The organism is uncultured Mesonia sp. (assembly GCA_947499595.1).
In the GTDB taxonomy this organism is placed as follows: domain Bacteria; phylum Bacteroidota; class Bacteroidia; order Flavobacteriales; family Flavobacteriaceae; genus Mesonia; species Mesonia sediminis.
Window position 1 is genome coordinate 1 of the sequence record CANMOY010000007.1, and the last position, 57,671, is coordinate 57,671.

Genomic DNA, 57,671 nt, shown 5'->3' on the forward strand with positions numbered 1-57,671 from the left:
GCCAACGGCGCAACAATGACCATTGATGTAATAGCCGATGTAGTGACCAACATTCAGAATCAAGGCGACGTTTACACGGAAATCATCAATCTACTACAAAACAACACCGATACCTTGCAAGATAATGGTGACGGTACTTTTACCCATACGGCTGTAGACGGTACGCAACTTATTTTTGATGCCAATACCACCACCTACGTCAACAACAATGACGGCACTTACACTTTCACCAACGCCAATGGCGCAACAATGACTATTGATGTCATCAACGATGTAGTGACCAACATTCAGAACCAAGGCGACGTTTACACGGAAATCATCAATTTGCTACAAGACAACACCGATACTTTGCAAGATAATGGCGACGGTACTTTTACCCACACGGCCGTAGACGGCACCCAACTCATTTTCGATGCCAATACCACTACTTATGTGAATAACAACGATGGCACTTACACATTTACCAATGCCAACGGCGCAACAATGACCATTGATGTAATAGCCGATGTAGTGACCAACATTCAGAATCAAGGTGATGTTTACACAGAAATCATCAATCTACTACAAAACAACACCGATACTTTACAAGATAATGGCGACGGTACCTTTACCCACACGGCGGTAGACGGCACCCAGCTCATTTTCGATGCCAATACCACTACCTATGTAAACAACAACGATGGTACTTACACATTTACCAATGCCAACGGCGCAACAATGACCATTGATGTAATAGCCGATGTAGTGACCAACATTCAGAATCAAGGCGACGTTTACACGGAAATCATCAATCTACTACAAAACAACACCGATACTTTGCAAGATAATGGCGACGGTACCTTTACCCACACGGCGGTAGACGGCACGCAACTAACCTTTGATGCCAATACCACCTCAGTAGTGAATAATGGAGACGGCTCTTATTCTGTTACGAATTCAGACGGTACCACAATCAATATAAATTATACGGCGGATAATGGTATTAGTCAATCTGCTAATCACTTTCAATTGGGAGGAAATTTAATTAAGCCTACCACGTTGGGAACCACTGGAGTCAATACCTTATCCATAACCGGTTTAGAAAAAGGCGATTCGCCCACGCATAACATTATGGTTTTAGATGCAAATGGAGTTTTAAAACAAGTTAAAGCCGCTATGCCTAGATTTTTTTATATGCCTGCTATTTTATTGCCCACATCCTCAGACCAAGTCCCTGCGGGCGAGATCTATGGTACTGTAGATCTATACAATAAATACCATAGCCAATTTACGGGTGTAACTAATACTAACTTTATTACTAACACGGCAAATGCTGGAAATGCACTACCTGTTTTGCCCGCCACGGAGTTTAATTATTATATTACGTATTATGATTCTAGTGTATTTTATAATGTAAGTATTTCAGACTCTGGCGTACTTACTTATGACGTTTATCCTACATCGGCTGTGACCGAAGCAACTTTTATGAACATTGTATTTGAAGTAAAACCATAGTCCATGCGTAATCCACTAATTTTTATTCTTGGGTTTGTCTTGCTAACAAGCAATACTATAAGTGCTCAGTGCTATTCTGGTAATTTAGTTACTTCAACTTTTGCCACTGGCGGCACAGGGAGTTATACCAACCGAATAATTTGGCTAACTTGGGGAGCTAAAACTATTGCAGATACTTACGGTAAAAGCAATCAAATTTTAGGCGAAGGAGAAACTTCATACGCATCCATACCTTTAAGTGCTAATAAATATTTTTGCCTACAAGCTACCATTGAGAATATAAGTCCGCCTGCCTCTTTAAAAAGTTATATTCCGGGTAATTATACGGGTGACTCCATGGATGATTTATATCACATAGGAGGCCCTGGAGCTAACAATCAAATGGTTGCAGGATTAATCAACGCACAAAGTGGAACTACCGTTACGTTTACGGTTAGGTGTCAAGCTTCTTTAGATGGAAATCCTGTCAGGATTAAGGGGTTGGTGGTTGCCGATGCAGAATCTTTATCGCAAACCGAAGAGTTAAAAGCTAGTGCCGATGGTGTTTGGAATGTAACTGAATTACAAAAAAATATAGGTGCAGGACCTTATCAATTAGAGAAGACGATGCAAGGAGGTTTGCAACAAGTTCGATTCTTTAATGGAAATGATAATAATACCGCAGCTATTTCTATACTTAGTTTTAATCAAACTGCCTACGATACGCAAGCAAACAACTATGAAGTTACCTTTAATGTATCGGTTAAAGGAGCAGGTTTAACCGCAATTGCCTTGGGTTTACTAATGCCCGAATTAGATAGAGGCGATGCACCAGCCAGTTATGGCGAGGCTTTGCATATAATTGATTATTCCGAATTTACATCCGATCAAATCGCTTTGGGTACTACGGTAGATTTGAATACAGCAACTTATAATTCGGCCAATGAAATCCCTAAAACCAACAGAAGTTTTATTGGTTCTGTTGCACCAGATCCAGAAGCCAACTCACAATATAGTCTCGACGCACTGGCTGATGACAATGATGGCGGAATTGCCGACGAGGAAGATGTTTTGCCTCCTTTCTTAAAACGATTTCACTATATAAATTATAATTATAAAGCAGGCGAAATTTTTAGCCTTCAAGTGCCCTACACGACAATAAAAGATTCTTATTTGCAGGCTTGGATAGACTTTAACGTTAATGGTGTTTTCGAGCCTCAGGAGGGCGTTATGCAAAGTCTACCCGCAGGCGTAGGTTCAACTACTCTCAGTTGGACGGTACCTCCTGATGTTAAAATACTGCCTACCTATATGCGTTTACGCTTATCAGATAATTATTATGGTGTTTTAACCCCAGAAGCTACGCTATTAAAAGGAGAAGTAGAAGATCATATTATGTATGTGGTAAAACCAGCTTTGGTAAATCCGCATTTACCCACAAAAGTTAAAGATTAAGCAAATGAAGTATGCAACTCAAATATTGCTTATACTCTGGGTTTTCTTACATCCCATTTTTCTTACTGCTCAAACTGTTAATACCGGTATGCTGTATGTAAGTGAGCAAACCACTTTCTCTACAGTGAGTGATTTTTCTAATGAGCCCTCAGCCTCTTTTTACAACGATGGCCGATCTAATTTTTATGGAGATATTTATAATCAAAGTAAATTTGATTTTTACCAAAATACCGGAACTATTCGTTTGGTGGGTAACAAACTACAAAGACTCAAGGGAGACTTTTTAGCTATTAACAACTTGTATTTAGACAATATTACACCGGAGATAGCATTTTCGCTTGAAGCGGAAATGAATATCTATAACCAAGCTTATTTTCAACTTGGCGTATTAGAAAATCGGGAAAGCGAAGCCCAGATCAATTTTTTAAATGAAGCAATTGCAAGAAATGCTAGTCATTCGAGCCATGTGGATGGTACGGTTTTTAAGTTTGGGAAAGAAGATTTTATTTTTCCTATAGGTCATAAATCTTATTATAGACCAGCAAGCCTGCGTCAACTTCCCATAGAAAATATTGTAGAATCGACTTATTTTTTTGAGGATGCAGGCGATTTATACGATAGGCAAAAAAAGGAGGGACTCATTAACCGCATTAGTCATACAGAATATTGGGAAGTAAAAATTTACAATCCAGCAGAAGCGGTATTAAGCTTAAGCTATGATAATTCAACCACACCCAGCTACATTTTAAATCATATAAATCAAGGAGAAGCGGTTCATATTGTAAGATGGAATGAGCGATTGAATGCTTGGGTAGACCTAGGGGGGATGGTTGATATAGATGCCAAAACAGTGTCTACCACAATTGATAAGGCTGGCATTTATACTTTGGCCTTGATGAAATTTAATGAAATTAACCCATGTGATATTGTGGTGTATAACGCAGTTACACCCAATCAAGATGGTTTTAACGATTACTTGAAGATTATTAATGATAATCCTGGCTGTGCTAAAAACTTAAAAGTCCAAATTTTTAATAGATGGGGGGTAAAAGTATTCGAAACCGATACCTATGGTTTAGCGGGTCATGTTTTTGACGGTTATAGTACGGGAAGGCTCACCGTTCGAGAGGGCAGTAAATTGCCATCGGGAACTTATTTTTACGTTTTAGAGTATCAGTATAATGAGAATCAAATCCATAAAAAAATGGGTTACATACATTTAAGTTCAACTTAAATTAAGCCTATGAAAAATTTTTACTTATTCATTTTGGTTTTATTATGTTGGTATGCTTGCGCTGCCCAGCAAGAATCGCAATTCACGCAATATATGTATAACCCAATGAGTATTAATCCGGGGTATACTGGCTCGCGAGAAGTGCTTACAGTATCAAGTATTTATCGTAACCAGTGGGTAGGTGTTGAGGGTGCTCCCGAAACCTTTAACTTCTCTGCACATAGTCCTTTAGGGCTAACTAGTTTAGCTAATTTAGGGCTTGATTTTACGCAGGACCGAATAGGAATCTCCACCCAGAAATCTTTCAGTGTAAATTTTGCTTATATCTTACCCTTAGATCGTGGTGAAGACATACGTTTATCGCTTGGTATTAAAGCAGGTGCAGAGAATTTAGACCTAGCTTTACATAAACTTACCATTGCCGATATTAACGATCCATACTTAGCTAATTTGTCTGAGTTTTCACCTGTTTTGGGTTTAGGAGCTTTTTTATATACAGATGAAGGCTACTTAGGAGTTTCATCTCCAAATCTTTTGCATACAAAAAAATTTAACGAAGTAAGTGTCTCTACCTATACCAATAAAGCTCATATTTATTTTTTAGGCGGATATGTGTTTCCTCTTGAGAACGAAGTTCAATTAAAACCCGCCTTTTTAATTAAAGCAGTTAGTGGTGCACCTTTAGCAGTAGATTTGTCTATGAATATTTATTTTTTAGAGCGTTGGAACCTTGGTGCATCCTATCGATTAAACGCAGCCTTTACTGCTTTGGCGGGTTTTCGTATCACAGACGAATTGACTTTAGGTTATGCTTATGATTATGAAACTACCACTTTAAGCAAGTACAGCAGTGGCTCTCACGAAGTTTTTTTGCAGTTTGAGTTATGGAGCAGATATAGGAACCGATTCAGGTGTTTTTAAAATTAGTGCTTTATTAAAGCATTGGGCTTAAAAATAAAAAATTCGTTTGCTAGCTGTTTATTAATCCATTACATTTATTCTACTAAAGTAAGCCCCATGAAAAATCAAAAGCAGGCTATGGCTTATGCCGGAATAGCGGTTTTACTATGGAGTACCGTAGCGACAGGCATGAAACTTGCCCTAGTTAGTTTTGACTATTTACAATTACTCTTCTGGTCATCTGGAACAGCAGTGTTGGTTTTGGGTATAATATTGGTAGTAAAGAAGAGATTCTTTCAACTCTTTAAACTCCCCGCTAAAGCTATCTTTAAGTCAGCTTTATACGGTGGAATAAATCCCTTTTTGTATTATATCGTACTTTTTAAAGCTTACGATTTACTGCCGGCTCAAGAGGCACAAGCACTTAATTATACTTGGCCCATAATGTTTAGTCTATTAGCCATTCCGCTTTTAAAGCAAAAGATGACACCAAAAAATTTATTGGCTATAGGCATTAGTTTTGTAGGGGTTCTAATTATTGCCACACGTGGTAATTTGGTGAACTTGTCCTTTTCAAATTTACAAGGAGTTATGTTTGGGTTGGGGTCGGCAATTATCTGGGCTGCATTCTGGATTTTTAATATTAAAGATGAGCGTGAAGAATTGAGTAAATTATTCCTTAATTTCTGTTTTGGCTTTGTCTATATTGCAATTAGTATTTACTTCTTTTCAGACTTCACAATGGATTATGGTGTAGGTTTGTGGAGTGCAGTATATGTGGGATTGTTTGAAATGGGCATCACTTTTATAATTTGGTCTATTGCACTTAAAAAATCATATTCTGCTGCGGGAGTGAGTAAGTTGGTGTATTTGGTTCCTTTTTTGTCGCTTGTAGTCATCTATTTAATTTTAAGAGAGCCAATAGGATTACCTACTTTAATGGGGTTATTTTTAATTATAAGCGGCTTAGTGTACGATAAAATCAGTTTTAGGCAATTACGCTTTTCGCGGAATCGAAAACATAATGAAAGATAAATTAAGTTCTAGCGAAAAATGGGTGAAACGGGGTATTGACTTAATAGCCTCTCTGGTGGGCATTGGTCTACTTTTTCCAATTCTGGTTTTAGGTTTTATTTTAGCCAGTTGGAGTACCAAACAAAGTGGAATTTACAGAAGCAAGCGAATAGGTCAATTTGGTAAAGAATTTTATATTTTAAAATTAAGGAGTATGCGCAGAATCGAGGGGGTTGAAACTTCGGTAACCACAGCTCGGGATCCTCGTATTACAGGTATTGGTGCATTTTTAAGGAAATATAAAATTGATGAGCTACCACAACTGTTTAATGTGCTGCTAGGCCAAATGAGTTTGGTAGGGCCAAGGCCAGATGTACCAGGATTTGCCGATAATCTTACTGGTGATGATGCTAAAATATTATTGCTAAAACCAGGCATTACGGGCTTGGCCACCTTGGCTTTTAAAAATGAAGAAAAACTCCTAGCGCTTCAAAATGACCCAATTGCTTACAACCGTGAAGTGATTTGGCCCGAAAAAATTAGATTAAACAAGTATTACCTGGAGAATTATAGTTTGACTTTAGATATCAAGATTCTTTTTAAAACGGTTTTTATATAGTGGTTACCCTTATCATGGTTTTAAATATTTTATTGTAAATTGTATTATTTTTATCTTAAATAATCGATATGCCTACTAAGCACTTAAAACACAGGCGCATTTTAGTACTTTTTATTCTATTTTTAGGCTCAATGAGTTTTGCGCAAGAATACCATGACTTTCTAGTAGAAGGAAGTTTAATCGATGATAATGAGATGCCCTTGGAGTCGGCTACTGTATATATAGAAGAGCCCAATGGTACTTTAGTAGATTATACCCTTAGTAATCAGGAGGGCGGATTTGAAATTGCAGGAAAAGTACAAAACGATAGTTTATTCTTGTTTGTTAGCTACACTGGATTTTTACCGATAAAGCAATTACTAGACTTAAAAAAGCAAAGTAACTGGAGTTTCAATAACTTGCAAATGAAAATTGATGACAAAACCTTAGAGGAGGTATTAGTTCAAGCGCAAGCAGCACCGGTTACGGTAAAGACAGATACCTTGGAGTTTAATGCCGCTTCATTTAAAACAAAGGCAAATGCAAACCTTGAAGACGTGCTTAAAAAATTACCTGGAGTAAGTGTTAACAACGCAGGTGAAATCAGTATCAACGGTAAACCGGTTGCTAAGATTCTAGTGAATGGTAAGTCTTTTTTTGGTGACGACCCCAAGATAGCCACTAAAAATTTACCTAAAGAACTTATCAACAAAATCCAAGTGGTAGACACCAAAACAAAAACCGAAGAATTTACAGGTAAAGAAGGTGATAGTCAAAATAAGACGCTTAATATAACCATAGACGAAGATAAAAATAAAGGTTATTTCGCACGAATCACCGCGGGTATAGGTACGAAAGACCGTTACGAAGCAAGTGGAATTGCCAATTATTTTAAAAATAATTTTCGCTTAAGTGTATTGGGAGGGTCTAATAATATTAACTCTTCAGGCTTTAGTTTCGATGAAATTTATGATGCTATGGGGAGAAACGCATATAGTATTTCACGCAGTAGCAATGGCAGTTTTAGTATTAATGGAAACTCTTTTGGAGGGGGTGGCTCGGGGATTACCCAAACCTACAACGCTGGTTTTAACCTAGTAGAAGAATGGGCAGAGCAAACAGAACTGGAGACAGATTACTTTTTTAATCGCAGCAGTACCGATACTAAAACAAAAATTAACCGAGAGAACATATTACCCGATCGCATTTTTTTTAATGAGTCAAGTTCTATTTCTAAACGGGAAAACGATAATCATCGCGCAAGTTTTGATCTTAGTTTTCGCCCAGACTCGCTTACGCGGATTTCGTTTCGTCCTAATTTCTCTTACAACAAAGGAAAGTCACAAAGCGATTCTGAAACCAAATCCTTTAAAGAGGATTTTGCCGTTTTAAACCAAGCAGAAACAAGAAATGATACCGAGGTAGAACAACTCAATTTTGCCGCTAGGTTAGGTGCTAGCCGAAGACTAGATACGCTGGGAAGTTATGTAAATGTTAATCTTAACTACACCAATAATACTACAGATAATCAACAATTGTTTTATTCACTGCGACAAATTTTTGATGATAATGGAGGTGTTTCCGATACAGATTTACAAGACCAGCGCATTAAAGAAAATTCAGATGCGAAAACTTTTAATACCGGGCTTGGCGCACGCATAGCTTTACGCAAAAAAATCTTCTTAGATGTAGAATATACCCTCAATTACTCAAAGTCTATAAATGAGCGTTTGGTTTACGATAATAGCACTAAAGATTTTTTGCTAGACTTAAGTAATGATTTCAAAACCAGCAGTTTAAAGCATCGACCCAGTTTAGGTATGGTTTACCGGAGTAAAAAATTAAGGGCCTCACTATCTGCTGGGGTAGAACAACTTAGTTTAACCAATAAAGATCATTTTAACGGCAATCGTTTTGAGAGTAATTTTACTAACTTTTATTCAGACCTTTATTTAAGATACAAGATAAACCAAGCGGCTTCTGTTTATTTCAATTACGAGAGTCAACAAAACGCACCAAGTATCAGTCAACTGCAACCGGTTGAAAATAGAACAAACCCGTTAAACATTATACAAGGTAACCCCAATTTGAAACCAAATTTAACTCATAATTTTTACTTTAGCTTTAATAATTATAACTACAAAACTAAATCGGGTTTATATACCTATGCTGGTGCAGATTTTATACAAGATAAAGTAACCAGCATTAGTCAGACCAATGAAGAACTGATTCGTGAAACCAGTTACACCAATGTGAATGGTGCATATTCTGCATTTGGGGGTGCTAATTATAGCTTTATGTTTTCTAAAAAAGAGTTTTACAATTTAAAACTCCGTTTGGGTTTAAGCGGTGCCTTTAGTAGAGACGTTGGTTTTAGTAATGCAGTTGAGTTTGTTACCAAAGACTCACGGTTATCGCCAAGTATAAAGTTAGATGTTGATTTTACAGATATTCTACAGCTTACCCCTTATTACGAACTAAATTTCCGAAATGCTAAATACAGTTTGCCTACTCGCAGTAATGAGCGTTTTGTAAATCATGATATTGGCGTTGAAGTAACTAGCTTCTGGCCCAAAAATCTCATTTTTGGAAATGACATATCCTACCAGCGCCTAGGAAATGTAAGCCCAGGCTTTACCAATAATTTTATTTTATGGAATATGAGCCTAGGCTACCAATTTTTTGATGAAAAAGCTACCTTTAGAGTCAAAGTTTTTGATGTTTTAGACCAAAATATAGCTACTCGCAGACAAACCGGTGAAGACTTTATTCAAGACACCCAAGAGTTGGTTTTAGAGAGATATATGATGTTCAGCTTGACTTTTAAGCTAGATAAATTTGGTAAAAACAAAGGCTAAATCATAAATTCATCTCTTTGTGAAATAGAGCTTTGTTGGCATAATACGGGTTAGATGAGGTTAATTCTTTCATCCAAGTGATAAAACTGCTTGATTTTCGTTTAAAAGTGAATCCGAGTGATTGCACCCGTAATTCCTGTGGTGGATTAGTTTTCATAATTAAAGATTGTTAGTTAGTTGCCGAAAATTACAACTAAACTGACTAATCCCGAAAAATTTAATGAAAATCCTTTCTTAAAATTGATTAAAAGCTTGATAATTAAGACGAATTGATTTTTACCAGCTGCCGCCGGCTCCACCACCGCCAAAACCGCCTCCGCCGAAGCCGCCACCAAAACCGCCACCGCCAAAGCCTCCTCCTGAACCAAAACCGCCAGAAGAACCTCCACCAAAACCGCGCCCCATACTGCTTAGAATAAGAATGTCAAGTAATGAATCTGTGCCAGATTTACGGCCTCCGTTTCTGCCTCCCCCATTACGATTCTTAATGACAGAGAGTATAATAATCACGATAAAGAAAATAATTATAAAAAATCCAACACCAGAATTTCCTGAGCTGGATCTTTTTTTCGGCGCTTTGTAAGTGCCATTTAGTACTTGCATAACAGCAGTGGTGCCAGCATCTAAACCGGCATAAAAATTACCTCGTTTAAAATGCGGGATAATGATTTGGTCTATAATTTCCTTTGTTCGGTAATCGGTTAAATATTGTTCAAGGCCATAACCGGTGGTAATCCATAGTTTGCGTTCTTTTTTTGCCATTAAAATGAGCAAGCCATTGTCTTTTTTACTGTCTCCAATACCCCATTTATGGGCCCACTCGGCGGCAAAAGTGCCAATGTACTCTCCGTTTAAGGTGTTTATAGTAGCTACAACAATTTGGGTTGAGGTTGTATCGGCATACTTAATGAGCTTCTGTTCTAAAGCAGATTCTTCTGATGGACTTAAAAGCTCTGCAGCATCGTAGACACTAGTTGCAACCTTGGGTTTGGCTGGTAGATTAAGCTGTGCCAAACCATAGTGGGTAGGCAATAAAAAGCCTATTAAAAGAATATACTGAAAGATCTGTTTTTTGTTGAACATTATTTACCTTTAGAGATTTCATCAGGCAATTCATTTACATCATCTGCCTGATAGGGGAAATAGTTTTGTAATTGCTCACCGGCCTTTAAAATACCAGCTATTAATCCTTGTTTAAATTCAGCCTTTTTAAAATGCTCAATGACCAATTCTTTGGTTGACTCCCAAAAATTTGCTTCAACACGGTCGTTAATTCCCTGATCGCCTAGAATATAAAATAAATGATCTTCAAGAGCAACATAAAACAGAACTCCATTTTTTTGTTCGGTTTGGTGCATCTCAAGTTTTTCAAAAACCTCCTTGGCTCTTTCAAATGCAGGACCCTTACATTTACTTTCTAGATGCACGCGTATCTCGCCAGAAGTGTCCTTCTCGGCTGCCTTTATCGCATTGATAATTTCATTTTCGTCTTGTTGGGTAAAAAGCTGAATAGCCATGAAAAATGCGGATTAAAATTCTACAGTAGGAGCTTGTTCTGCACCTTCAACTGCTTCAAATGGAGCCATCTTATCAAACCCAAAAAAGCCAACAATTAAATTGTTAGGAAATTTTCTAATGAAGGTGTTGTATAATTTTACCGCTTCATTATACCGATTTCTTTCTACGTTGATACGATTTTCTGTTCCTTCTAGCTGAGACTGAAGTTGCTGGAAATTTTGAGTAGCTTTTAATTCTGGGTAGCGTTCTACACTCACTAATAATTTTGATAATGCAGAACTTAATCCGCCTTGAGCTTGTTGAAAATTAGCAATGGCCTCTGGAGAGAGGTTATCTGCATCTATATTTACCGAGGTAGCTTTAGCACGAGCTTGAATAACCTGGGTAAGTGTTTCTTGTTCAAAATCTGCCGCACCTTTTACCGTATTTACCAAGTTAGGTATAAGGTCATTTCTCCTTTGGTAAGCATTTTCTACATTAGACCAAGCGGTTTTGGCTTCTTCTTGTTTTTCAACAGCTGTGTTATACGTTCCGCCAAATAACGAATAAGCTATGAAGCCAATAATGGCGATTACAATAACGGGAATTAACCATTTTTTCATGATTTCTTTTGTTTAAAGTTGATTTTTTATTTGAATTAATTGTTCTTTAATATGATTAAGACGCTTAATCATTTCATAGTTGTTTAGTGGCTTGCTTTTTTCAGCTTTAAGCTGAATTTTAGCTCCTTCTAAAGTGAATCCGCGTTCTTTTACAAGATGATAAATTTTTTCTAGATTTTTAATGTCTTCGGGAGTGAATTTGCGGTTTCCCTTAGCATTTTTTTTTGGCTTTAAGATGTCAAATTCTTTCTCCCAAAAGCGGATAAGTGAAGTGTTCACTTCAAAGGCTTCGGCCACCTCGCCAATGCCATAGTACAATTTTTTGGGTAACTCAACCGCCATTAGTCTAAAGATTGATTTTCTAAGGTAGATTGGTTTAACATAATATCATATTCCTCTGCCGTTAAATCGCCATGGTAATAATTTATAGGATTAACAACCTTTCCGTTTTTATGCACCTCATAGTGCAAATGCGCTCCTGTTGATAAACCGGTGTTTCCTACCTTGCCGATCACCTCGCCTCTTTTAACTTTTTGACCTTCCCGAACCTCAAAAGCACTAAGATGGGCATAATACGTTTCGTAGCCAAAGCCATGGTCAAGAATAATTAAATTACCAAAGCCTCTGCTTCTTCTGGCTTTTTTAACCGTAGCGTCACCTGTAGCAAATACGTCGGTTCCTTTTTTTGCCGTAAAATCCATACCATTATGCATTTTGCGGTATTTGAGAATGGGATGCATACGCATTCCGTAGCCTGAAGCCATGCGTGTTAAATTTTCGTTTTTTATAGGTTGTATGGCCGGAATGGCTGTAAGTAATTTTTCTTTTTCTTTGGCCAATTTCACGATTTCATCTAGAGATTTGGACTGCACAACTATTTGTTTCTGCAAGATGTCCATTTTTTTATGCGTCTCAATAATCAAATCTGAATTATCAAATCCATTGAGGTATTGGTATCGGTTTACTCCACCAAATCCTGCTTTGCGCTGTTCTTCGGGAATTGGATTGGCTTCAAAATAAACCCGGTAAATATTGTTGTCACGATGCTGCACATCGGCTAGCACCTCTTGCGCTAAATCAATTTTTTTATTTAAAACCGAATATTGAATTTTTAAATTATTGAGTTCACGTTTGAGTGCTTTCTCTTTTGGCGTCTCAATTTGCGGGATATTAAAATAGATTATCAATAAAATAAAGCCCGCCAAAAAAGAACTCGCAATCCCCAATGCAATTAGCCCAATTCTCCTACCTGGTTTTCGTTCTATCTTTTTATACGACAAACTTTCGTTGTCGTAATAATATTTTACCTTCGACATTGTTTGAAATTATGCTATTTTTGCAAACGTTTTGAGTTGATATGTTCAACCTTAATAACGAACAAAGATAAACATTGTTTCAAAAGTACGCTAAAAATTATAAGCCAAGAGCAGCAAAGCCTATGAAATCACAAGAAATACGCAGTAGATTTTTAAACTTTTTTAAATCCAAAAATCACGAGATTGTACCCTCTGCACCTATGGTGATGAAAGATGATCCTACCTTGATGTTCACCAATGCGGGGATGAACCAATTTAAAGAGTATTTTCTAGGTAACGCCACGGCCAAGTATACGAGAATAGCTGATACGCAAAAGTGCCTGCGAGTAAGTGGTAAACACAATGATTTAGAAGAAGTAGGTAAAGATACTTACCACCATACTATGTTTGAGATGTTAGGTAACTGGAGTATTGGTGATTATTTTAAAGAAGATGCAATTGCTTGGGCTTGGGAATTTTTAACCGTTGAATTGAAAATAGCACCCGAGAATTTATATGTAACTGTTTTTGAAGGCGATGAGGAGGATCAAATTCAGAAAGATGAGGAAGCTTTTAATTTGTGGAAAAAACATATTGCTGAAGAGCGTATTTTGTTAGGAAATAAAAAAGATAATTTTTGGGAGATGGGTGATCAAGGTCCTTGCGGACCTGCCTCAGAAATTCACGTAGATATCCGATCGGATGAAGAAAAAGCCAAAATTCCAGGCAAAGATTTGGTAAACCAAGATCACCCTCAAGTAGTTGAAATTTGGAACTTGGTTTTTATACAGTATAACCGAATGGCTAATGGTAGCCTTAAAGAGTTACCCGCAAAGCATATTGATACAGGAATGGGTTTTGAGCGTTTGGCGATGGTTATGCAAGGCAAGCAATCTAATTATGATACGGATGTATTTATGCCCATTATTCAAGAAATTGAAACCATTACTGGTGCAACCTATCAAAAAACGGAACAGACAGATATTGCCATAAGAGTAATTGCAGATCATGTTCGAGCGGTTAGTTTTGCTATAGCCGATGGGCAATTGCCTAGTAATACTGGTGCTGGTTATGTAATACGTAGAATTTTAAGAAGGGCTATTCGTTACGGATTTACCTTTTTAAATACCAAAGAAGCTTTTATCTATAAATTGGTAGCCGTAATAAGCAACCAAATGGGTGAAACTTTTCCAGAAATTAAAAAGCAACAACACTTGTGCGAAAACGTTATTAAAGAGGAAGAGAACTCATTCTTAAAAACTTTAGATCAAGGCTTAAATCTGTTAGAAAGTATAATAAATCAAGCGCAATCAAAGGAGATTTCAGGTAAGAAAGCTTTTGAATTGTACGATACTTATGGTTTTCCTATAGATTTAACCGCCCTAATTTTGGAAGAAAAAGGGCTGAGCCTTAATATTAATGAATTTGAGAGCGAGTTGAGTAAACAAAAAGAACGTTCGCGCTCTGCTGCACAAAGTACCGCAGGTGATTGGGTTATACTTAGACAAGATGATGAGGAGGAATTTATAGGATATGATTACCTAGAAACACAAGTTAAATTAACCCGTTACCGTCAGGTGGAAAGCAAAAAAGAAGGGAAGTTGTATCAACTGGTTTTTAATTTAACGCCTTTTTATCCAGAAGGTGGAGGTCAAGTTGGTGATAAAGGTTACCTTGAAGAGCCAAATGGAAACCTTACTTATATAATTGATACTAAAAAAGAGAATAACTTAATTATTCATATCTCTAAGCACTTACCGCAAGATCTGCATGCTACCTTTACTGCTACGGTAAATAATCAACATAGATTAAATGCAGCTGCTAACCATAGTGCAACACATTTATTGCATCAAGCATTAAAAAATGTATTAGGTGAGCACGTAGAGCAAAAAGGATCTTTGGTACACCCTGCTTATTTAAGATTTGATTTCTCTCATTTTAGTAAAGTAAGTCACGAGCAATTAGAAGAGATTGAACAGTTTGTTAATGCGCGTATTTACGAAGAACTCGATTTAGTTGAAGGTAGAAATGTACCCTTTGCTCAAGCGGTTGAGCAAGGAGCTACGGCGTTATTTGGTGAAAAGTATGGAGATACGGTGCGAACAATTCAATTTGGTAATTCTTTTGAACTTTGCGGAGGTACTCACGTTTCAAATACAAGTCAAATTTGGCATTTCAAAATAGTATCAGAATCAGCGGTTGCTGCTGGGGTTAGACGAATTGAAGCCATTACTCTAGATGCGGCAAAAGACTTTTTGAACGAGCAAAGCAATCAATTTAACGCTTTAAAGCAATTGGTGAAAAACAGCAAAGAACCTTTAAAAGCTGTTGAAAACCTTCAAAATGAGAATGCCCAACTTAAAAAGGAGATTGAGCAGCTTAAAAAGGAGAAAGCAGCAGCAGCAAAAACAAACCTAAAAGCCGCTCTGCAACAAGTAAATGGTATTAATTTTTTAGCTACTACTGTAAATTTAGATGCTGCGGCGATGAAAGATTTATCTTTTCAACTGGCAGGAGAAGTTGAACAATTGTTTTTAGTGCTTGGATCTAAACAGAATGGTAAAGCCTTATTGTCTATTTATATCGATAAAAAATTAGCCGAAGAAAAAGAGCTAAATGCAGGAAAGATTATTCGAGACTTGGGCAAGTTTATCCAAGGAGGTGGTGGTGGTCAAGTCTTTTTTGCTACCGCTGGGGGTAAAAACCCATCAGGTTTAGCAGAGGCTTTATCCGCTGCAAAAACTTACATAGATTAGCCGTGAGTATTGTCGATAAAATATAATGCCATGAAACTACAGACCCCTATCAGTATTTTAGCGCAGCAACCAAAAATTGATTATGGCTCTAAAATACTGCTTTTGGGTTCGTGTTTTTCCGAAAATATAGGGCTTCAGTTTGATCGTTTTAGGTTTCAAAACCTTCAAAATCCCTTAGGTATTTTATTTCATCCTTTTGGTATTGAAAAATTGCTCTTAAGGGCCACACAAAACGATTTATTTACCGCGCAAGATGTTTTTTGTTATAATGACACTTGGTATTGCTTTGAGGCGCATAGTAGATTGAAAAGTACGCAATCACAAGATGACTTATTGTTAAAATTAAATTCAGCACTTAGGAACACACAAGAATATTTACAAAACTCCACTCATATTGTGATTACCTTAGGTACAGCTTATATTTACCGTCATCTTGAGAACGATCAATATGTGGCCAATTGTCATAAAGTACCTCAAAAGTACTTCACAAAATCTTGTGTTAAATCTGATGCTATTTTAGCTAGTCTCAAACGCATAATGAATTATTGCAATGCCATCCGTAAAGATGTAAAAGTAATATTTACCGTTTCGCCAGTAAGACACATGAAAGACGGTTTGGTTGAAAATAATTATAGTAAAGCTCAATTGATAACAGCCATACACGATTTGCTGCCAACTTGGCCGCAGGCTTCGTATTTTCCCTCTTATGAAATTATGCTAGATGAATTGAGAGACTACCGCTTTTACTCAAAAGACATGCTTCATCCATCGTCACTGGCGATAGAATATATTTGGGAGCGTTTTATGCAAACCTGGATAAATCCTAATGCGTTTGAGACCATGAAAAAAGTAGATTCAGTACAAAAAAGACTTGAGCATAAAGCTTTTAACCCTCAAAGTAAACAGCATCAAAACTTTTTACAAAAACTTAAACAAGACATTGAGGCTTTGCAAAACCAATATGGTTTTATGCGCTTTACGGATTGAGTAGCGTATATAATTTATGCCAACCGCCACCATTTATACATTCAATGCCTTTGCTTTTTAAAATCCCTGCCGCACTCTCAGAGCGCATACCGCTAGCACAACAGGTAATAATCGGTTTATTGTAATTTTTGATCTTTTGAATATGTTGACCGATTTGCTGTAGCGGAATATTTTTTGATCCTGGAATAGCACCATTTGCATATTCGCCCGCCGAGCGAACATCAATAATTATAGCGCCACGTGATTTAAAGTCTTGAATCATTTTACTTTTGTTACCGAATAATAAATTTAAAATACCCATTTCTTTTTTTGTCAAAGTAAAGCAATGTTTCTTTTTATGCTAGTAACTTAAGTTACTTAACTTTTATATTTGTTTAAATCTTATATTTAATTTTGAAGTTGATAAATTTAAATGCTATTTAATTATTGGTCAGCAATAGTAATTCGTGATTGCTCGCAAGGTTAATTAGCGTCTAAATTTGTATTTTAGAACAAAAATTGACTATGAGAAAATTTGTTTTGGGCTTCTTGGTTTGTGCGGCCTTATTACTTTCATATTGGTATTTTAAATCTCAAGAAGATGAAAAGTTAGAGCTATTGCAAACCAGTCAACTACTTGAAAAGCAAATAAAAAACGTGAGCAAGCTTATAGTTACCGAAGGCAACTATGCTCAGATTTATACTTATGAATCGAGTAAAGACGTTTTTTTAGGTGTAGAAGCGCGTAAAAAAGCGTTAGTAGCGGTTAACGCCAAAGCTACAGTAAGCTATGACTTGAACCAACTTTCTTATGAAGTAAACCCCAGAACGCAAGTGTTGCGTATAACCCGTATACCAGAACCTGAATTAAGTATTTATCCCGATTTTGATTATTACGATATATCTGCAGATTATCTTAATAAGTTTGAGGCAAAAGATTACAACACCATAAAAAAACGTATAACCCGTAAACTGCAAAATGAAATTGAAGCATCAAGCCTAATGAGTAACGCAGATGAGCGATTAATTAACGAGTTGCAAAAGATTTTTGTATTAACACAAAGTCTAGGTTGGACTTTAGAATACTACAAACAGCCCGTACAATCGGCTAGAGAGCTAGAAATACTTTTTTAAATCAAGCCCATGCCATCTTCAATAAGATGTTTAATTTGTGGACGTTTTACCTTCAATTCATTTAAAGCATCAAGAGCATGGTTTTTTAAGATGTTATTCTTAAGCTGCTTAGCAAGCTCATAAATTTCTAGGGGTAGCAACCAATCTAAAGGGTAATCTTGTCTTAGCTTTTCTAAAATAAGCAATAGCTGCACTTGTTCTTCTCCTGTCTCTCGTATATTTCTTACTTTTTGATATAATTGCTCTAGCTCTATTTGCGCTTTAGATTTTTTAAAACCTTTTGGTGAGGTAGAGAGTTCGTGAATTGTCGCCTCAAAAGAGTAGGGGTCTGCTGCTCCAGCAAAAGCAGAAACCACCTTTTTACCAACGGCCAAATAAAAGTCGCCGTCTTTTGGAGCAAACAAAATTTCATCTCCATAGGTGACGGTGCAATCTGTAAATTGAATTAGTATAAGTTCACCTTTTAAATTTCTAATACCCGTAACATTAAGTCCTTCAACAACGATTCCACTTTCAAAAGTAAATTCAATTCGTTTATTGTCGTAAAAGTTGTAGGCCTTTAAATCACGCGGTCCCATATTTTCTATAGATAAGTTAATGCCTTTTAATTTTCCAATAGGAGATCTAAAACCATTGTGGTGAGTGTTAATGCCGTGGCCTATTAATTCTTTATCACGATTGGCTAGAGCTGTAGGGCCTTGGGTTTCAAAATATACAACTTCGTTTTCTTCATTTTTTATCATTCGGGTAAAGGTTCCTGAAACTTGAATTCCGGTACTCAATTCAATTGTTCCAATTGATTTTGAGTCAATTAGACGTTTTAAGCCTCTGTGGCCTCCTTTTCTCAATGCCATGCCATCAGCAAATTCTTCTAAAACCTCGGCCAAATAGGCGAAATCTGGCGTAACATAAAGTTGTGGTTGAGGTTTTGTAATGTCGAAATCTTGCTTGGCGGCTTCAATAGAATACGGTATCTTTTTTACTTCAGGTTGCATACAACTTTTGCTTTCTCCAATAGAAGACAGAAGTCCGGCTCCGTAAATTTTAGGATTATCTAGGCTGCCAACTAGGCCGTATTCAACGGTCCACCAATGCAGGTTTCTTATTTTTGCAATTTCAGAAGGCTCTACTTTTTTCTTTTGTAGTTGTTCTACTTTATTTTCGGCTTCTTTTATCGCTTCCGCGGAAGCGTAATCACTTTCTTTTAAAATAGATAAGTCGCGCACCGCATGGTACATTTCCATATCGTGTGCAGAAGCAATGGCTTTGCTGCCTATAGCTCCAAAACGTCTTAAATATTCTGCGTAATCGGGGCTCGCAATAATTGGTGCGTGTCCTGCACCTTCGTGGATAATATCTGGTGCGGGAGTGTATTCAATATTTTCTAATTGTCGTATCTCTGAGGCGATAACCAACACCTTGTAAGCCTGAAACTCCATAAAAGCATTGGGAGGTATAAAACCATCAACGGCAACAGCCGCCCAACCAATATCTTTTAAAATGCGATTCATGCCATACATACTTGGAATTTCATCGATAGAGATTCCTGTCTTTTTCAATCCGTCTAAATAAGAAGAATGGGCTACTTTACTTAAATAATCAACATTTTTTCGCATAACATAACGCCATACCGCTTGGTTAATAGGAGTGTAAGATTCATAATTTTGTGGTTTTATGAATTGTTTTAAGTGAGGAGGTAAGGCCTCAATTAAGGGATTACTTTGGTACGTATCGGCCATGATGATATACTTGATTTATCTACAAAGATAATTCTCTGTGGGAGCCAACAAATTTTAAAAGTATAAATTTGTGTCTCCTAATTCAAATTAAAATGCTGTTCGTAAAAATTTCGAGCCATTTGTGATTAATATAAAGATGACACCTATTACTAGAAAGCAAGAAATAATTAATACAGCCGCCTTGTTGTTTAAAGAAAAAGGTTTTAATGCCGTTTCTATGCGTGATTTAGCTCAAGAAATGGGAATTAAAGCAGCTAGTATATATAATCATTTGCCTTCTAAACAAAGTATATTGGGTGCCATAATTTTTGAAGTGAGCGTAGAATTTACTAATCATATTAATTCAGTTTTTGATGAATCTCGGCCAATCTTGCAAAAATTAGAAGCTATAATTACCATGCATATTGATTTGACACTTGAGAAAAGTGAGTTTTTGGCTTGTATGAATAACGATTGGGTGCATTTAAATGATGTTGATAAGAAGCAATACATAAAAATGCGGAACGCATACGAAGAGAAATTTAGAACATTACTACGGCAAGGTATACGAGAAAAGGCGCTTAAGCCAATTGATCAAGAAATTATGCTTTTCTCTATTTTATCAACCCTACGCACTTTTTACTTATGGTACGCCAAACACAAAATGTTAGATTTTGAGAAAGTGAAAAGAGATTTGTGCACCACTTTGCTAATGGGTATTCGTAGTTAAAGTATTGCAAACTAGAGTCTTGTTAAATTAATTGACGAAATTTGCATACAAAACTAACAATCGTTAGTTTTGTGAGGAAGATTAAACCTAGATATGGCAAAATTTCACAAATTAAAGGTAAAAGATATTTATAAAGAAACATCAGATTGTAGTGTAGTAACATTTGATGTTCCCGAGGAGTTAAAAACAGAATTTAAATTTAATCAAGGTCAGCATTTGACCTTGAAAAAAAATATTGCTGGTGAAGATGTGCGACGTTCATACTCGCTTTGTTCTAGCCCTGTTGAACAAGAATGGCGTGTAGCCGTCAAAGAAATACCTACTGGTGTTTTTTCTACTTATATCAACCAGGAGTTAAAAATAGGAGATGAACTTGAGGTGATGGCGCCTAGCGGTAAATTTGGTGTTTCGGTACAAAAAGAAAAGGCTAAGAATTATTTGTTTTTTGCTGCCGGAAGTGGAATTACTCCAATTTTATCCATGATTAAGTCGCACTTAGCACTAGAGCCAAACTCCACCTGTAAACTGTTTTATGTAAACAAAACCGCAAAATCAATTATTTTTAAAGAGGAGTTAGAGCAATTGCGTAATCAATATTTTGGACGGTTAGAGATTTATTACTTCTTAACACAAGAACGCAGAGATATCGAGTTGTTTAACGGTAGGTTTAACGATGAGAAAATGGCGGTTTTGACACGCACTTTTATTGATATTCCAGACACAAGTGAGGTGTTCTTATGTGGTCCAGAAAGCATGGTGAATTATGTAAGTGATTATTTAATCAAAGCTGGCTTGCCAAAAGAATTAGTTCACTTTGAGCTGTTTGTGAGTGGTCTTTCAGAAGAGGACATCGCACGTGCCAAACGCTTAGCTAAAAGAAATGTAGAGGGAACACAGGTTACCATTGTCGATGGAGGTAAAGAATTTAGTTTTACCATGACACAAGAATATGATAACGTGCTTGATGCGGCATTAGGAGCAGGGGCCGATTTACCTTTTGCTTGTAAAGGAGGGGTTTGTAGTACTTGCAAATGCCAAGTTTTAGAGGGAGAGGTTGAAATGAAAATTAATTATGCCTTAGAAGAAAATGAAATTCAACAAAACTTAGTGTTAAGTTGTCAAGCCGTACCCAAGACTAAAAAAGTAAAAGTAGATTTTGACGTATAAACCATCTTTACACAAAACCAATAAAGTTTGTAATTTGTTGCAATAATTACTATCTTCTTAACTAAAAAAAGGATTATGAGCGAAAAGGAAATTAAAAATTTAGAGGCTATTTTTGAAGCTAAAATAGCCCGTGATGAAAAGATAGAGCCTAAAGACTGGATGCCAGAGAAGTATAGAAAAACACACATAAGGCAAATGTCTCAACACGCCCACTCAGAAATTGTGGGTATGCTACCCGAAGGAAATTGGATTACAAGAGCACCTTCGTTAAGAAGAAAAGTGGCTTTGTTGGCCAAAGTGCAGGATGAAGCTGGTCACGGATTATACTTATACAGTGCAACCGAAACTTTAGGTATTTCTAGGGAAGAACTTTATGAGCAATTACACTCAGGTAAAGCAAAATACTCTAGCATATTTAATTACCCTACCATCACCTGGGCAGATATAGGAGCTATTGGTTGGCTGGTAGACGGTGCAGCCATTATAAACCAAGTTCCGCTTTGTAGTACTTCCTTTGGTCCTTATGCAAGGGCTATGGTGCGAGTATGTAAAGAAGAAAGTTTTCACCAAAGGCAAGGCTACGAGATTATGCTTACATTGGCTAATGGTACACCAGAGCAAAAAGAAATGGCTCAAGATGCATTGAACCGTTGGTGGTGGCCTAGTTTAATGATGTTTGGCCCAACAGACGATATGTCTACCCATACCGAGCAGTCTATGAAGTGGAAATTGAAACGTAAAACAAACGATGAATTGCGCCAGCAGTTTATTGACCAAACTGTGCCACAAGCCAATATCTTAGGTTTGTCTATTCCTGATCCAGATTTAAAATGGAACGAGGAGCGTGGTCATTATGATTTTGGTCCTATAAACTGGGATGAATTTTGGCAAGTAGTAAAGGGCCACGGACCCTGCAACAAAGAGCGCTTACAAACCCGTGTTGACGCTTGGGAAGAAGGTGAATGGGTGCGAGATGCTGCAATGGCTTATGCCGAGAAAAAAGCAGAAAGAAAAGTGAAGCAAGCTGGATAAAATTTATTGAGCTAAGCTTAAAGCGGATTTTTACAGGTTGGTAAAAAAAGACACCTTAGTAGAACAATGTAAAACCCTCGGGGTTAAACTAGTTTTCAAATTAAAGAAACGCAATTTTTTTTCGCTTAATAATAACTTTGATTACATAAAAAATAAATATGTCAGAAAGTAAAAACAATAAAAAAAACTGGCCTCTTTGGGAGGTTTTTGTACGCAGTAAAAACGGATTAGAACACCGTCACTTTGGTAGCTTGCACGCAGCCGATGCAGAGATGGCACTTGAAAATGCGAGAGACGTGTATACACGAAGAAATGAAGGTGTAAGCATTTGGGTAGTGGAGTCTAAGAACATTACAGCTTCAAACCCTAAAGACAACGGAGAGTTGTTTGAACCAGCCTCCGATAAAGTTTACAGGCATCCAACTTTTTATGATTTACCAGATGAGGTAAAACATATGTAGACTTTTACGGGTGAAATCCGCGAAAGCTAAATAAAAATCAATTTTTAGATAATTGAAAATCATGAGTTTAAGAAAACATGACTTCCGTGAAAACGGAGATAAAATAGATTACATACTTACCATTGCAGATAATTCATTAATCTTAGGGCAAAGAATGGGAGAGTTAACTGGGCACGGACCTACCTTAGAGGTAGACATAGCTTGTACCAATATCGCTTTAGATTTGTTTGGGCAGGTAAGAAGTTATTTTCAATATGCTGCACAGCTAGCTGAGAAATCGTGCACAGAAGATGATTTAGCTTTTTTAAGAACCGAGCGCGAGTACAAAAATGTGCTCTTAGTAGAGCAGCCCAATACTAATTTTGCGTATGTGATAGCCAAACAATTTTTATTTGATCATTATCATTTTTTGTTTTTAAACGAACTGCAAAACAGTAACGATGCAACACTAAGCGCTATTGCTAAGAAAAGTATTAAAGAAGTAAGCTATCATAAGCGATTTTCATCTGACTGGGTGTTGCGATTAGGCGATGGTACATCGGTAAGTAAAGAAAAAATTCAGAAGGCTATTAATGATTTATGGCCTTTTACTCAAGAGCTTTTTGAGCCAAATGAACCCGAAGAAAAAGCTATTGATTTGGGATACGGAGTCGATATTGCAAAGCTGCAGGAGGAGTACAAGCAAGCTGTAGAGAAAGTTCTAATAGAGGCGACTCTAGAAGAATTACCAGTTTTAGAGTTCTATCAGCGTGGTGGTAAAAAAGGTATACACTCAGAGCATATGGGTTACTTATTGAGCGACATGCAATATATGCAACGAACTTACCCAGGTATGAAATGGTAACTAATATTTTAATGAATAATTTTTAGCTAATCAATTGATGTAGTTTTGCAACAAGAATCAGTTTACATAGATCCAATTTTAGAGCCTATTTTGCGGCAGGTTCCAGACCCAGAAATACCAGTTTTAAGTATTTTAGATTTAGGAATGGTTCGTGAAGCCCGGTTAAAAGATAAGGCCGTTGCAGTGAAACTTACCCCCACTTACAGCGGTTGCCCTGCTATGGATGTTATTGGCGATGATATTAAAAAGGCGATTGAGGATGCAGGCTATGTTTGCGATGTAGAGCTGGTCTTATCACCGGCTTGGAGTACAGATTGGATTACCCCAGAGGGGCGTAAAGCTTTAGAAGAATATGGTATCGCTGCGCCTTTAGATGCTTCGGCAGATAAGCGTGCGCTCTTAGGAGAAGAAAAATTAGTAAAATGTCCCCAATGTCAATCTAAGAACACCCATTTGGTAAGCCAATTTGGTTCAACAGCTTGTAAAGCACTTTTTAAATGTGATGATTGCCGAGAGCCATTTGATTATTTCAAATGCTTGATATAAAACTGGCTTTGAATAAATGTTAAGCTAATTTATTTTTGCCTTGTTTACCAGATTATCAAAAATTGGGCGACAATTTGAAATAAATTTTCACGGTACCTAATCCCAATAGAAATAAAATAAAATTAAAGAAAAATATAAAATAATACCATTAATGAGTCAAACCATTCAAGTAGATATAAAAAACAGAGTAGCTACCATTAGGCTAAATAGGCCAGAAGTATTTAATAGTTTTAATCGAGAAATGGCATTTGCTGTGCAGAGTGAATTAAAAAATCTTGCAACCCATCCGGAGGTTCGCGCTATTGTGTTAACCGGTTCAGGAAAAGCTTTTTGTGCTGGTCAAGATTTAAAAGAGGTGACAGATCCTAGTTTAAACCCTGGTTTTAAAGCTATTTTAGAAGAGCATTACAATCCTATTATTCAACTTATTCGCGAGACGCCTAAACCAATTTTAGCTGCTGTAAATGGTGTTGCCGCTGGAGCTGGAGCCAATATTGCTTTAGCTTGTGATATTGTGGTGGCCTCAGAACAAGCTGCTTTTATTCAGGCTTTTAGTAAAATAGGCTTGATACCAGATTCAGCTGGTACATTTTTCTTGCCGCGTTTAATTGGCTTTCAAAAGGCTTCTGCATTAGCTATGCTCGGCGATAAAGTAGATGCTCAAGAGGCCGAACGTCTTGGGATGATTTATAAATATTACCCTACCAAAGATTTTGAGGATGAAGTAAATAAACTTGCAGTAAAATTGGGAGACATGCCAACAAAGGCTTTAGCATTGACTAAAGAAGCTTTGAATCACGCATTGGTGAACAACTTAGATGAGCAACTGGCCTTAGAATCGCAGTTTCAGATAGAAGCGGCTTCTTCTCAAGACTATACCGAAGGGGTAAGTGCCTTTGTGCAAAAAAGAAAACCAGAATTCAAGGGGAAATAACCAAATTTTTTAAATCCGTCTAAAAAGAAATAAGATGAAAACAGCTGTAATAGGAGCAGGAACCATGGGTAGCGGAATAGCTCAAGTGGCAGCTACTGCCGGAAACAAGGTGTTACTTTACGATACAAAATCAGAAGCTTTAGAAGCGAGTAAAACCAAACTTGAAAAAGTACTGAATCGATTAATTGAAAAAAATAGAATCGATGATACCGAAAAAAGGCGCATCCAACAGAATATAACCTATGTTACTCACTTAAAGGATTTAGCTGAAGCTGACTTAACTATTGAAGCCATTATTGAAAATTTAGACATCAAACAAAAGGTCTTTCAAGAGTTAGAAACCTACCAGTCAGACAACGCAATTATTGCTACCAATACTTCTTCGCTTTCTATTGCGTCTATCGCTTCGGCTTTAAAAATTTCTGAACGTGTAATAGGAATACATTTTTTTAATCCAGCCCCTCTTATGCCCTTGGTAGAAATTATTCCAGCTGTACAAACCTCGAATTCAGTAAAAGAAAAAGTGGTTAAGACTATTAAAGATTGGGGCAAGATTGGTGTGCTGGCCAAAGATACCCCGGGTTTTATAGTTAATCGCGTGGCAAGGCCATTTTATGGTGAGGCACTTCGGATTTACGAAGAAGGTAAAGCCGATTTACTCGAAATTGATCACGTAATGAAAGATTTGGGTAAGTTTAGAATGGGACCCTTTGAACTGATGGATTTTATAGGGCACGATGTGAATTACACCGTTACCGAAACCGTTTTTAAAGAATTTTATTTTGACCCTAGATATAAGCCTTCGTTTACACAAAAAAGACTAGCCGAAGCCGGTTACCTGGGAAGAAAAACAGGAAAAGGCTTTTATACTTATCAAGACGGGAAAGCCCTCGAGAAAGAAAATCAAAACATCAACCTTAGTGATGATACGGCACACTACATTTTTAATCGTATATTAGTAATGCTAATAAATGAAGCGGCAGATGCATTGTTTTTAAATATTGCAACGGGAAAAGATATAGACCTTGCCATGACAAAAGGCGTGAACTACCCCAAGGGACTACTATCTTGGGCAAACGAAAAAGGAATAGCTTGGTGTGTTAAACAATTAGACGCACTGTATGATGAATATCACGAAGACCGATATCGTTGTAGTCCTCTGCTAAGAAAAATGGCAAAACAAAATGAAAATTTTATATTAACCTAAAGAATTAGAGGTATGAAAAGAATCATTAGGAACATTTTGGCGGTTATCATAGGTGCCCTTATCGGTGGTATTACCAATTCTGCAATAATTTATTTAGCACCATCACTAATCGAATATCCGGCTGGTGTAGATACCACAACCGTAGAAGGCTTAAAAGCCGCGGCAGATTCCTTGACTGCTAAACATTATTTATTTGCATTTCTAGCTCATGCCTTGGGTACTTTAGTAGGTGGCTTTTTTGCTGCCTTATTGGGAGTAAAAAAAGAAGCCTTATTAGCCCTGATTGTGGGAGGCTTTTTCCTAATAGGAGGTATTGTTGCTAGTTTTATGATTCCAGCACCAACTTGGTTTATTTTCTTAGACTTACTACTCGCTTATTTACCTATGGCTTGGTTGGGATATAAAATTAAAATATCTATCATCAACAACAAAATGGGCTAAAAGATTTTATGGATAAATCCGATGATAAGGCGAAGCTAATACCTTATAAAATGCTAGAGAACGATGCCTACAGTCAGTGGTTAGGTATCCAAATTCTTGACGTAAAAGAAGGCTATTGCCAGCTAAAGATGCAAATCCGTAAAGACATGCTTAACAGCATGAAAAAAGCCCACGGCGGTATAACTTACGCTTTAGCAGACACCGCATTTGGGTTCGCTTGCAATACTTTTGGCAAAAAAGCAGTTTCAATAGAAAGTTCTATCAACCATATAGAAGCTTTAGAAGAGGGCGATATACTCATAGCAGAGTCAGATGTAAAAAGTCAAAAAAATAAGCTTGGCTTCTATATTGTCGAAATAAAAAAAGACAATCAATTGGTGGCTCTTTTTAAAGGGGTTACGTATAGAACAAATGTAGACTGGGAAATCTATGTATAGGTTTTTGGGCGCGACCCCTTAAAAGAAAGGGGTCGGGCTATACGCTATATTTTTTTGCGAGAATCTCTCTGCTATTCATTCAACCAATAGTAAGCAAAAAAAGATGTCGCTACTATCCCTCGCGCAAAAAATTAACTGTAAATATTCACTATATTTATCCTATGCTTATATATAAAATTTGTAGTCATGAAATGGAAAGGAAGACGCAAAAGCAATAATTTAGAAGACCGTAGAGGTATGAGCAGCAAAGGTAAAATAGCTGCAGGGGGTGGTTTAATTGCGATTATCGTTTTATTACTTCAGGTTTTTGGCGGAGAAACTGGTCAAGCTGTCGCACCCGTATTAAATCAACTCAATATCAATAACGCATCACAAGAGGTAGTTGAAAGAGAGTTAACCGATCAAGAAAAAGAGTTAGGCGATTTCATGGCAACCATTCTTGCCGATACAGAAGACGTATGGACACAAATTTTTCACCAAAATAATATAGGAGAGTATCAAAAGCCAAAAATGATATTGTTTACCGATGCCGTACAAACAAAATGTGGTAATGCAACCGCTGCAACCGGCCCATTTTATTGTCCAGCCGACAAAAATGTGTATATGGACCTTACTTTTTTTAATGAATTATATACTCGTTTCGGAGCAAAAAGAGGTGATTTTGCGATGGCTTATGTCACGGCTCATGAAATTGGTCATCACGTGCAAACCCTTTTAGGAACCTCGCAAAAAGTGCGTCAAGCACAGCGAAATTTGAGTGCTGTAGAAGCCAATAAACTCTCTGTAGCCCTAGAGCTACAAGCCGATTTTTATGCAGGATTATGGGCGCATTATAATCAACGCTATTTAGAAGAAGGCGATATAGAAGAAGCTTTAAGTGCTGCACAAGCCGTAGGCGATGACGCTATTCAAAAAAGAGTGCGTGGTTCGGTAAACCCAGATACTTTTACGCACGGCACCTCCAAACAAAGAATGTATTGGTTTCTAAAAGGTTTTCAATCGGGCGATATTAGGCAGCATAACACTTTTGAGGCGCTTAATATTTCCAATTAAATCATATAATAAGTAAATTTTTTTTATATCTTAATTCAATTTTGGTTTGTTTTTTAAATAGTTAATGCTGAGTTGCTCTTAATTTTAAGGGTAACTAAAATAATGGGTAGCTCTAAGATTTTAACCCAATTATATAAACTATTCGGTTTAGTGTGTCTATTCCTAAGTTTTATTTATTTTTAGAGCTTTAATTAAAAATAAACCCATGAGCAGTTATATAATAGATGGAATAAGAACCCCTATAGGAAATTATAAAGGAGCACTTTCGCCAGTACGTACAGACGATTTAGGTGCTTTAGTCATTAAAGAGGTTGTACGTCGCAATCCTAATATCCCAAAAGAAGCTTACGCCGATGTTATTTTAGGTTGTGCTAATCAAGCAGGAGAAGATAATAGAAACGTAGCGAGAATGTGCGCCTTATTGGCAGAATTACCTTATAGCGTTCCAGGTGAAACAGTAAATCGTTTATGTAGTAGTGGTTTATCAGCAATTATTCACGCCCATCGAGCCATTCATACCGGTGATGGAGATATTTTTATAGCCGGCGGCGTAGAGCATATGACTCGAGGTCCCTATGCTATAGCCAAACCTTCTAGTGCCTTTGGAAATGATGCAAAAATGTATGACACCAGTTTTGGTTGGCGGTTTGTTAATCCGAAATTACACGAGATGTACGGTACAGATGGCATGGGACTTACCGCCGAAAACTTAGTTGATAAGTACAATATTGCTCGTGAAGATCAAGATGCGTTTGCCTATTGGAGCCAAATGAAGGCAACCGAAGCTCAAAAAAATGGACGTTTGAGTAAAGAGCTTGTTACGGTAGAAATTCCGCGTCGTAAAAAAGACCCTATTTTATTTAATCAAGATGAGTTTGTAAAACCTACCACCACAAAAGAAATTTTGGCTAAGCTTAGACCTGCCTTTAGAAAAGAAGGAAGCGTTACCGCAGGTAACTCCTCTGGTCTTAATGACGGTGCTGCAGCAACAATCATTGCATCGAGCAAAGCCGTAGAGCAATATGGATTAAAGCCAATGGCTAAAATTTTAAGTTCGGCAGTTGTCGGAGTAGAACCTCGAATCATGGGTATTGGTCCGGTTCAGGCTTCAAATAAAGCGCTTGAGAAAGCAGGCCTAACCATGGATGATATGGATGTGATTGAATTGAATGAAGCTTTTGCCGCTCAAGCACTAGCTTGTATACGTGCTTGGGGATTAAAAGATAACGACCCAAGAATTAATCCAAATGGTGGTGCTATAGCTTTGGGGCATCCACTTGGGGTTACGGGAGCCAGATTGGCCTATTCGGCAGCATTAGAGCTTCAATTAACTGGTAAAAAATATGCCTTAATAACTATGTGTGTAGGTGTAGGACAGGGATACGCAGCGGTTATCGAAAATGTAAGTTAGCGTTAAACGCGGATTAAAGGCCTAAATTTAATTAATAAAGAACTTAAAAAATAAGGCTTTATAATAGTATAATATGTTTAATGTCTTTACGGATTGCAATCCGTAAAGAAGAGAAAAAAGATTGATATGCAAAAATTAGAAAGTTATATAGAAGGGAAATGGGTGGCCGGTTCTGGTGAAGGAGTGCCAATGATTGATGCCGTTTCGGGCGAAACCATTGCGCTTAGTGATACCAGCGGTTTTGATTTTGAAAAGGTTCTACAATACGGAAGGAAACAAGGTGATACTTTGCGTAGAATGACTTTTCAAGAGCGAGGCAATATGTTAAAGAAACTAGCCCTACATCTTACAAAAAAGAAAAAACAATTTTACGAAATCAGTTATAAAACCGGAGCAACTAAAATAGATAGTTGGATAGATATAGAAGGTGGATTTGGTAATTTATTTGCCAATGCTTCTTTGCGAAAAGTTTTTCCGAACCAAGCATTCGATGTCGAAGGAGATCCTATAGATTTATCAAGAGGTGGTCGTTTCATGGCGCATCATATTTTAGTGCCTAAAGAGGGAGTAGCGGTTCATATTAATGCATTTAATTTTCCTGTTTGGGGAATGTTAGAAAAATGTGCCGTAAACTGGATGGCCGGTATGCCTGCTGTGGTAAAACCGGCTACCAATACTGCGTTTTTAACCGAAGCTGTGGTGCGCGAAATTATTCAGTCGGGTATTTTGCCAGAAGGTGCGCTGCAGCTTATTTCGGGTTCTGCGCGATCTATTTTAGATACGGTAGAATCGCAAGATGTGGTTACTTTTACAGGTTCTGCCGATACCGGTAGAATGCTAAAATCTCATAAGCGTTTGTTGCAAGAGTCAGTTCCTTTTAATATGGAAGCAGATTCTTTAAATGCTTCCATTTTAGGAGAGGATGCAGTGCCAGGAACACCTGAATTTGATTTGTTTATTAAGGAGGTGCGTAATGAAATGACGGTGAAGTGCGGACAAAAATGTACGGCTATACGCCGCGTTATTGTGCCAGAGAAACTGGTTGAAGATGTTCAAATTGCCTTGGGTAAAGCTCTGAGTAAAGTAACCATAGGAGACCCAAGACTTAAAGAAGTTCGCATGGGAGCTTTAGTGAGTCAAGATCAAGTGCAGGAGGTACGCGAACGCGTTCAAGATTTAAGTCAGACAGCTTCATTGGTTTATGGAGATTTAGAGCATATTGAAACTATAGGTGCCGACGCTAAAAAAGGAGCTTTTATGTCGCCTATTCTTTTAAGAGAAGATAAACCATTGCAGAACTTAGCCGTGCACGATACAGAAGCCTTTGGCCCGGTTAGCACTATTATGCCGTACAAGAATTTAGACGAAGCCATTAAGCTTTCAAAAATGGGTAAGGGTTCATTGGTAAGTTCTATCGCAACTAATGATGACCAAGTAGCGCGTGACTACACAGTAAAAGCGGCAACCCATCACGGAAGAATCTTGGTTATTAACCGTGAAAGTGCAAAACAAAGCACGGGCCACGGTTCGCCCTTGCCTATGCTAGTTCATGGTGGACCTGGTAGAGCGGGAGGTGGTGAAGAAATGGGTGGTAAACGCGGCATTAAGCATTATATGCAGCGTTGTGCTATTCAAGGTTCACCAACTACTTTAACAGAGATTACAGGAATTTATCAACCAAAGGCAAAGTACAAGGAGGCCGAGATGCATCCGTTTGCATACCATTGGGAAGATATCAAACCAGGGATGTCTTTAAAGACGCATAATAGAACTCTTACGGATACCGATATCGTTAATTTTGGTAACCTTACTTGGGATCATTTTTATGCCCATACCGATATAACTTCTTTAGACGGCAGTATTTTTGAACAAAGAACAGCACACGGTTATTTTATTATATCGGCGGCAGCTGGCTTATTTGTTTACCCAAATAAAGGTCCTGTGGCGGCAAATTATGGCTTAGAGGAAATTCGCTTTTTAAGACCTATGTACCATAATGATACGATTCAAGTCCGCTTGACGTGTAAAGAAAAAGTAGATAGAGATCAAAAAGGGAAAGAACTGCCCAGCGGAATTGTTAAATGGTATGTAGAAGTGTTTGACGTGAATGCAGTTGAGGAGGAAGATAAATTGGTGGCCATTGCTACTATCTTAACCATGGTTCAGAAAAAGCAAACTACCTTTACGGAAATTACCGAGGAAGTTATTGATTCCGCTTTAGCGAAACTAAATGAAGATACTCAACCTGTTTGGGGAGAAATGAGTCCGCAACACATGGTAGAGCATTTAGAAACCAGTTACCGTATTGCCTCTGGAGAAATTCAAGATTTTGAAATCGCTACACCAGAAAAGTATTTAGACGATACTCGTGCTACGTTATGGAATTACAAAAAAATGCCTAAAAATTATAACTTCCCGTTATACAAGGAAGGAGAACTTCCCACTTTAAAACACGATAGCTTAACGGAAGCAAAAGAGAAAATGAAAGAGGCAAGAAAGGCTTATTTGGAGTTTTTTAAGAAAAACCCTAAAGCCACTAATAAAAATGCTGTGTTTGGTGAACTTACTAAATACGAGTGGGAGTTGTTAGAGCGTAAACACCTAAACCACCATTTTGAACAGTTTAAATTATTTTGAAATTTTATAATTAGGATTTGTATAATAGTTTTTTTTTTTAATTTGTCGCTGTGTTTAGCTAATCATATAACTTAATATGAATCAAAAATTTATTAAAAATGAAAAAATACTTTTTATTACCATTACTATTTAGCTTGGTTCTAATATCCTGCCATAAAGATACAGAAAGTTTAGATGAAAATAATTTAAGTGAAAACAACTTAGAAATTAACACTCAAGGCAGAACGGCCAATGAAATACTTATCGCTGAAATTTATAAGGAGAACGAGTTATGGTTTAAAGTAACTTCTGATAAAAATTATAGATATGATGGCGAACAAGTGTACTCTCACGAAGCATTGTATGAAATGGAAGAGTTGTGGAGTGACGATGAAAAAACAGTAAAATTTTATAATCCAAATATTGCGGAGGAATTTGTGGAATTTGAAATGATACACTTATCTGAAGATGAAAAAACAGCAACATTGAACCTAACCTCAGGAGCTTCTGATGAAATTATTACCTTTACAGTTGAAAATTATGAAAATGAGGCTCAAGGTAAAGCTATTTGGGGAGTAGTAAAAGAAATTGTAGAAGAAGTGATAGAAGGGTTTGGTGGCAATGGCTGTGCTGCTGATGCAATTGCAGCCTGTGGAGAAGGAAATGTACAGTCTGTTAATTATGGTGACACTTGGTACGGGGGTACATATTGCGAATTTACATGTTGCTAAAAAAAAACAAGTTTAATATTATTTTTTACATGGGGCTAGTTTTAAAACTAGTTCCATTTTTTTCATTGATTGTTTTGTTCTTTTTTTTTTCAGATTCAATAGAACAATATATTAATTCAGAAACAGATGATTCTTTTTTCTTTGGATCAAAAGAAAAGTTTATATTGTCACTTTTTTGGACAGCACTAATTGCGCCCATTTATGAAGAAATAATATTTGATGGAGCATTTTTAAAGAATAAAATCTATAAATGGATAAGTTATATAGGCTTATTTGGATTTACATTGTATTTCAATAGAAGTGTTTATAGTTTAGCTTTACTATTATTATTTTATATTTTCACCTATCTTAATAATGCTAGAGAAAACAATAGTTATACAATCCATATGATTATAACAAATGCATTACTTTTTTCTGTTATACATGTTAATTTTTATGATTTAAATGTTTTTACCCCAATTTCTTTAGCTTCTAGATTTGGAGGACACCTTTTGGCTCTATGGTTAGTCGTGAATTACAAATTAATTTATGCTATATTTTTACACATATTTTGGAATACTTTTTTGATGATCATAGCATTATATTTTGATAATCCTCTAAATAGTATAGAAGAAACAGAGTTGTTATACTATGAAAATGAATATATCAATGTAGAATATAATGAGGCTCCAAATTTTCAGGATGAAAAATATGATTTCAAGAATGATAGTACCTGGTATCTTCAATCAGCGAAAGTTGAAAGTTTACTCAAGATAAAATTTATCAATTCAGATTCTATCTTAAATTTATATAAAGCTAATAGTGGTAGGTATGATTTTAATATTCGTTTTAAAGAAGGCTTAAATAATAATCAGATTTTAAAATTTTTAATTCAAGACTCTTTATTGATTGAAAAATAGTATTAGTTAGTTCTTTATAGTTAAATAAAGATTGTCATTGTTATAAGTATTGGTATTTTTGATTATAATTTATTAATCATTTTTTAAATATAAAATAGATATGACACAACCCTACGTAAACAAAGTATACAAGATTAAATAGCTACTATAATAGCGTTTTTCATCCAGCGCATAACAGTTTGCCTAGGGATATCTTGGCAAAATTAAAAGAAGATACTCCCGCTGCTTGGGGTATGATTACTCCCCAACATATGCTGGAGCATTTAGAAATGAGTTACCGTATCGCTGCAGGCCAAATACAAGATTTTGAAATTGTAACACCATTAGAACATATTGAAAAAGTGCAAGAAACGCTATGGAATTATCAGCCAATGCCTAAAAACTATGATTTCCCGTTGTTGCCAAAAGATAAATTAGCCGACTTGAAGCATGAAAATTTAGATGCCGCAAAGATGCAGTTGCTTGAGGCTAGGAAGGCTTTTATGCAATTCTTTAGAGAAAACCCAAATGCAACCACCAAAAATGCTGTTTTTGGAGAGCTATCAAAGTTTGAATGGGAATTATTAGAGCGTAAGCATATTAATCATCATTTTGAACAATTTGGTTTATGGTAAACCAAAAATTAAGCATGAAAAAAGCCGCTATTTTTACATAGCGGCTTTTTTATTTTTGTGATTGAAAGAGCTAATTACTTAACCAAAGTTAATTCATCTATTAAATGAGTTGCTCCAGCATATTTGTCTATTAAAAATAGTACATAGCGAATATCTACACTTATGGTACGCTGTAATTTATCATCAAAAATTACATCACCGGCCATAGCTTCGATATTACCGTCAAATGCAAGACCAATTAATTCACCATTACCATTTAGTACGGGAGAACCAGAGTTTCCACCAGTAATGTCATTATCGGTTAAGAAATTAACGGGAAGGTATCCATCTTTATCAGCATACTGTCCAAAGTCTTTTTTCTCATACAACTCGATAAGTTTTTTGGGCATATCAAATTCTTCGTCACCAGGCTGATACTTAGCTACGGTGCCTTGCAAGGTGGTGTAGTAGTTTTTCTTAGCATCATTGGTTTTGTCTTTAGGTAAAGCGATTACCTTACCGTAAGTTAAACGCAAAGTGCTATTGGCATCTGGATAGTATTTTTTATCTGGATTTTGCTTACGCATACCCTGAATCATTAAGCGATAAGCTTTCTGATACTTATCTTCCCAAGTCTTCTCTTCATCGCTTTTTGCGCGGTAGCGGTTCAATAAAGCAGTTGATAATTGGTACAATTCATCTTGTGCTAACATATCGGCATCGGGGTTACTCATAAAAGCTGTAAAAGCTTCTTGAGATCTAAAAATACTTTCTTTAGCAATAGCATCTACATAAGCTTTCCAATCGGCTAAACTGCTATGCTTAGCGTCTAAATCTTTTACCATTGGTGCAATATCACTTGCTTTCTGGCTGTAAAGATGCAATTGAGTTGCTAAAACATCTTTTTCTAATGGTAAGTAAAGACCATCATATAAATTTTCGATTTCGGCTTCTAATCTCGGTTTTAATTCGGCTTGCTTCGCTTCATTTTGTGAGCTAAAGTATTCCATAGTTCTACCTAGTCGATAAGGTAAAGTAGCTATTCTTGTTCTTAACAATAGCATCAAATAATTATCGTGTTCGCTAGCTTTATTAGTACGCTCATAGTAAGCGTTAATAGTAGGCATCACATCCTTATACTTATTTGTAGCTTGCTTATTGGCCCATTTCTGGAACTTTTTCTCGGCTTTACGTTTACTTTTGGCGGTTTTATGCTTTTTTAATGCATCAATCATTCCTTGTCGGTTTTTCCAATAATTGGCAATACCGGCATAGGCAGAAGCATAATCTAAATTTACCTGTTGTTTTTTATCCATGTATTTCTTCATAACATTCATAGATGTTTTTGAAGCTTCTACCCATGCAGGATAAGCATATTCTACATTTTGCTCAATTCCTGCAGCTGGTTTCCAACGATTTGTTCTTCCGGGATAACCCAAAATCATAGCAAAGTCATCTTCCTCAAATCCTTTTAGGCTAGTAGGTAAGTGATATTTAGGTTTTAAGGGTACATTGTTTTCAGAGTACTCAGCAGGATTTCCGTCTTGGTCGGCGTACACGCGAAACAACGCAAAATCACCGGTATGTCTTGGCCACTCCCAGTTATCGGTATCGCCTCCAAATTTACCAATGCTTTTAGGAGGAGTACCTACTAATCTTACATCATTGTAATCTTGGTAAACAAAATAGTAATATTCATTACCACTATAAAAAGATTTAACCGATACGGTGTATTTGCCACCCTCGTTATTTTCTTGCTGTATTTTAGCCATTTCTTTATTAAGAGCTGCCTCGCGCTCATCTTCACTCATATTTTCATTAACCTGCGCTAGCATACGCTCGGTCACGTCATCCATTCTTACAAAGAATCTTACCGAAAGGTTGGCAGGCTTTAACTCCTCTTTAAAGGTTTTAGCCCAAAACCCGTTGTTGAGGTAATCATTTTCTTCTGTTGAAAGTTCGGCAATATTACCGTAACCACAGTGATGATTGGTAAGCACTAAACCTTGGTCAGAAATAATTTCGGCAGTACAACCGCCTCCAAACTGTACAATGGCATCTTTTAAGCTATTGTTGTTGATACTATAAATCTCTTCTGGAGTTAATTGTAGTCCCATTTTTTGCATATCAACGTAGTTTAAACGCTCAATATGCATTAAAAACCACATCCCTTCATTAGCCCGCATAGGTAGAATGAAAGTGGTAAGCAGTAAACATAAAATCAGTTTTTTCATGAAATCAATGTATATTAAAATTAAAAATTAGTAAACGTATTTTTACAAGTTGGTAAAGATACTGGTTTATGCTTAGTAAGACTATTGGCACGTTAAAAAGTTTAATTCTTGAACTTTTTTTTCATTTTCGGATTTGTATTTAGTCAAGAATTTTGAAATGCTTATTTTTGAAACAATAAAAAATTTTAAAAATGGAAGCATACGTAAAGACTAATATACAAGACCAAGTTGCCACTATTGAGTTTTTTCATCCGGCACATAACAGTTTACCTGGAGATATCTTATCTCAGTTAGCCAGTAGTATAACCCAAGCAGGGAAAAATGACGAAGTTCTAGTTATCGTAATTAAATCTGGCGGCGACCGTACCTTTTGTGCTGGAGCGAGTTTTACAGAATTAATTAGCATCGCCGATGAAAACGAGGGGGAGAAATTCTTTATGGGATTTGCAAATGTAATTAATGCTATGCGCAAATGTCCCAAATTTATCATTGGTAGAGTGCAAGGTAAAACTGTAGGAGGAGGCGTTGGATTGGCGGCAGCCATGGATTATTGCATGGCAACTAAATATGCAGCGATAAAATTAAGCGAGTTAAATATTGGTATAGGACCATTTGTAGTAGGGCCCGCAGTAGAACGAAAATTGGGATTAAGTGGCATGTCTCAAATAGCCATTGATGCGAACTCTTTTTATTCCCCCGAATGGGCCAAGCAGAAAGGATTATTTACCCAAGTGTTTGATTCTACCCAAGAATTAGATGAGGCGGTTATGGCGTTTGCTAAAAACCTTTGTAATTATAATCCAGAAGCGGTGAAAGAAATGAAACAAATGTTCTGGAGAGGTACAGAAGATTGGGATCAATTATTAAATGAACGGGCAAAAATTAGCGGTCGTTTAGTCTTATCAGATTTTACAAAACAAAAATTAGAGAAGTACAAATAATAGCTTTAACCAGTTTTAAAGTTTAGCACCGCGAAAGCACCTAACTTTTATGAAAGCCTTCGCTGCCATATAGCGGTAAGAGAAGGCTTTTTGCAAGAGATTTATTTTACCAATACGGAAGTATCTCTGTAGAAATACAGACAATATGTTAAATATAAAAAATAAAAGATAGGTGAAAGTAAGGACTTAGTCTAATAACAACTAAATATGATATACAAATTTAAAGGATTTACTCCGGTAGTAGATGAAAGCAGTTTTGTGCACCCGCAAGCTGCGGTAACAGGTAATGTGATTATTGGTAAAAATTGCTATATCGGTCCTGGTGCTGCCATTCGAGGTGATTGGGGCGAAATTGTATTGGAAGACGGCGTAAATGTACAAGAAAATTGTACCGTGCATATGTTTCCCGGTAAAAGTATTCGATTAAAAAAAGGAGCCCATGTGGGCCACGGAGCCATTATCCACGGAGCTAATTTGGGTGAGAATTGCCTTATCGGAATGAATTCCGTTATCATGGATGATGCAGAAATTGGAGATGAATGTATTGTTGGCGCAATGGCATTTGTCAAAGCTGAAACCAAAATACCAAAACGTAGCTTAATAGTAGGAAATCCTGCTAAAATACTCAAAACGGTTTCTGATGATATGATTGCCTGGAAAACTGCTGGCACAAAATTGTATCAGAGGCTGCCTGCAGATTGTCATGAAAGTTTAGAGATCGTTGAGCCTTTAAGAGAAGTTCCTGAAAACAGGCCGATTCAAGAAAATTTCTACGAAACCTTTCAAGAAATGAAAAAAAGAAATTAGCGCAAATCTTTTTTTAAATAGTAATACTCGTGCTCGCCTAATTGTAATAAATGGTCTAATTCAAAACCAAGACGCTCATACAATCTTTTTGCCTTTGGGTTTGCTAAATCAACCAAAAGTCCAAGATATTCAAATGAGTAACCTCGAGCATAAGATTCAGCATATTTAATAAGTTTACTTCCAATTTTTTGACCGCGGTAATCAGGGTCTACACTTATGGCATCTAAATAAAAATGCCCAGCTTGAGTTTCAGGAGAGAGGGTGTTATTAAAATTGTAATCTATTGCGAGGGTGTTGACTAAATTTTTTTGCCAGTCTTTGTGTTTTGCACCATCATATGCGATTAAAGCACCAACCACCTTATCACCTAAAAAAGCCAAAAATGTGTTGCGGTAGCTGTACAAGCTATCTTCTTTTTGAAATTCTTGACTTAAAAATTTCTTAGCCTCTCCTATATCTTCTTTCCCTAAATAATAATAAATAAGCTCATCCATGGCTTGTAAAATCAAACCAGAAGAAGCTGAATAAAGATTTGGTGTGGCTTTTTTTAGTGTGAGAGACATAATTATAATTGTAGACAGGGTGTTAAAATTCGCTAAGGTAATATATTTGCGTACTTCAAATTGTTTGTAAATTGTTAATCATGATAAAAAGAATACTTGATAGTCTACTTTTTAAAGTTGTAATAGCTATTGTTTTGGGCCTTTTAATCGGTTTGTTTCTACCGGAATGGATCAATCGAGGTTTCGAGACTTTCAAACAACTGTTTAGTGAGTTTTTGGGTTTTGCTATTCCCTTAATTATTTTAGGTTTAATCATGCCAGCTATTGCAGATTTGGGTAAGGGAGCCGGAAAATTACTTTTAACAACAGCCGCTTTGGCCTACGGTTCTACCTTATTTTCAGGTTTTTCTACCTTTTTTGTAGCTTCAAATATTTTTCCAACCATTATTGAACCACAGAATTTAAATACGCTTAAAGAAAACGCGGTAGAGCTCATTCCATATTTTAGCATAGGAATTCCGCCAGTTCTTGACGTGATGACAGCTTTGGTCTTAGCTTTTCTAATTGGTTTAGGATTGGCCCCACTGGGAAATTCAAGCTTAAAGCGGATTACTATAGACTTTCAGAAAATTATTATGATGCTTATTGAGAAAGTGATTGTTCCTCTACTGCCATTATTTATTTTAAGTATTTTTTCAGCGATAGCTTACAAGGGGCAGGTTGCTTCAGTTTTAGGCGTTTTTGTGAAAATAATAGGGGTGATATTTGTATTACACATTTTGCTTATGCTGGTGCAATATGTAATTGCAGGTTTATTCACCAAAAAGAACCCTATAAAAGCACTGTTAAATATGATGCCGGCTTACTTTACCGCTTTAGGAACACAGTCTTCTGCAGCAACTATTCCCGTAACTTTGAAGCAAACAGAGAAAAACGGAGTGTCGGCTAAGATTGCCAATTTTGTTATTCCTTTAGGGGCAACTATTCATTTGGCGGGAAGTACTATGAAAATTGTTGCTTGTGCAATTGCATTAATGCTTATGCAAGGCTTAGATTTTAATTTTGGGATGTTTGCAGGTTTTATAATGATGTTGGGAATTGCAATGGTGGCGGCACCAGGCGTGCCTGGTGGGGCAATTATGGCAGCAATAGGTATTTTGCAAACCATGCTTGGCTTTGATGCAGAAGCCCAAGCTCTTATGATTGCGCTATATATAGCTATGGATAGCTTTGGTACCGCAGCAAACATTACGGGAGACGGCGCTATAGCTATGGTAGTTGATAAAATACTGAAGAAATCTTAAATTTGATTTAAGCTTATAACAAAAATAACCCCCGAAAATTTTTCGGGGGTTATTTTTGTTAGGTCATTTTTTGTCTAAACAGAAATTAAGAACGTCTTTTTAACTTTCTTTTCTTTTTAGCTTTTTTACGTTTTGGCGTATGGTTTTTCTTAGGGTGTACCAATTGCATCTCATCTATAAGGTGCTTAGCATTGGCATACTTGTCAATTATAAATAAAATATAACGCGCATCAACCATTATATTTCTAGAAATAGACGGGTCATAGTAAATATCACTCATTGTACCTTCCCAAACACGGTCAAAATTCAAACCTATCAAATTACCGTAGGCATCGATCACGGGGCTACCTGAATTTCCACCAGTAGTGTGGTTGGTGCCTATAAAATTTACGGGTAATTTACCGTTTTCGGCATATTGCCCATAGTCTTTGGCTTCATACAAATCGATTAGTTTTTCGGGCACATCAAATTCATAATCATCCTCAACATATTTTTCCATTACTCCTTCTAAATGCGTAACAGGTTCATAATAAACTGCATCTTTAGGACTGTAACCCTTCACTTGACCGTAAGTTACACGAAGCGTACCATTTGCATTAGGGAAAATTCTAGCTTCTTTAGGACTGGTCTCTACAATTGCCTTCATATACTCTGCTTGTAAGGCATCTATTTCTAAACGCATATTACGGTAAGCTGGTAAAACTTCACTATAAAATGCAACGGCATTATTTTTCACAAAATCATAGCCAGGGTCTGCTTGCAGTCTTTTCAAAACTTCTTCTGCATCTCCCTCTAAAAGCGTAGCCAGTTTATCATATTCGGTTAAAGCCGATTGAGAATAAATTTGCTGGGTTAATTTATCTAGGTTAAGATTTTCGTAAACATCGGGTAAAAATTCTTTAGGCATTTCTTCGGCATAAAAGGCAATCACCTTTTCAAAAACTTTTTCATCTACCTTTTGACTATAATCTTTGTATGCCGATTGAGTATCTTTTAAAAAGTTATTTTTTCTATCGTTAAAAGATTGTTCTCCTCTAAAATTATAAACCTGCTCAAGCTGATAAAGTTGAAAGCCTGTACGCAAAAGTTCTACGTTTCTTAAAAAAGCTTCAGAAAATAGATTGTAAGCCAAATCATAATCTTTAAAATCGGCGTAAGCTTCTTCAAAGTCATTTAATATATGGCCGTATTCATCATCTAGCCCTTTTTGCGCTAGAGTCTGAGTAAATTGGTCTTCAAGATTTCTTTTAATACCAACCGCATCGGTTTTTGTTAAGCCTTGACTCTCACCAATCCATTTCTTATAATAATTGGCGATACGGGCATATTTAGAGGCATATTTAATTTTTATTTCTTGGTCTTTTCGCATAAACGCATCCTGCTCTTTAAGCGCTACCTTGCGAATTCCAATTCGAGCCGGATTGATGGTCTCAATCAATTGTTCTACTGCTACAGCCGGTAAGTACTCGTCGGTGGTACCAGGATAGCCAAAAACCATAGTGAAATCGTTTTCTTCAACACCGTCTAAGCTAACCGGTAAAAAATGTTTCGGCGTGTAAGGGATGTTGTCCTTACTGTATTCTGCAGGCTTATTGTCTTTATTGGCGTAAATCCTAAAAAGAGCAAAATCGCCAGTATGTCTAGGCCACATCCAGTTGTCTGTATCTGATCCAAATTTACCTATTGAAGAAGGAGGAGCACCCACTAAACGGATGTCTTTATATGTTTCTACCCTAAAAAGCATAAATTGATTTCCGTCATAAAAAGTGCTTACACGGTTAGTTTGCCAAGTCTCTTTGGGTGAGTTATTTACAACGTCTTGTTTGTTCTTTTCAATTATTTGCTGTCTTTCTTCCTCATTTGAAGCTTCTTGAGTGCCCGCTAGTACTTGGTCGGTAACATCAGAAATTTCAACGATAAAGGTAACGGTCATTCCCGGATTAGGCAGCTCTTCTTTAAAATTCTTTGCCCAAAATCCATTGGCTAAATAGTCGTTTTCAACACTTGAATGTGACTGAATTTGCCCATAACCGCAGTGGTGGTTGGTAAGCAATAAGCCTTTAGGCGAAATAACCTCAGAGGTACAACCGCCGTTAAAGTGAGGTACAGCATCTTTTAAACTACTATTGTTAACACTGTAAATGTCTTCAGCGCTCATTTTCATTCCTAAGTTCTGCATCTCGCTTTCATTCATTCCTTCTAATAAAGACGGAATCCACATTCCGCCTTGTTGAGAAAACACGGGGAAAGCGAGTAAAAAGATAAATAATCTAATAAGTTTCTTCATGGTAATGGTATTATAATTTATGGTATAATATATACACGATTTATTGGGTTGCAAAATACTAAAAATACTTTAGTTATTCTCACGCTAAAAATACTTAAAGTGCCATTTTTATAGGGGGTAATGCTCTTTTGTTCGTTTAGTTTCGACCAATTATGAGGTTTGAATCAATTAAATTGGTATAAAATCATGATTAAACTACTTTTCTAGCTGGTATTGCTAGGCTAAAATGTTATTTTTGTTAGCCATGTAAATAAACATACACAGACCATTTATGTCAAGTATAGAATTTAAACTGCCCAAAATGGGCGAAAGTATTTCTGAGGGTACCATTATCAATTGGTTGGTTAAAGAAGGAGATGCTATTGAGCAAGATCAAATAATCTTAGAGGTAGCCACAGATAAAGTAGACTCTGAAGTTCCGGCACCTGCATCGGGTGTAATCACAAAAATTTTAGCACAAGTTGATGAAGTAGTAAAAGTAGGTGAGGTAATTGCAAATATTGAGGTGTCAAAAGACCAAGCGGTACCGGCGAAAAAAGCTTCCGCGGAAGCGAAAAAAGAATCGCCCAAACCGGCAAAACCAAAAGGGTCTAAGAAAAAACCGTCGGCAAGCTCAACTTCAACTTCGCAAAGTTATACGCTAAATAAAAATCAGAACACTTACATCTCACCGCTGATTCAAAATATAGCTATAGATTATCGCATTAGCTATGAAGAGTTGGCCCGTATTCCGGCAACAGGTAACGAGGGCAGGTTACGCAAAAGTGACGTTTTTAAATATATAGAAGAGGGAAGACCTGCGCAGTTTGCCCAACCTGTACCTGAAGTCGGGGGTTTTAAGGTGCCTGATTTGAAACTTGATAAAGGAAAAGGCGAAATAATAGCAATGGACCGCATGCGACAAATGATTGCCGATCATATGGTGTATTCTAAGCATACCTCGCCTCATGTTACGGCCTATGTTGAAGCCGATTTAACCCAGATGGTAAATTGGCGCAACGCCAACAAAAATGCCTTTCAAGAAAAATATGGGCAAAGACTTACCTTTACTCCATTGTTTGTTGAGGCTGTGGCTAAAGCGGTGAAAGATTTCCCGATGATAAATGTTAGTGTAGACGGTAAAAACATCATTAAAAAAGAGGAAATCAATATAGGAATGGCAACGGCTTTACCTAGTGGGAACCTTATTGTTCCTGTAGTTAAAAATGCCGATAAAAAAGATTTACCTACTATTGCTTCCGAAGTAAATGCATTAGCCGAGAAAGCTAGAACTAACAAATTAAAGCACGAGGAAACCAGCGGTAGCACTTTTACAATCTCTAATGTAGGTACCTTTGGTAGTTTAATGGGTACTCCAATTATCAATCAGCCCGAAGTGGCTATTCTGGCAACGGGAATTATCAAAAAAAGAGCAGAGGTGATAGAATATGAAGAAGGAGATAAAATAGAGGTTAGAAGTATGATGTACTTATCGCTTTCTTTTGATCACCGTGTAGTAGATGGTTTCCTTGGCGGGAGTTTTTTAAGACGGGTAGCCGATTATTTTGAAGATTTTAATGAAAAACGCACGATTTGATGCATGACATTTTGAAGCAGGACTAAATAAAATTGGATGCGAAGACATAATTTTAAAAAATTACAAATATGGAAAGAAGCGATGGAGTTAATAGATGAGAACTATCTCTTTACGGCCACTTTACCAGATTATGAGAGATATGGACTGAGAACGCAAATGAATCGTTGTTCTGTATCTATTGCTTCCAATATCTCTGAGGGTTCCAGTAAACGAACTGATAAGCACTTTATAAAATATTTGGAAGATAGCTTAGGTTTGGCCTTTGAATGGGAAACCCAATTGGCAGTTTGTTATCGTCAAAATTTTCTTTCAGAAGAAAGTTATTTGAATTTAGAGAGTAAAGTACAAAAATTACAAAGTAAAATCTCGAATTTTATTGACAGTCTTGATTCTATTAACTGAAATAGTCGTGGTTCAAAGCGTCTTGTTTCGTGATTCTAAAAAAATAAAAAATGATTAAAAAAGATATCCTCAAAAAAGCATTCTCCAACCTGTCTACCGCGAAAGCACTTACAGCGTTATATGAAGAGAATTTTAAAACCGTTTCAAAATATGTACATGCTACCTCTCGTGGTCATGAAATTATACAAATAGCTTTAGGTATGCAATTGCTGCCGCAAGACTATGTGTTCCCTTATTACAGAGACGACTCTATTTTACTATCTATAGGTATGCAGCCTAAAGATCTAATGCTTCAAGTATTAGCCAAAAAGGATGATCCGTTTTCTGGCGGCCGCACTTATTATTCGCATCCCAGTTTAAAAGATGCCGATAAACCTAAGATCCCGCATCAAAGTTCAGCTACAGGAATGCAAGCCATTCCTGCAACTGGTGTAGCTCTAGGGATGCATTATCGTGAAGGTGGCGATTTGTTTACCGAAGATGAAAAGTATGCTTTCTATAAAGAAATGGGGCAAGAAGAAGCTTTGGTAAACGGAGAAAAACCGGTCGTAGTTTGCTCGTTGGGAGATGCATCGGTAACCGAAGGTGAAATCGCGGAAGCCTTTCAAATGGCCGTTCTCAAAAAACTACCTATTTTGTATTTGGTTCAAGATAATGGTTGGGACATTTCGGCCAACGAAGCTGAAACTCGCGCCCAAAACGCCGCTGAATATGCCAAAGGGTTTAAAGGTTTAGAAGCCATCTCGATTGACGGTACCAATTTTGAAGAAAGTTATACCACGGTTCAAAATGCACTAAAAACCATCCGTAAAGAAAGAAGGCCAATGTTAATTCATGCCAAAGTACCTTTGCTAAATCACCATACTTCGGGGGTGCGTATGGAGTTTTATCGCGACGATTTGGAAGAAGCCAGAATACGCGACCCGTATCCGAAAATGAAAAAATACTTAGCAGCAAATAACTTTACAGAAGTCGAAATCGAAGCCATAGAAGCTCTGGCACGTGTAAAAGTAAAAGAACATTACCAAGAAGCGCTACAAGCAGAAGATCCTAAGCCAGAAGATTTGTTTACGCATGATTTTGCACCAACCCCAATTACCCAGGAAAAAGGAGAACGTTCACCAGAAGGCGCAGATAAGGTGGTGATGGTTGATTGTGCTCTTTTTGCTATTGAAGAGCTGATGAAGAAGCATAAAGAATGCTTGTTATACGGGCAAGATGTTGGAGGTAGATTAGGTGGTGTTTTTAGAGAGGCTGCTACCTTAGCGCAAAAGTTTGGAGATAACCGCGTGTTCAACACCCCAATACAAGAGGCTTTTATAATAGGGTCTACCGTAGGTATGTCTGCGGTTGGCTTGAAACCAATTGTTGAGGTACAATTTGCCGATTATATCTGGCCAGGATTAAACCAACTGTTTACAGAAGTAAGTCGAAGTTGCTTTTTATCGAACGGGAAATGGCCAGTATCTATGGTGTTGCGAGTGCCTATTGGCGCATACGGTAGCGGTGGTCCTTATCACTCTTCTTCGGTAGAAAGTGTGGTAAGTAATATTAGAGGTGTAAAAATAGCTTATCCTAGTAACGGAGCCGATTTAAAAGGATTGATGAAAGCCGCCTATTACGATCCTAATCCGGTAGTTATTTTTGAGCATAAAGGATTGTATTGGAGCAAAGTGCCAGGTACTAAGGGAGCAACCTCTATAGAACCGAGTGAGGACTATGTATTGCCATTTGGAAAAGCTTGGGTTTTACAAGAAATCTGGAAGCAAGAAGATAAAGAGACCTTGAGTATTATTACTTACGGAATGGGCGTACATTGGGCGATAAACGCTTCTGCGGAATTAGGTCTGCAAGATCAAATTGAAGTGGTAGATTTACGAACTTTACATCCACTTGATGAGGAGACGATAATGAAATCTGTAAATAAATGCGGCAAATGTTTAGTTGTAACCGAAGAGCCGTCCGACAATACTTTTGCAAGAGCTTTATCGGGAAAAATACAAGAAAAATGTTTCAAATCTTTAGATGCTCCAGTAATGACGATAGGCTCAGAAAATATGCCTGCGATACCTTTAAACTCAACGTTAGAAGAAACTATGATTCCTTCTACAGAGAAAGTGAAATCTAAAATTCAATCTTTATTAAATTATTAACCAAATTGGTGATTTTAATGTAAAAGTCAGCCTGAAAGGTTTCAAGCTGGCTTTTTATTTTTTGCGATGGTTTACGAGGAAAAACAATACCCTAAATTTTTAAATTTATTACTCATTATTTTATGGCTACTAAGTCTTTTGGGAGCAATTAGTATTAGTGCAAGAGGAGAAAACCCTTTGGGACTCCTTATTGCGTTAGGACTCATCAGTTTAATGCTTGCCTTGTTTTATAGAATGCTCATCCGTGTTGAGCAAAATGCTATTTTAATCGTTTTTGGCCTAGGAATAATTCGTAAAAAGATTGATTTGACAGGAGTTGATGTAAATGGATTTTGTGTTAGGAAAATACCTTGGTGGTATGGTATTGGCTGGAAATCGGATTACCAGGGGAACATATTTTTTTGTATTAAGCCAGGGTTAGGTTTGGGTATAAAATTTAAGGGAAGCAAGCATTTACTTATTATAAATACTAAAAATCTAAAAGCATTACAGGATAGTATTGTAAAAACTAGGCTTTTAGAAAAAGATTGAAAAATAAAATGTAGTAAGATATTTGGTTTAAGTTGATGAAATCTTAAAATTATTTTAAGGGCTATAAGGCTAACGTTAATCTTAGTTAATGGCATAATAAGCCTGTGTTAATACAGCGCTTTAAATGGCTTTGGTGTCGTAAATTAGAGGAAATTAAAAAACTTAAAACTATGGAATTTAGAAAAGAAGTCGCAGACAAATTAAACCAACTACTAGAAAAAACCTATGATGCCGAAAAAGGTTATAAAGAAGCGGCAGATAACGTTAAAGATGCGAAGATGAAGTCGTTTTTACAAGAGCAAGCGCAACAACGCTATAATTTTGGTCACGAGATTAAGCAAGAAATTAGAGCTTTTGATCAAGAGCCAGATAAAGGAGGAAGTGCAAAGGGCTCTTTACACCGAACGTGGATGGATGTTAAAACTGCTTTTTCAGGAAATGAGAATGAAACCGTTATGAAAGAAGTACAACGAGGGGAAGAAGCTGCTCTTGAAGATTATGATGAAATTTTAGCGGAGTCTACTTTACCGGGTACTACAAAAGATATTCTAAGAAATCAAAGACAACAAATTGCGCAAGCGAAACAAAGTGCTTCGAACTGGGAAGTTATTTCATAATAGGTATTAAAATAAACTAGAAACGCTCGGGTGTACACCCGAGCGTTTCTGTTGAAAAAAAGTAAAATTAAACAGCAACATCTTGCTCTTTTTCTAAAGCGATTGCTTTAGGAAACAAGATATTATTTTCGAGGTGTATATGTTTGTGTAAATCCTCTTCAAATTCTTTTAGCATGGCAAAAGTCACACGGTAAGTATTACAAGCATCGGCTGGTGGGGTGTAGCCATTCGTGTTTTTCTCTATAACCTGCAATAATTCGCCAGCTTCGGTATGCTCATGCTCCATCATATTAATAGGGTTTTCAACACTACCAAAATGGGGTTTTTCAAGCGGTTGATGCGTTATTTTATGGTTGATCATTTTTCTGATAAACGGGAAGAGAATTAATTCTTCTTTTTTCATATGCGATGCTAATTCTTTAGCCAAGTCATTAAAAGCCTCGTGAATAGTAAATAACTCAGGGTGCCTTTCGCCGTGCACCTTGCATAGCTTTGTTAAGAATTGTTGCAAGACAGGACTTTTTTCACTTACATAGCGATGATGTGTTTTCTCGATATAATCGGCTAATAAATCCAGAGGCCAAGCTCTAAAATCTGGTTCGCCTGTTGTTTTTTCGGTGAAAACCTGCTGTAATTGATTCTCCAATTGTTGCTTGTTTATTTTTTTTAGATCACAAACATCATTCACTTTTCGATTTCCGCGACAGCAAAAATCAATTCCGTGTGCATTAAAAATAGCTGCAGTTCGGTAGTCTTGAGCTACTAGCTCTCCAATTTGTTTATTCAATATATTCTCCATAACGCATTAATTAAGACAAGAATGTCCGATTTAGATATAAATTTTTTATTCTTTTAAAAAAGTAGTGTTTTCATCAACTGCTCTAGCTAAATCTTCCAAGGTTGTGCTTACTAAGGTTTCCTTTAATTTTTCTCGGATAGGTAAAATTTGAAAATGCAGAGCGCAGGGTTTTGATGCACTACATTTTTCAAATCCTAAAGCACAACCGTTATAAGAACCTTCTCCGTCAATAGCAAAAACAATATCTTTTAAAACTAATTTTTTAAGATTCACTGGGGTAACAAAAAAACCACCTTTGGCCCCTCTGTTACTTTCAATAATGTTTGCTTTAACCAATTTCTGTAAAATTTTGGCTGTAAAGGCTAGAGGACTATTAATTTCTTCAGCTATATCTTTAAGTTTAACTGCTTTATTTTCCAGTCCTTTTTGACCTACAAAAGTTGCAGCCTTTAAAGCATGCGAGCAAGATTTAGAAAAAATACCACTTTTATTAATCATATCACAAAGGTAGCGTATACAATCAGGACAAGAAAGTCTTTTTTAATGATATTAGTCATATTTTAAAAACCTATACTCCCGTATCTTTGTTTCGATTTAATAACCGAAAAATCAGTAACAATGAAAAATTATTTAAAATTAAGCATTCTTATGTTAGCTTTTACAGGAATACTAGTGAGCTGTGGAGGAGACAATAAGAAAGAAGAGAAAAAGGAGAAAATTACTTTAAATCAAGCTGAACCAGTAAAAAAAGAGAAAAAGACCAATAAGGTGCCAGCTTCTAAACGTGTAGATTTAGATAACAAGGGGGTAGGTCCTATCACCAGTCTTGATTTACCTGCAGACATAGATCAAGCTATGGCAGCCAAAGGGAAAGAAGTATATGAGAAAATGTGTACAGCTTGCCATAAAGTTGATAAGCGTTTTATAGGACCCGCGCCTAAGGGAATTTTAGAGCGTAGATCTCCAGAATGGGTGATGAACATGATTTTAGCGCCAGAGCGAATGGTAAGAGAAGATCCTTTAGCTAAAGATTTATTGATTGAATTTAATGGGTCGCCAATGGCCAATCAAGGCTTAACCGAGGAAGAAGCGAGACAAGTCTTGGAGTATTTTAGAACACTATAAACCAAAAATAAATAAACATGAAAATTCTAAACTTAGGTATTGGGCTCTTAGCTGCCGCAGCGATGATGAGTTGTGGTGACAATGCCAACAAGAAAAGTAGTGCTGGAGGTGCTTTAAATAGCAGCGCAGCAGAAAAAGTTTACGTAGCACCTGGAGAACAGGACGAGTATTATGCATTTATATCTGGAGGATATAGCGGAAATTTAACCGTTTATGGTTTGCCTTCGGGAAGATTATTTAAAGAAATTCCTGTTTTTAGTCAATTTCCAACTTCAGGTTATGGCTACTCAGAAGAGACAAAGCCAATGTTAAATACCTCGCATGGTTTTATCCCTTGGGGAGATTCGCACCACCCAGATATTTCACAAACTGAAGGGGTGACTGACGGACGTTGGATTTTTATAAATGAAAACAACACACCTAGAATCGCGAGAATCGATTTAGAAACTTTTGAAACAGTGGAAATTATTGAGGTGCCAAATAGTGCAGGGAATCACAGTTCTTCTTTTGTAACCGAAAACACCGAGTATGTGGTGGCAGGAACAAGATTTTCTGTACCCGTACCTCAGGAAGACATTAGTATAAAAGAATATAAAGGTAAATTTAAAGGAGCCTTATCTTTTATAGAAGTTGAAAAAGAAACCGGGCATATGGATATAAAATTCCAATTGTTAATGCCAGGATTTAATTACGATCTTTCTCACCCAGGTCGAGGCGATTCTCACGGTTGGTTCTTCTTTACAACCTATAATACAGAAGAAGCCAGCACTTTATTAGAGGTAAATGCTTCGCAAAATGATAAAGATTTTATCGCAGCTGTTAACTGGAAAAAAATTGAAGAGTACATTAACAATGGTGGAGGAAAAATGATGCCTTCGAATTATGCGCATAACGTGTATGATCATAATTCTCATACCGCTACTTCAACTATGAAAAAAGAGGTGCGTGTAATTGATCCTACAGAAGTTCCTGGAGCGGTTTATTTACTACCAACACCTAAATCACCTCACGGTTGTGATGTATCACCAGATGGTAAGTACATTGTAGGTAATGGTAAATTATCGGCTAACTTAACTGTTCACTCATTTGAAAAAATGCAGGAAGCAATTAAAAATGAAAAGTTTGAAGGTGAAGCTTACGGTATTCCAATTTTGAGTTTTGAAGATGTATTAGCAGGACAAGTAGAGCAAGCAGGACTAGGACCTCTTCATACCGAATTTGATGACAAGGGAAATGCCTATACTACTTTCTTCATCTCTTCTGAGGTTGTAAAATGGAAATTAGGTACTTGGGAAGTTATTGATAGAAAACCTACTTATTACTCTGTAGGGCACTTAACCATTGCAGGAGGTAACTCAAGAGAACCAGATGGTAAGTATATGTTTGCGATGAACAAGATTACTAAAGATCGTTATTTACCAACTGGACCAGAATTAGAGCACTCTGCGCAGTTATATGATATCTCTGGAGAGAAAATGGAATTGATTTTAGATTTCCCAACTCACGGGGAGCCACACTACGCTGCCGCAATTAAAGCAGATAAAGTAGCGCCTAATTCAAAGAAATTTTATAAGTTAAGTGAGAATACACACCCGTTTGCAGCAAAAAGCGAAGCCGAAACTAAAGTAGTTCGTGAAGGTAATGTAGTACACGTATATATGACAACAATACGTAGTCACTTCTCGCCAGATAATATCGAAGGAATTAAAGTAGGCGATAAAGTTTATTTCCACATCACTAACTTAGAGCAAGATTTTGATGTACCACACGGATTTGCGATTATAGGACAAAACAACTCTGAGTTGTTAATTATGCCAGGTCAAACTAAAACTTCGGTTTGGGAGCCTAAACAAGTAGGAGTATGGCCTTTCTATTGTACAGATTTCTGTTCTGCTCTTCATCAAGAAATGCAAGGATATATACGTGTTTCGCCAAAAGATTCTGACATTGAGTTAGAGTGGTCTTTAGGTGAAGATGTAGAATAATAATTGTTGTTTAATTGATTTTTTGAAGGCAGAGACTATCAAGTCTCGATGGTCTCTGCCTTTTAATTTAACAAAATTGAGTATGAAAAGTGCAAGTATTATAATGATAATAGGCTCGGCTTTATTGTTTAGCTTATTTATTTATCCGTTATGGACGGTAGAGTTGGAAGCTCCCCAATATCCAGACGGTTTAGGAATGTATATTCATCTTGATGGTCTTCAGGGCTTTACCGAGTATGATTTGCAAAATATTGACGGTCTAAATCACTATATTGGTATGCAAAAGTTACCTACTCCAGCAGATATGTGGGAGTTTAGAACTTTCCCTTTGGTAGTAGGAGGAATGGCTGTTTTAGGAGTAATAATTGGCTTTTTAGGTTTGTTTTCTAAAGTATCTCATAAATGGTTTTTAGGTTGGCTAGTGGTGATGACGATTTTAGGTATCTTAGGCATGTACGACTTTAATGCTTGGTTGATAGATTACGGTACAAACCTTGATCCCAAAGCGATTATTAAAGTGGTAGACGCAGATGGAAACCCGTTTAGCTATAAACCACCCTTGCTAGGCCGTCGTGATATTCTTAACTTTACAGCGGTTTCTTATCCAGCTCTAGGCGGAATTTTATTAACCGTAGGTATGCTATTAACTTTTATAGCCTATTTAATAGGGCTAAAATCCTCAAAGAAATGAAAAAATTAGTCGCCATATTCAGTATTATAACTTTGGTGAGTTGTAGTAAAGAAAAGCAACCAATCGCTTATGGAGAAGATAGTTGTGATTTTTGTAAAATGACGATTGTCGATCAAATTCACGGAGCAGAAATTGTTACAGATAAGGGCAAGGTATATAAGTTTGATGCCTTAGAGTGTTTAATAGATTTTAAACACGAGATGAGTAAAGAAACACCAGAACAATTTTTTACTAATCACTATTTAGCACCCTCAGAGTTGATCTCTGCAAAGACTGCGGTTTACTTAATTTCTGAAAATATTCCTAGCCCTATGGGCGAATTTATTACTGCTTTTCCTAATCGAGAAGAAGCCCAAAAGGTGCAACTAGAAAAAGGAGGTGCAATCTATACTTGGGATGAAATCCTAGACCAGCAGCAAAATTAAATCAATTGAATCTTAAGCTATGCTACAAGGTTATTTTAAATCTATTTTATTTATAGTATTTTTCTTTACAGGAGCAACTTCGTTTTATGCTCAAATTGAGGTTTGCGAAACTTGCTCTTTTACAAGCATTAAGAAAGCTGTAGCAGAGGCTAGAAGCGGCGATACTATTCACTTAAAAAAAGGTACTTATCGTGAAAATAAAATTATAATAGATAAGCCGCTGTATCTCAAAGGTTATGATTACCCAGTGATTGATGGTCTTAATAAGGCCGATATTATAAATGTATTTGCCGATAGCGTTCGAATATCTGGAATTAAATTAATTAACGTAGGTTCTAGTTATACAGAAGACTATGCTGCTATCCGCGTAAGCAAAGCAAAAAACTTCATTCTTGAAGATTTAATACTTGAAAAAATTTTTTTTGGTATTTATTTAGAAAAAGCCAGTGATGGTATTGTGCGTAATAATAAAATTTTAGGCGATGCTGTCTCAGAACATAATTCTGGTAATGGTATACAGTTATGGTACTCTAAACGTATCATAATTAAGGAAAACTTAATTCAAAAGGTACGTGATGGAATTTATCTTGAATTTGCAGACCATTGCGTTATAGAAGATAATATAAGTAAGGACAATTTGCGCTATGGTCTTCATTTCATGTTTAGCAATGACGATGCTTATGCACAAAATATTTTTGAAAATAATGGTGCTGGTGTTGCAGTTATGTTTTCTAAGCGGATTAAAATGAGGGCGAATCACTTTAGGTACAACTGGGGAACGGCTTCTTATGGTTTGTTGCTTAAAGAAATTAATGACGCCGAAATTGTTGAGAATATTTTTGAAGAAAATACAACAGGAATAAATATAGAGGGGTCAAATCGGGTAAACTACTTAAAGAATACTTTTAAAAATAACGGTTGGGCAGTAAAGGTGCGTGGTGCTTGCTATGAAAATAAATTTTTGGAAAACAATTTTTTGTACAATTCTTTTGATGTTAGCTACAATAGTAAATTAAACAATAATTTATTTTTAAATAATTACTGGAGCTCTTATACGGGCTATGATTTAGATGAAGACGGTTTTGGGGACGTACCGTATAGACCAGTTAAACTATTTAGTTATATCGTGAATAGAACACCCGAGACTATTATTTTGATGAGGAGCTTATTTGTTGATATAATCGACTTTTCAGAAAAAGTGTCACCAGTGTTTACACCCGATAACTTAGTAGATAAAGCCCCTTTAATGAGAAAAAAGTAATGATAGAAATTAAGAATATTCATAAAAAATTCGGTAAAAATAAAGTGCTTAAAGGGATAGATTTAGAAATCCCCGATGAAGGAATCTTTGCCGTATTAGGACCAAATGGTTCTGGAAAGACTACTTTAATAAAATCAATATTAGGTATGGTGGTTCCAGACCAAGGTGAGATTTATGTTCAAGGTAAAAAAACCCATGCCAATGGTCTTTACAGAAAAAATATTGATTACTTACCTCAAATAGCTAACTTCCCTGGCAATTTGGGTGTTAAGGAGTTATTAGGTATGATAAAAGATTTGCGTGGCGGTAATGCCCAAGCAGATCACTTGATTAAATTATTTCATTTAGAGCCTTTTCTAGATAAAAAATTAAGCAATCTATCAGGAGGTACCAAGCAAAAGGTAAATATCGTTTTAACTTTTATGTTTGATAGCCCTTTAATAATTTTAGATGAACCGACCACAGGCTTAGATCCGATTGCGTTGCTTCATCTAAAAGAACTTATACAGCGAGAAAAAGAAAAAGGTAAAACTATTCTGGTTACTTCACATATCATGAGTTTTGTTGAAGAAATATCAGACGAGATTGTTTTTATTCTCGAAGGGAAAATTTATTTTAAAGGCAATATTCATCAACTAAGGGAAAAAACCCAACAAACCGATTTTGAACACGCAATTGCTCACCTCTTAAAGAAAAACCATGCTTAAAATTTTAAAATACAGTTTCTTCGATTTAATAAGAAGCCGATGGAGTTATGTTTACTTGTTGTTCTATTTGCTTTTATCGTTTGTGCTATTATTCCTAAATCAAGATTTATCCAAAGCAGTAATTACTTTGATGAACGTAATCATAATTTTAGTACCCTTAATAGGGACAATTTTTGGAGTTATGTATTACTACAACTCTAAGGAATTCACAGAGTTACTATTAGCTCAACCTGTTAAACGTTCTTCAATTTTCTTGGGTCAATACTTAGGTGTGGCCTTGTCTCTTGTAATGAGCTTAGTTCTTGGTTTAGGTATACCCTTTGTGCTCTATGGTTTATTTCAATCTAGTGCAATTTGGAATTTTAGTTTGTTGTTAATAACGGGAGCAATGTTAACTTTTATATTTACGGCTTTAGCATTTAATATTGCACTATACAACGAGAATAAAATTAAAGGATTTAGTTATGCTATATTGCTTTGGCTCTTTCTTGCTGTTATTTACGACGGTTTATTTCTAATGTCTTTAATTGTATTTGAAACTTACCCTTTAGATAAGTTCACGCTTATAGCCACTACTTTTAACCCAATAGATCTTTCTAGAATTTTAATTTTACTTAAATTAGATATTGCAGCGCTTTTAGGGTACACAGGAGCGGTTTTTCAAAAGTTTTTTGGAACTAATTTGGGCTTATTTGCCGCGCTATCAACATTAATGATTTGGGTGATACTGCCCGTGCTTAATATTGCCCGTAAAGCAAAAAAGAAAGATTTTTAAAGTTTTATAAATGCAAATAAAGTCAGGCATCCAGGTAAACATAGCGTTAGGTTTGTTTCTTATGGCTATTTTTGGAGGCTTGATTTTGCGTTTGTTATTCTTTGTAGACTTACCGCTGGTTTTTAAACACATGGTTCATGCGCATTCACACACAGCTATCTTAGGTTGGATTTACCTAGCCTTGGTACTTGTAATTTACAAGAATCATTTGGAAAGCCATGTGCCTAACCGTGTATTTTTTTTTATTTATAGTAGTACATTGGTGAGTATAGTCGGGATGATGCTTAGTTTCCCCTTTCAAGGCTATGCTGCTGTATCCATATTTTTTTCTACACTATTTCTATTTTGCAGTTATGCGTTTTATTGGGCTTTCATAAAATATGCTCCAAAAGAAAAGCAAACAAGCTCTGCTTATAAGTGTATTCGCTTAGCGCTATTATACATGGTCATTTCAAGCCTTGGGCCTTGGGCCATAGGTCCTATAATGAGTGTTCTGGGAGCAGACTCACCTTGGTACCGGGTGGCGATTTATTTTTATTTACATTTTCAATATAATGCTTGGATGATATTAGCGCTCATAGGCGGATTCCTATTCGTGCTTGAGCAAAAACAAATTTATATTCAACGAGCTAACTTTAAAAAATTTATAATCTTTTTTCATTGGGGAGTTTGCTTAAGCTTTTTGATATCTATTTTGTTTCTGAAACCAAATATATCGATCTATGTTATAGCTTTAATAGGAGGGGTTTTTCAATTTTTGGCTTTGTGGTTTCTGCTGAATTTCTTTAGAAAACAACCCTTAAAGCTGCTTGCAAGTAAATCAAAAGTGAATGTAATTTTAATAAAAACAGTTTTATTATTTTATTTTATAAAACTACTAATGCAATTGTTAGCCGCCTTTCCTCTTATAGCAAGTTATATAATTAACTTTAAAAATTTAGCAATTGGTTTTTTGCATTGGGTATTTTTAGGCGTAGGGACGCCAGCAATTTTTTATTTATTACACGAAAGCAATTTATTAAAACTAAGTCTTAGAAATTACGAGATCTACTTGCTTGGTTTTCTATTAACCGAAATTTTAATTATTTGGCAGGCTTTGGTGAAAATTTTTAATATACCAAACCTTCCAAATTTGTACTATTGGTTGTTTGCAGCTAGTTGCTTTATTGCAATTGCGGTTGGAGGGATTTTCATTAGCACATTTAAAAGAAACAGAAAAGCTACATCTTAACACATTAATTTTGAAAGGATTTTTTCTAGTTTACCATTAACAAATATCAAGGTATTTCAAATTGGCAATACAGGCAGTACAAATGTAAAACCATTGATTAAAGGGTGTCAATTATTAAATAAACATAAAAGCTATTCTAAAATAAGAATAGCTTTTATGTTTGTTAATTACTTAAACTGATTTCACTTCTCAGGCGGATACTTTTTTAATATCTCGTGTACAATTTCTTGAATACGTTCAATCTTGGTTTCCCGATCTTTCGAGAGGGACCCTTCACCTATTCCTTGCCAAACCAACTCCATTGATTCTCGATCAACCAAATCTATAAATAATGTACCCTCGGTTTCTCGTGAAACGGTATTTTGCCAGTGGCCGCCATAAAAGGGTGAAAATCCCCAGCCATAACCAAAGTTATTTTGATAGATATTTACATTTTCTTTAGTTTTCGTAAAAATACTTATCAATAAATCTGCACTTTTCTTTTTTTGTAAACCTTTGGCTGTAAGTTCCTTTTCTATAGCCTTTAGAATTCGCCTTTTATCTAAATCAGAAATTTTGGCTTGGTCAATACCAGGTTTGTAAAAAGCAAAGCTTTGATATTGGTCAAAATTCACTTTTTGATCATAATCTGTAGTAACTTGCACACTGGAGCAAGCCCCTAAGACAAATAGAATCACTAACAAACTCAAAATTT

56 protein-coding genes (1 of these 56 running past the window's edge) are annotated in these 57,671 nt (G+C 36.5%); 42 read left to right on the forward strand and 14 right to left on the reverse strand.

What is annotated here, in order from left to right; translation table 11 throughout:
* The 7 genes from ACH2AZ_RS09150 to ACH2AZ_RS09180 form a co-directional block, all read left to right on the forward strand.
* Positions 1–1,494: chitin-binding domain-containing protein (locus ACH2AZ_RS09150; protein ID WP_394907604.1), on the forward strand; the 1,494-nt coding region annotated here is incomplete at its 5' end.
* A gap of 3 nt (positions 1,495–1,497) precedes the next feature.
* Positions 1,498–2,928: a CshA/CshB family fibrillar adhesin-related protein gene (locus ACH2AZ_RS09155; protein WP_394907605.1), complete on the forward strand. Its 1,431-nt coding sequence runs from the start codon at positions 1,498–1,500 to the stop codon at positions 2,926–2,928.
* Between the two features lie 4 nt (positions 2,929–2,932).
* Positions 2,933–4,162, forward strand: coding sequence for a gliding motility-associated C-terminal domain-containing protein (locus tag ACH2AZ_RS09160; protein ID WP_394907606.1), 1,230 nt, complete (start codon positions 2,933–2,935; stop codon positions 4,160–4,162).
* A 9-nt stretch (positions 4,163–4,171) separates the two neighbouring features.
* Positions 4,172–5,083 (forward strand): type IX secretion system membrane protein PorP/SprF, encoded by a 912-nt coding sequence (locus tag ACH2AZ_RS09165; RefSeq protein ID WP_394907607.1) that lies wholly within the window; start codon positions 4,172–4,174, stop codon positions 5,081–5,083.
* A gap of 96 nt (positions 5,084–5,179) precedes the next feature.
* Positions 5,180–6,097, forward strand: a complete 918-nt coding sequence (locus ACH2AZ_RS09170) for a DMT family transporter (protein ID WP_394907608.1) — start codon at positions 5,180–5,182, stop codon at positions 6,095–6,097.
* On the forward strand, positions 6,087–6,695 hold the full coding sequence (locus ACH2AZ_RS09175) for a sugar transferase (protein WP_394907609.1): 609 nt from the start codon (positions 6,087–6,089) through the stop codon (positions 6,693–6,695). The genes ACH2AZ_RS09170 and ACH2AZ_RS09175 overlap by 11 nt, the downstream gene beginning before the upstream one ends.
* Before the next feature lie 68 nt (positions 6,696–6,763).
* On the forward strand, positions 6,764–9,532 hold the full coding sequence (locus ACH2AZ_RS09180) for an outer membrane beta-barrel protein (RefSeq protein ID WP_394907610.1): 2,769 nt from the start codon (positions 6,764–6,766) through the stop codon (positions 9,530–9,532).
* 1 nt (position 9,533) lies between these two features.
* On the opposite strand, the gene ACH2AZ_RS09185 is transcribed toward ACH2AZ_RS09180, so the two are convergent.
* From ACH2AZ_RS09185 to ACH2AZ_RS09210, 6 genes are all read right to left on the reverse strand, one after another.
* A complete protein-coding gene (locus tag ACH2AZ_RS09185) occupies positions 9,534–9,689 on the reverse strand; it encodes a hypothetical protein (RefSeq protein ID WP_379042861.1) in 156 nt (51 codons plus the stop codon).
* A gap of 119 nt (positions 9,690–9,808) precedes the next feature.
* Complete coding sequence (locus tag ACH2AZ_RS09190) at positions 9,809–10,615, reverse strand: TPM domain-containing protein (protein WP_394907611.1); 807 nt, start codon at positions 10,613–10,615, stop codon at positions 9,809–9,811.
* Positions 10,615–11,049 (reverse strand): TPM domain-containing protein, encoded by a 435-nt coding sequence (locus ACH2AZ_RS09195; RefSeq protein WP_394907612.1) that lies wholly within the window; start codon positions 11,047–11,049, stop codon positions 10,615–10,617. Before ACH2AZ_RS09195 ends, ACH2AZ_RS09190 begins: the two co-directional genes overlap by 1 nt.
* 12 nt (positions 11,050–11,061) lie before the next feature.
* Complete coding sequence (locus ACH2AZ_RS09200) at positions 11,062–11,652, reverse strand: LemA family protein (RefSeq protein WP_394907613.1); 591 nt, start codon at positions 11,650–11,652, stop codon at positions 11,062–11,064.
* A 12-nt stretch (positions 11,653–11,664) separates the two neighbouring features.
* Entirely contained in the window at positions 11,665–11,994 is a 330-nt protein-coding gene (locus ACH2AZ_RS09205; protein WP_394907614.1) for a MerR family transcriptional regulator, read from the reverse strand.
* Positions 11,994–12,968, reverse strand: coding sequence for a M23 family metallopeptidase (locus tag ACH2AZ_RS09210; protein ID WP_147861532.1), 975 nt, complete (start codon positions 12,966–12,968; stop codon positions 11,994–11,996). The genes ACH2AZ_RS09205 and ACH2AZ_RS09210 overlap by 1 nt, the downstream gene beginning before the upstream one ends.
* Positions 12,969–13,090: 122 nt before the next feature.
* Between ACH2AZ_RS09210 and alaS the strand changes: the two genes are divergently transcribed.
* Complete coding sequence (gene alaS / locus ACH2AZ_RS09215; RefSeq protein ID WP_394907615.1) at positions 13,091–15,703, forward strand: alanine--tRNA ligase; 2,613 nt, start codon at positions 13,091–13,093, stop codon at positions 15,701–15,703.
* A gap of 30 nt (positions 15,704–15,733) precedes the next feature.
* On the forward strand, positions 15,734–16,690 hold the full coding sequence (locus ACH2AZ_RS09220) for a GSCFA domain-containing protein (RefSeq protein WP_394907616.1): 957 nt from the start codon (positions 15,734–15,736) through the stop codon (positions 16,688–16,690).
* Here ACH2AZ_RS09220 and ACH2AZ_RS09225 read toward each other — a convergent pair.
* On the reverse strand, positions 16,680–17,006 hold the full coding sequence (locus ACH2AZ_RS09225; RefSeq protein WP_394907617.1) for a rhodanese-like domain-containing protein: 327 nt from the start codon (positions 17,004–17,006) through the stop codon (positions 16,680–16,682). The two genes, ACH2AZ_RS09220 and ACH2AZ_RS09225, sit on opposite strands and share 11 nt — an antisense overlap.
* Positions 17,007–17,194: 188 nt before the next feature.
* Here ACH2AZ_RS09225 and ACH2AZ_RS09230 point away from each other — a divergent pair, with 188 nt between their 5' ends.
* Positions 17,195–17,803 (forward strand): DUF4230 domain-containing protein, encoded by a 609-nt coding sequence (locus ACH2AZ_RS09230; protein WP_394907618.1) that lies wholly within the window; start codon positions 17,195–17,197, stop codon positions 17,801–17,803.
* On the opposite strand, the gene ACH2AZ_RS09235 is transcribed toward ACH2AZ_RS09230, so the two are convergent.
* Positions 17,800–19,542 (reverse strand): aromatic amino acid hydroxylase, encoded by a 1,743-nt coding sequence (locus tag ACH2AZ_RS09235; protein ID WP_394907619.1) that lies wholly within the window; start codon positions 19,540–19,542, stop codon positions 17,800–17,802. The genes ACH2AZ_RS09230 and ACH2AZ_RS09235 overlap by 4 nt on opposite strands.
* A 136-nt stretch (positions 19,543–19,678) precedes the next feature.
* Here ACH2AZ_RS09235 and ACH2AZ_RS09240 point away from each other — a divergent pair, with 136 nt between their 5' ends.
* The 16 genes from ACH2AZ_RS09240 (at position 19,679) to ACH2AZ_RS09315 (ending at position 34,644) form a co-directional block, all read left to right on the forward strand.
* Entirely contained in the window at positions 19,679–20,251 is a 573-nt protein-coding gene (locus tag ACH2AZ_RS09240; protein ID WP_394907620.1) for a TetR/AcrR family transcriptional regulator, read from the forward strand.
* 93 nt (positions 20,252–20,344) lie between these two features.
* Entirely contained in the window at positions 20,345–21,418 is a 1,074-nt protein-coding gene (locus ACH2AZ_RS09245; RefSeq protein ID WP_394907621.1) for a 2Fe-2S iron-sulfur cluster-binding protein, read from the forward strand.
* Between the two features lie 75 nt (positions 21,419–21,493).
* Positions 21,494–22,450 carry a 1,2-phenylacetyl-CoA epoxidase subunit PaaA gene (gene paaA / locus ACH2AZ_RS09250; RefSeq protein WP_379042823.1) on the forward strand — a complete coding sequence of 319 codons (957 nt, stop codon included), beginning with the start codon at positions 21,494–21,496 and terminating at the stop codon, positions 22,448–22,450.
* A 158-nt stretch (positions 22,451–22,608) separates the two neighbouring features.
* Positions 22,609–22,911 (forward strand): 1,2-phenylacetyl-CoA epoxidase subunit PaaB, encoded by a 303-nt coding sequence (gene paaB / locus ACH2AZ_RS09255; RefSeq protein WP_147861523.1) that lies wholly within the window; start codon positions 22,609–22,611, stop codon positions 22,909–22,911.
* Between the two features lie 61 nt (positions 22,912–22,972).
* A complete protein-coding gene (gene paaC / locus ACH2AZ_RS09260; protein ID WP_394907622.1) occupies positions 22,973–23,755 on the forward strand; it encodes a 1,2-phenylacetyl-CoA epoxidase subunit PaaC in 783 nt (260 codons plus the stop codon).
* Between the two features lie 45 nt (positions 23,756–23,800).
* Positions 23,801–24,301 carry a 1,2-phenylacetyl-CoA epoxidase subunit PaaD gene (paaD, locus tag ACH2AZ_RS09265; protein WP_379042816.1) on the forward strand — a complete coding sequence of 167 codons (501 nt, stop codon included), beginning with the start codon at positions 23,801–23,803 and terminating at the stop codon, positions 24,299–24,301.
* Positions 24,302–24,452: 151 nt separating this feature from the next.
* Positions 24,453–25,235 (forward strand): enoyl-CoA hydratase-related protein, encoded by a 783-nt coding sequence (locus tag ACH2AZ_RS09270; protein WP_394907623.1) that lies wholly within the window; start codon positions 24,453–24,455, stop codon positions 25,233–25,235.
* Positions 25,236–25,269: 34 nt separating this feature from the next.
* A complete protein-coding gene (locus tag ACH2AZ_RS09275; RefSeq protein ID WP_394907624.1) occupies positions 25,270–26,442 on the forward strand; it encodes a 3-hydroxyacyl-CoA dehydrogenase NAD-binding domain-containing protein in 1,173 nt (390 codons plus the stop codon).
* Positions 26,443–26,454: 12 nt separating this feature from the next.
* Positions 26,455–26,883 carry a hypothetical protein gene (locus ACH2AZ_RS09280; RefSeq protein WP_394907625.1) on the forward strand — a complete coding sequence of 143 codons (429 nt, stop codon included), beginning with the start codon at positions 26,455–26,457 and terminating at the stop codon, positions 26,881–26,883.
* An 8-nt stretch (positions 26,884–26,891) separates the two neighbouring features.
* Positions 26,892–27,320, forward strand: a complete 429-nt coding sequence (locus tag ACH2AZ_RS09285) for a PaaI family thioesterase (protein WP_394907626.1) — start codon at positions 26,892–26,894, stop codon at positions 27,318–27,320.
* Positions 27,321–27,506: 186 nt separating this feature from the next.
* On the forward strand, positions 27,507–28,373 hold the full coding sequence (locus ACH2AZ_RS09290; protein ID WP_394907627.1) for a neutral zinc metallopeptidase: 867 nt from the start codon (positions 27,507–27,509) through the stop codon (positions 28,371–28,373).
* 205 nt (positions 28,374–28,578) lie between these two features.
* Positions 28,579–29,784, forward strand: a complete 1,206-nt coding sequence (locus tag ACH2AZ_RS09295; RefSeq protein WP_394907628.1) for an acetyl-CoA C-acyltransferase — start codon at positions 28,579–28,581, stop codon at positions 29,782–29,784.
* A gap of 126 nt (positions 29,785–29,910) precedes the next feature.
* Positions 29,911–32,421 carry a phenylacetic acid degradation bifunctional protein PaaZ gene (gene paaZ, locus ACH2AZ_RS09300; protein WP_394907629.1) on the forward strand — a complete coding sequence of 837 codons (2,511 nt, stop codon included), beginning with the start codon at positions 29,911–29,913 and terminating at the stop codon, positions 32,419–32,421.
* A 98-nt stretch (positions 32,422–32,519) separates the two neighbouring features.
* The gene (locus ACH2AZ_RS09305; RefSeq protein WP_394907630.1) at positions 32,520–33,131 is read left to right on the forward strand and encodes a hypothetical protein; all 612 of its coding nucleotides are present in this window, start codon (positions 32,520–32,522) and stop codon (positions 33,129–33,131) included.
* Positions 33,132–33,160: 29 nt separating this feature from the next.
* The gene (locus ACH2AZ_RS09310) at positions 33,161–34,030 is read left to right on the forward strand and encodes a type II CAAX prenyl endopeptidase Rce1 family protein (protein ID WP_394907631.1); all 870 of its coding nucleotides are present in this window, start codon (positions 33,161–33,163) and stop codon (positions 34,028–34,030) included.
* A 179-nt stretch (positions 34,031–34,209) separates the two neighbouring features.
* Positions 34,210–34,644: a hypothetical protein gene (locus ACH2AZ_RS09315; protein WP_394907632.1), complete on the forward strand. Its 435-nt coding sequence runs from the start codon at positions 34,210–34,212 to the stop codon at positions 34,642–34,644.
* 74 nt (positions 34,645–34,718) lie between these two features.
* Here ACH2AZ_RS09315 and ACH2AZ_RS09320 read toward each other — a convergent pair whose 3' ends face one another.
* Positions 34,719–36,857, reverse strand: a complete 2,139-nt coding sequence (locus ACH2AZ_RS09320) for a S46 family peptidase (RefSeq protein ID WP_394907633.1) — start codon at positions 36,855–36,857, stop codon at positions 34,719–34,721.
* Positions 36,858–37,048: 191 nt separating this feature from the next.
* Here ACH2AZ_RS09320 and ACH2AZ_RS09325 point away from each other — a divergent pair, with 191 nt between their 5' ends.
* Positions 37,049–37,798: an enoyl-CoA hydratase/isomerase family protein gene (locus ACH2AZ_RS09325; protein ID WP_394907634.1), complete on the forward strand. Its 750-nt coding sequence runs from the start codon at positions 37,049–37,051 to the stop codon at positions 37,796–37,798.
* Positions 37,799–38,005: 207 nt separating this feature from the next.
* On the forward strand, positions 38,006–38,605 hold the full coding sequence (locus ACH2AZ_RS09330) for a transferase hexapeptide repeat family protein (protein WP_394907635.1): 600 nt from the start codon (positions 38,006–38,008) through the stop codon (positions 38,603–38,605).
* Here ACH2AZ_RS09330 and ACH2AZ_RS09335 read toward each other — a convergent pair.
* Positions 38,602–39,168: a GNAT family N-acetyltransferase gene (locus ACH2AZ_RS09335; RefSeq protein WP_394907636.1), complete on the reverse strand. Its 567-nt coding sequence runs from the start codon at positions 39,166–39,168 to the stop codon at positions 38,602–38,604. The genes ACH2AZ_RS09330 and ACH2AZ_RS09335 overlap by 4 nt on opposite strands.
* An 80-nt stretch (positions 39,169–39,248) precedes the next feature.
* Here ACH2AZ_RS09335 and ACH2AZ_RS09340 point away from each other — a divergent pair, with 80 nt between their 5' ends.
* Positions 39,249–40,412 carry a dicarboxylate/amino acid:cation symporter gene (locus ACH2AZ_RS09340; protein ID WP_394907637.1) on the forward strand — a complete coding sequence of 388 codons (1,164 nt, stop codon included), beginning with the start codon at positions 39,249–39,251 and terminating at the stop codon, positions 40,410–40,412.
* An 85-nt stretch (positions 40,413–40,497) separates the two neighbouring features.
* On the opposite strand, the gene ACH2AZ_RS09345 is transcribed toward ACH2AZ_RS09340, so the two are convergent.
* Positions 40,498–42,699, reverse strand: coding sequence for a S46 family peptidase (locus ACH2AZ_RS09345; protein WP_394907638.1), 2,202 nt, complete (start codon positions 42,697–42,699; stop codon positions 40,498–40,500).
* Between the two features lie 271 nt (positions 42,700–42,970).
* Here ACH2AZ_RS09345 and ACH2AZ_RS09350 point away from each other — a divergent pair, with 271 nt between their 5' ends.
* From ACH2AZ_RS09350 to ACH2AZ_RS09370, 5 genes are all read left to right on the forward strand, one after another.
* Positions 42,971–44,275, forward strand: coding sequence for a dihydrolipoamide acetyltransferase family protein (locus tag ACH2AZ_RS09350; RefSeq protein ID WP_394907639.1), 1,305 nt, complete (start codon positions 42,971–42,973; stop codon positions 44,273–44,275).
* Positions 44,276–44,311: 36 nt separating this feature from the next.
* The gene (locus tag ACH2AZ_RS09355) at positions 44,312–44,677 is read left to right on the forward strand and encodes a four helix bundle protein (protein WP_394907640.1); all 366 of its coding nucleotides are present in this window, start codon (positions 44,312–44,314) and stop codon (positions 44,675–44,677) included.
* Between the two features lie 50 nt (positions 44,678–44,727).
* Positions 44,728–46,830 (forward strand): thiamine pyrophosphate-dependent enzyme, encoded by a 2,103-nt coding sequence (locus ACH2AZ_RS09360; RefSeq protein WP_394907641.1) that lies wholly within the window; start codon positions 44,728–44,730, stop codon positions 46,828–46,830.
* A 66-nt stretch (positions 46,831–46,896) separates the two neighbouring features.
* Entirely contained in the window at positions 46,897–47,361 is a 465-nt protein-coding gene (locus tag ACH2AZ_RS09365) for a hypothetical protein (RefSeq protein WP_394907642.1), read from the forward strand.
* 170 nt (positions 47,362–47,531) lie between these two features.
* Positions 47,532–47,978, forward strand: coding sequence for a PA2169 family four-helix-bundle protein (locus ACH2AZ_RS09370; RefSeq protein ID WP_379042760.1), 447 nt, complete (start codon positions 47,532–47,534; stop codon positions 47,976–47,978).
* Positions 47,979–48,045: 67 nt separating this feature from the next.
* Here the strand turns inward: ACH2AZ_RS09370 and ric are convergent, their stop codons facing one another.
* Together ric and ACH2AZ_RS09380 are read right to left on the reverse strand one after the other, a co-directional pair.
* Positions 48,046–48,777, reverse strand: coding sequence for an iron-sulfur cluster repair di-iron protein (gene ric, locus ACH2AZ_RS09375; protein ID WP_394907643.1), 732 nt, complete (start codon positions 48,775–48,777; stop codon positions 48,046–48,048).
* Positions 48,778–48,822: 45 nt separating this feature from the next.
* Positions 48,823–49,275, reverse strand: a complete 453-nt coding sequence (locus ACH2AZ_RS09380) for an RrF2 family transcriptional regulator (RefSeq protein ID WP_394907644.1) — start codon at positions 49,273–49,275, stop codon at positions 48,823–48,825.
* A 120-nt stretch (positions 49,276–49,395) separates the two neighbouring features.
* Between ACH2AZ_RS09380 and ACH2AZ_RS09385 the strand changes: the two genes are divergently transcribed.
* From ACH2AZ_RS09385 to ACH2AZ_RS09420, 8 genes are all read left to right on the forward strand, one after another.
* Positions 49,396–49,902 carry a c-type cytochrome gene (locus ACH2AZ_RS09385; RefSeq protein ID WP_394907645.1) on the forward strand — a complete coding sequence of 169 codons (507 nt, stop codon included), beginning with the start codon at positions 49,396–49,398 and terminating at the stop codon, positions 49,900–49,902.
* A 62-nt stretch (positions 49,903–49,964) separates the two neighbouring features.
* Positions 49,965–51,887: a Sec-dependent nitrous-oxide reductase gene (gene nosZ, locus ACH2AZ_RS09390; RefSeq protein WP_394907697.1), complete on the forward strand. Its 1,923-nt coding sequence runs from the start codon at positions 49,965–49,967 to the stop codon at positions 51,885–51,887.
* A gap of 82 nt (positions 51,888–51,969) precedes the next feature.
* Positions 51,970–52,578 (forward strand): hypothetical protein, encoded by a 609-nt coding sequence (locus ACH2AZ_RS09395; RefSeq protein ID WP_394907646.1) that lies wholly within the window; start codon positions 51,970–51,972, stop codon positions 52,576–52,578.
* Positions 52,575–53,003, forward strand: coding sequence for a nitrous oxide reductase accessory protein NosL (locus ACH2AZ_RS09400; RefSeq protein ID WP_394907647.1), 429 nt, complete (start codon positions 52,575–52,577; stop codon positions 53,001–53,003). The genes ACH2AZ_RS09395 and ACH2AZ_RS09400 overlap by 4 nt, the downstream gene beginning before the upstream one ends.
* A gap of 19 nt (positions 53,004–53,022) precedes the next feature.
* Complete coding sequence (locus tag ACH2AZ_RS09405; protein ID WP_394907648.1) at positions 53,023–54,264, forward strand: nitrous oxide reductase family maturation protein NosD; 1,242 nt, start codon at positions 53,023–53,025, stop codon at positions 54,262–54,264.
* Entirely contained in the window at positions 54,264–54,971 is a 708-nt protein-coding gene (locus tag ACH2AZ_RS09410) for an ABC transporter ATP-binding protein (RefSeq protein ID WP_394907649.1), read from the forward strand. Before ACH2AZ_RS09405 ends, ACH2AZ_RS09410 begins: the two co-directional genes overlap by 1 nt.
* Positions 54,964–55,746 carry an ABC transporter permease gene (locus tag ACH2AZ_RS09415; protein ID WP_394907650.1) on the forward strand — a complete coding sequence of 261 codons (783 nt, stop codon included), beginning with the start codon at positions 54,964–54,966 and terminating at the stop codon, positions 55,744–55,746. The genes ACH2AZ_RS09410 and ACH2AZ_RS09415 overlap by 8 nt, the downstream gene beginning before the upstream one ends.
* Before the next feature lie 10 nt (positions 55,747–55,756).
* Positions 55,757–56,977 (forward strand): hypothetical protein, encoded by a 1,221-nt coding sequence (locus ACH2AZ_RS09420; RefSeq protein ID WP_394907651.1) that lies wholly within the window; start codon positions 55,757–55,759, stop codon positions 56,975–56,977.
* A 182-nt stretch (positions 56,978–57,159) separates the two neighbouring features.
* On the opposite strand, the gene ACH2AZ_RS09425 is transcribed toward ACH2AZ_RS09420, so the two are convergent.
* Positions 57,160–57,671: the 3' portion of a DUF4136 domain-containing protein gene (locus ACH2AZ_RS09425; protein WP_394907652.1), read on the reverse strand. The gene runs 16 nt beyond the window's last position; the window shows 512 of its 528 coding nt (coding positions 17–528); the start codon falls outside the window, past its right edge — the gene reads right to left on this strand; its stop codon occupies positions 57,160–57,162.

Bases quoted from the DNA above. Each gene is read 5' to 3' on its own strand.
- ACH2AZ_RS09290 (WP_394907627.1), top strand. From the start codon at position 27,507: ATGAAATGGAAAGGAAGACGCAAAAGCAATAATTTAGAAGACCGTAGA.
- ACH2AZ_RS09410 (WP_394907649.1), top strand. From the start codon at position 54,264: ATGATAGAAATTAAGAATATTCATAAAAAATTCGGTAAAAATAAAGTG.
- ACH2AZ_RS09320 (WP_394907633.1), bottom strand. From the start codon at position 36,857: ATGAAAAAACTGATTTTATGTTTACTGCTTACCACTTTCATTCTACCT.
- paaB (WP_147861523.1), top strand. From the start codon at position 22,609: ATGTCAGAAAGTAAAAACAATAAAAAAAACTGGCCTCTTTGGGAGGTT.
- ACH2AZ_RS09355 (WP_394907640.1), top strand. From the start codon at position 44,312: ATGCGAAGACATAATTTTAAAAAATTACAAATATGGAAAGAAGCGATG.
- ACH2AZ_RS09305 (WP_394907630.1), top strand. From the start codon at position 32,520: ATGAAAAAATACTTTTTATTACCATTACTATTTAGCTTGGTTCTAATA.
- ric (WP_394907643.1), bottom strand. From the start codon at position 48,777: ATGGAGAATATATTGAATAAACAAATTGGAGAGCTAGTAGCTCAAGAC.
- ACH2AZ_RS09195 (WP_394907612.1), bottom strand. From the start codon at position 11,049: ATGGCTATTCAGCTTTTTACCCAACAAGACGAAAATGAAATTATCAAT.
- ACH2AZ_RS09270 (WP_394907623.1), top strand. From the start codon at position 24,453: ATGAGTCAAACCATTCAAGTAGATATAAAAAACAGAGTAGCTACCATT.
- nosZ (WP_394907697.1), top strand. From the start codon at position 49,965: ATGATGAGTTGTGGTGACAATGCCAACAAGAAAAGTAGTGCTGGAGGT.
- paaZ (WP_394907629.1), top strand. From the start codon at position 29,911: ATGCAAAAATTAGAAAGTTATATAGAAGGGAAATGGGTGGCCGGTTCT.
- ACH2AZ_RS09365 (WP_394907642.1), top strand. From the start codon at position 46,897: ATGGTTTACGAGGAAAAACAATACCCTAAATTTTTAAATTTATTACTC.
- ACH2AZ_RS09370 (WP_379042760.1), top strand. From the start codon at position 47,532: ATGGAATTTAGAAAAGAAGTCGCAGACAAATTAAACCAACTACTAGAA.
- ACH2AZ_RS09360 (WP_394907641.1), top strand. From the start codon at position 44,728: ATGATTAAAAAAGATATCCTCAAAAAAGCATTCTCCAACCTGTCTACC.
- ACH2AZ_RS09185 (WP_379042861.1), bottom strand. From the start codon at position 9,689: ATGAAAACTAATCCACCACAGGAATTACGGGTGCAATCACTCGGATTC.
- ACH2AZ_RS09330 (WP_394907635.1), top strand. From the start codon at position 38,006: ATGATATACAAATTTAAAGGATTTACTCCGGTAGTAGATGAAAGCAGT.
- paaC (WP_394907622.1), top strand. From the start codon at position 22,973: ATGAGTTTAAGAAAACATGACTTCCGTGAAAACGGAGATAAAATAGAT.
- ACH2AZ_RS09175 (WP_394907609.1), top strand. From the start codon at position 6,087: ATGAAAGATAAATTAAGTTCTAGCGAAAAATGGGTGAAACGGGGTATT.
- ACH2AZ_RS09295 (WP_394907628.1), top strand. From the start codon at position 28,579: ATGAGCAGTTATATAATAGATGGAATAAGAACCCCTATAGGAAATTAT.
- alaS (WP_394907615.1), top strand. From the start codon at position 13,091: ATGAAATCACAAGAAATACGCAGTAGATTTTTAAACTTTTTTAAATCC.
- ACH2AZ_RS09200 (WP_394907613.1), bottom strand. From the start codon at position 11,652: ATGAAAAAATGGTTAATTCCCGTTATTGTAATCGCCATTATTGGCTTC.
- ACH2AZ_RS09345 (WP_394907638.1), bottom strand. From the start codon at position 42,699: ATGAAGAAACTTATTAGATTATTTATCTTTTTACTCGCTTTCCCCGTG.
- ACH2AZ_RS09240 (WP_394907620.1), top strand. From the start codon at position 19,679: ATGACACCTATTACTAGAAAGCAAGAAATAATTAATACAGCCGCCTTG.
- ACH2AZ_RS09310 (WP_394907631.1), top strand. From the start codon at position 33,161: ATGGGGCTAGTTTTAAAACTAGTTCCATTTTTTTCATTGATTGTTTTG.
- ACH2AZ_RS09220 (WP_394907616.1), top strand. From the start codon at position 15,734: ATGAAACTACAGACCCCTATCAGTATTTTAGCGCAGCAACCAAAAATT.
- ACH2AZ_RS09230 (WP_394907618.1), top strand. From the start codon at position 17,195: ATGAGAAAATTTGTTTTGGGCTTCTTGGTTTGTGCGGCCTTATTACTT.
- ACH2AZ_RS09415 (WP_394907650.1), top strand. From the start codon at position 54,964: ATGCTTAAAATTTTAAAATACAGTTTCTTCGATTTAATAAGAAGCCGA.
- ACH2AZ_RS09400 (WP_394907647.1), top strand. From the start codon at position 52,575: ATGAAAAAATTAGTCGCCATATTCAGTATTATAACTTTGGTGAGTTGT.
- ACH2AZ_RS09180 (WP_394907610.1), top strand. From the start codon at position 6,764: ATGCCTACTAAGCACTTAAAACACAGGCGCATTTTAGTACTTTTTATT.
- ACH2AZ_RS09325 (WP_394907634.1), top strand. From the start codon at position 37,049: ATGGAAGCATACGTAAAGACTAATATACAAGACCAAGTTGCCACTATT.
- paaA (WP_379042823.1), top strand. From the start codon at position 21,494: ATGAGCGAAAAGGAAATTAAAAATTTAGAGGCTATTTTTGAAGCTAAA.
- ACH2AZ_RS09165 (WP_394907607.1), top strand. From the start codon at position 4,172: ATGAAAAATTTTTACTTATTCATTTTGGTTTTATTATGTTGGTATGCT.
- ACH2AZ_RS09405 (WP_394907648.1), top strand. From the start codon at position 53,023: ATGCTACAAGGTTATTTTAAATCTATTTTATTTATAGTATTTTTCTTT.
- ACH2AZ_RS09335 (WP_394907636.1), bottom strand. From the start codon at position 39,168: ATGTCTCTCACACTAAAAAAAGCCACACCAAATCTTTATTCAGCTTCT.
- ACH2AZ_RS09285 (WP_394907626.1), top strand. From the start codon at position 26,892: ATGGATAAATCCGATGATAAGGCGAAGCTAATACCTTATAAAATGCTA.
- ACH2AZ_RS09340 (WP_394907637.1), top strand. From the start codon at position 39,249: ATGATAAAAAGAATACTTGATAGTCTACTTTTTAAAGTTGTAATAGCT.
- ACH2AZ_RS09275 (WP_394907624.1), top strand. From the start codon at position 25,270: ATGAAAACAGCTGTAATAGGAGCAGGAACCATGGGTAGCGGAATAGCT.
- ACH2AZ_RS09170 (WP_394907608.1), top strand. From the start codon at position 5,180: ATGAAAAATCAAAAGCAGGCTATGGCTTATGCCGGAATAGCGGTTTTA.
- ACH2AZ_RS09395 (WP_394907646.1), top strand. From the start codon at position 51,970: ATGAAAAGTGCAAGTATTATAATGATAATAGGCTCGGCTTTATTGTTT.
- ACH2AZ_RS09205 (WP_394907614.1), bottom strand. From the start codon at position 11,994: ATGGCGGTTGAGTTACCCAAAAAATTGTACTATGGCATTGGCGAGGTG.
- ACH2AZ_RS09160 (WP_394907606.1), top strand. From the start codon at position 2,933: ATGAAGTATGCAACTCAAATATTGCTTATACTCTGGGTTTTCTTACAT.
- ACH2AZ_RS09155 (WP_394907605.1), top strand. From the start codon at position 1,498: ATGCGTAATCCACTAATTTTTATTCTTGGGTTTGTCTTGCTAACAAGC.
- ACH2AZ_RS09190 (WP_394907611.1), bottom strand. From the start codon at position 10,615: ATGTTCAACAAAAAACAGATCTTTCAGTATATTCTTTTAATAGGCTTT.
- ACH2AZ_RS09210 (WP_147861532.1), bottom strand. From the start codon at position 12,968: ATGTCGAAGGTAAAATATTATTACGACAACGAAAGTTTGTCGTATAAA.
- ACH2AZ_RS09350 (WP_394907639.1), top strand. From the start codon at position 42,971: ATGTCAAGTATAGAATTTAAACTGCCCAAAATGGGCGAAAGTATTTCT.
- ACH2AZ_RS09385 (WP_394907645.1), top strand. From the start codon at position 49,396: ATGAAAAATTATTTAAAATTAAGCATTCTTATGTTAGCTTTTACAGGA.
- ACH2AZ_RS09280 (WP_394907625.1), top strand. From the start codon at position 26,455: ATGAAAAGAATCATTAGGAACATTTTGGCGGTTATCATAGGTGCCCTT.
- ACH2AZ_RS09245 (WP_394907621.1), top strand. From the start codon at position 20,345: ATGGCAAAATTTCACAAATTAAAGGTAAAAGATATTTATAAAGAAACA.
- ACH2AZ_RS09420 (WP_394907651.1), top strand. From the start codon at position 55,757: ATGCAAATAAAGTCAGGCATCCAGGTAAACATAGCGTTAGGTTTGTTT.
- ACH2AZ_RS09380 (WP_394907644.1), bottom strand. From the start codon at position 49,275: ATGATTAATAAAAGTGGTATTTTTTCTAAATCTTGCTCGCATGCTTTA.
- ACH2AZ_RS09235 (WP_394907619.1), bottom strand. From the start codon at position 19,542: ATGGCCGATACGTACCAAAGTAATCCCTTAATTGAGGCCTTACCTCCT.